This window comes from Brevibacterium limosum, assembly GCF_011617705.1.
Lineage (GTDB): Bacteria > Actinomycetota > Actinomycetes > Actinomycetales > Brevibacteriaceae > Brevibacterium > Brevibacterium limosum.
Window position 1 is genome coordinate 1382790 of the sequence record NZ_CP050154.1, and the last position, 56739, is coordinate 1439528.

Annotated in this window: 54 protein-coding genes and 3 tRNA genes (1 of these 57 cut by a window edge); 41 read left to right on the forward strand and 16 right to left on the reverse strand. The window is 66.0% G+C overall.

The window, feature by feature from the left end; all coding sequences use genetic code 11:
- Positions 1-2204, reverse strand: the 5' portion of a protein-coding gene (hrpB, locus tag GUY37_RS06190) for an ATP-dependent helicase HrpB (RefSeq protein ID WP_166823475.1). The gene continues 508 nt to the left of window position 1, outside the view; the window shows 2204 of its 2712 coding nt (coding positions 1-2204); the start codon lies at positions 2202-2204; its stop codon lies beyond the left edge, outside the window.
- A gap of 127 nt (positions 2205-2331) precedes the next feature.
- Between hrpB and GUY37_RS06195 the strand changes: the two genes are divergently transcribed.
- From GUY37_RS06195 to GUY37_RS06215, 5 genes are all read left to right on the forward strand, one after another.
- The gene (locus GUY37_RS06195; RefSeq protein ID WP_166823478.1) at positions 2332-3138 is read left to right on the forward strand and encodes a fumarylacetoacetate hydrolase family protein; all 807 of its coding nucleotides are present in this window, start codon (positions 2332-2334) and stop codon (positions 3136-3138) included.
- 123 nt (positions 3139-3261) lie between these two features.
- A complete protein-coding gene (gene gltX / locus GUY37_RS06200; RefSeq protein WP_166823480.1) occupies positions 3262-4728 on the forward strand; it encodes a glutamate--tRNA ligase in 1467 nt (488 codons plus the stop codon).
- A gap of 2 nt (positions 4729-4730) precedes the next feature.
- Positions 4731-6044 (forward strand): alpha/beta fold hydrolase, encoded by a 1314-nt coding sequence (locus GUY37_RS06205; protein WP_166823483.1) that lies wholly within the window; start codon positions 4731-4733, stop codon positions 6042-6044.
- A 181-nt stretch (positions 6045-6225) separates the two neighbouring features.
- Positions 6226-6297: transfer RNA gene (locus GUY37_RS06210), tRNA-Gln, on the forward strand.
- A gap of 39 nt (positions 6298-6336) precedes the next feature.
- A tRNA-Glu gene (locus GUY37_RS06215) sits at positions 6337-6409 on the forward strand.
- A 181-nt stretch (positions 6410-6590) separates the two neighbouring features.
- On the opposite strand, the gene GUY37_RS19325 is transcribed toward GUY37_RS06215, so the two are convergent.
- Both GUY37_RS19325 and GUY37_RS06225 read right to left on the reverse strand, forming a co-directional pair.
- Positions 6591-7361, reverse strand: coding sequence for a DUF4282 domain-containing protein (locus tag GUY37_RS19325; protein WP_166823486.1), 771 nt, complete (start codon positions 7359-7361; stop codon positions 6591-6593).
- Positions 7362-7549: 188 nt separating this feature from the next.
- On the reverse strand, positions 7550-8569 hold the full coding sequence (locus GUY37_RS06225) for an aldose 1-epimerase family protein (protein ID WP_166823489.1): 1020 nt from the start codon (positions 8567-8569) through the stop codon (positions 7550-7552).
- A gap of 118 nt (positions 8570-8687) precedes the next feature.
- Between GUY37_RS06225 and galT the strand changes: the two genes are divergently transcribed.
- The 3 genes from galT to GUY37_RS06240 all read left to right on the forward strand — a co-directional run bounded on the left by galT (position 8688) and on the right by GUY37_RS06240 (position 12381).
- The gene (gene galT, locus GUY37_RS06230) at positions 8688-9893 is read left to right on the forward strand and encodes a galactose-1-phosphate uridylyltransferase (protein ID WP_166823492.1); all 1206 of its coding nucleotides are present in this window, start codon (positions 8688-8690) and stop codon (positions 9891-9893) included.
- Positions 9890-11176: a galactokinase gene (locus tag GUY37_RS06235; protein WP_166823495.1), complete on the forward strand. Its 1287-nt coding sequence runs from the start codon at positions 9890-9892 to the stop codon at positions 11174-11176. Before galT ends, GUY37_RS06235 begins: the two co-directional genes overlap by 4 nt.
- A gap of 365 nt (positions 11177-11541) precedes the next feature.
- Positions 11542-12381 (forward strand): alpha/beta fold hydrolase, encoded by an 840-nt coding sequence (locus GUY37_RS06240; protein WP_166823498.1) that lies wholly within the window; start codon positions 11542-11544, stop codon positions 12379-12381.
- A 25-nt stretch (positions 12382-12406) separates the two neighbouring features.
- On the opposite strand, the gene GUY37_RS06245 is transcribed toward GUY37_RS06240, so the two are convergent.
- The 4 genes from GUY37_RS06245 to GUY37_RS06260 form a co-directional block, all read right to left on the reverse strand.
- Positions 12407-12700 (reverse strand): hypothetical protein, encoded by a 294-nt coding sequence (locus GUY37_RS06245; RefSeq protein ID WP_166823501.1) that lies wholly within the window; start codon positions 12698-12700, stop codon positions 12407-12409.
- Positions 12701-12717: 17 nt separating this feature from the next.
- A complete protein-coding gene (locus tag GUY37_RS06250; RefSeq protein WP_166823504.1) occupies positions 12718-14415 on the reverse strand; it encodes a sodium:solute symporter family protein in 1698 nt (565 codons plus the stop codon).
- Between the two features lie 150 nt (positions 14416-14565).
- Complete coding sequence (locus tag GUY37_RS06255; RefSeq protein ID WP_166823507.1) at positions 14566-15324, reverse strand: DeoR/GlpR family DNA-binding transcription regulator; 759 nt, start codon at positions 15322-15324, stop codon at positions 14566-14568.
- Positions 15325-15384: 60 nt separating this feature from the next.
- On the reverse strand, positions 15385-16101 hold the full coding sequence (locus GUY37_RS06260) for an IclR family transcriptional regulator (protein WP_025777351.1): 717 nt from the start codon (positions 16099-16101) through the stop codon (positions 15385-15387).
- A 175-nt stretch (positions 16102-16276) separates the two neighbouring features.
- On the opposite strand from GUY37_RS06260, the gene leuC reads away from it, so the two are divergent.
- The 7 genes from leuC to GUY37_RS06295 all read left to right on the forward strand — a co-directional run bounded on the left by leuC (position 16277) and on the right by GUY37_RS06295 (position 23464).
- Positions 16277-17761 (forward strand): 3-isopropylmalate dehydratase large subunit, encoded by a 1485-nt coding sequence (gene leuC / locus GUY37_RS06265; RefSeq protein WP_166823509.1) that lies wholly within the window; start codon positions 16277-16279, stop codon positions 17759-17761.
- A 16-nt stretch (positions 17762-17777) separates the two neighbouring features.
- Positions 17778-18377: a 3-isopropylmalate dehydratase small subunit gene (leuD, locus tag GUY37_RS06270; protein ID WP_166823511.1), complete on the forward strand. Its 600-nt coding sequence runs from the start codon at positions 17778-17780 to the stop codon at positions 18375-18377.
- 204 nt (positions 18378-18581) lie between these two features.
- Entirely contained in the window at positions 18582-19898 is a 1317-nt protein-coding gene (murA, locus tag GUY37_RS06275; protein ID WP_166823537.1) for a UDP-N-acetylglucosamine 1-carboxyvinyltransferase, read from the forward strand.
- The gene (locus GUY37_RS06280) at positions 19895-20668 is read left to right on the forward strand and encodes a lysophospholipid acyltransferase family protein (RefSeq protein WP_166823540.1); all 774 of its coding nucleotides are present in this window, start codon (positions 19895-19897) and stop codon (positions 20666-20668) included. Before murA ends, GUY37_RS06280 begins: the two co-directional genes overlap by 4 nt.
- Complete coding sequence (locus GUY37_RS06285; RefSeq protein ID WP_152348189.1) at positions 20665-21678, forward strand: NAD(P)H-dependent glycerol-3-phosphate dehydrogenase; 1014 nt, start codon at positions 20665-20667, stop codon at positions 21676-21678. The genes GUY37_RS06280 and GUY37_RS06285 overlap by 4 nt, the downstream gene beginning before the upstream one ends.
- A gap of 45 nt (positions 21679-21723) precedes the next feature.
- A complete protein-coding gene (locus GUY37_RS06290) occupies positions 21724-22257 on the forward strand; it encodes a YbhB/YbcL family Raf kinase inhibitor-like protein (RefSeq protein WP_152348190.1) in 534 nt (177 codons plus the stop codon).
- A gap of 91 nt (positions 22258-22348) precedes the next feature.
- The gene (locus GUY37_RS06295) at positions 22349-23464 is read left to right on the forward strand and encodes a D-alanine--D-alanine ligase family protein (RefSeq protein ID WP_166823543.1); all 1116 of its coding nucleotides are present in this window, start codon (positions 22349-22351) and stop codon (positions 23462-23464) included.
- A 21-nt stretch (positions 23465-23485) separates the two neighbouring features.
- Here the strand turns inward: GUY37_RS06295 and GUY37_RS06300 are convergent, their stop codons facing one another.
- A complete protein-coding gene (locus GUY37_RS06300) occupies positions 23486-24007 on the reverse strand; it encodes a DUF3515 domain-containing protein (RefSeq protein ID WP_166823545.1) in 522 nt (173 codons plus the stop codon).
- 32 nt (positions 24008-24039) lie between these two features.
- Here GUY37_RS06300 and thiL point away from each other — a divergent pair, with 32 nt between their 5' ends.
- Genes thiL through rsmD form a run of 4 tightly spaced genes read left to right on the forward strand, consistent with a single transcriptional unit; the run spans position 24040 to position 29416 of the window.
- The gene (gene thiL, locus GUY37_RS06305) at positions 24040-25077 is read left to right on the forward strand and encodes a thiamine-phosphate kinase (RefSeq protein WP_166823547.1); all 1038 of its coding nucleotides are present in this window, start codon (positions 24040-24042) and stop codon (positions 25075-25077) included.
- A gap of 1 nt (position 25078) precedes the next feature.
- The gene (locus GUY37_RS06310) at positions 25079-26644 is read left to right on the forward strand and encodes a DAK2 domain-containing protein (RefSeq protein WP_166823550.1); all 1566 of its coding nucleotides are present in this window, start codon (positions 25079-25081) and stop codon (positions 26642-26644) included.
- On the forward strand, positions 26641-28788 hold the full coding sequence (locus GUY37_RS06315) for an ATP-dependent DNA helicase RecG (protein ID WP_166823552.1): 2148 nt from the start codon (positions 26641-26643) through the stop codon (positions 28786-28788). Before GUY37_RS06310 ends, GUY37_RS06315 begins: the two co-directional genes overlap by 4 nt.
- Positions 28789-28798: 10 nt before the next feature.
- Positions 28799-29416: a 16S rRNA (guanine(966)-N(2))-methyltransferase RsmD gene (gene rsmD, locus GUY37_RS06320; RefSeq protein WP_166823554.1), complete on the forward strand. Its 618-nt coding sequence runs from the start codon at positions 28799-28801 to the stop codon at positions 29414-29416.
- Here the strand turns inward: rsmD and ehuA are convergent.
- From ehuA to ehuB, 4 genes are all read right to left on the reverse strand, one after another.
- Entirely contained in the window at positions 29413-30165 is a 753-nt protein-coding gene (gene ehuA, locus GUY37_RS06325; RefSeq protein ID WP_166829447.1) for an ectoine/hydroxyectoine ABC transporter ATP-binding protein EhuA, read from the reverse strand. The two genes, rsmD and ehuA, sit on opposite strands and share 4 nt — an antisense overlap.
- Before the next feature lie 85 nt (positions 30166-30250).
- The gene (gene ehuD, locus GUY37_RS06330; protein WP_166823557.1) at positions 30251-30910 is read right to left on the reverse strand and encodes an ectoine/hydroxyectoine ABC transporter permease subunit EhuD; all 660 of its coding nucleotides are present in this window, start codon (positions 30908-30910) and stop codon (positions 30251-30253) included.
- The gene (gene ehuC / locus GUY37_RS06335) at positions 30907-31695 is read right to left on the reverse strand and encodes an ectoine/hydroxyectoine ABC transporter permease subunit EhuC (protein ID WP_166823559.1); all 789 of its coding nucleotides are present in this window, start codon (positions 31693-31695) and stop codon (positions 30907-30909) included. The genes ehuD and ehuC overlap by 4 nt, the downstream gene beginning before the upstream one ends.
- 21 nt (positions 31696-31716) lie before the next feature.
- Positions 31717-32595, reverse strand: coding sequence for an ectoine/hydroxyectoine ABC transporter substrate-binding protein EhuB (gene ehuB, locus GUY37_RS06340; RefSeq protein ID WP_166823560.1), 879 nt, complete (start codon positions 32593-32595; stop codon positions 31717-31719).
- A 116-nt stretch (positions 32596-32711) separates the two neighbouring features.
- Between ehuB and GUY37_RS06345 the strand changes: the two genes are divergently transcribed.
- The 8 genes from GUY37_RS06345 (at position 32712) to GUY37_RS06380 (ending at position 38458) form a co-directional block, all read left to right on the forward strand.
- Positions 32712-33485 carry a GntR family transcriptional regulator gene (locus GUY37_RS06345; RefSeq protein WP_166823563.1) on the forward strand — a complete coding sequence of 258 codons (774 nt, stop codon included), beginning with the start codon at positions 32712-32714 and terminating at the stop codon, positions 33483-33485.
- A complete protein-coding gene (gene coaD, locus GUY37_RS06350) occupies positions 33482-33991 on the forward strand; it encodes a pantetheine-phosphate adenylyltransferase (protein ID WP_166823565.1) in 510 nt (169 codons plus the stop codon). The genes GUY37_RS06345 and coaD overlap by 4 nt, the downstream gene beginning before the upstream one ends.
- Positions 33992-33994: 3 nt before the next feature.
- Positions 33995-35182 (forward strand): MFS transporter, encoded by a 1188-nt coding sequence (locus GUY37_RS06355; protein ID WP_166823568.1) that lies wholly within the window; start codon positions 33995-33997, stop codon positions 35180-35182.
- Between the two features lie 118 nt (positions 35183-35300).
- Positions 35301-35819 carry a YceD family protein gene (locus GUY37_RS06360; RefSeq protein WP_166823570.1) on the forward strand — a complete coding sequence of 173 codons (519 nt, stop codon included), beginning with the start codon at positions 35301-35303 and terminating at the stop codon, positions 35817-35819.
- 2 nt (positions 35820-35821) lie between these two features.
- Positions 35822-36025, forward strand: a complete 204-nt coding sequence (gene rpmF, locus GUY37_RS06365) for a 50S ribosomal protein L32 (protein WP_166823572.1) — start codon at positions 35822-35824, stop codon at positions 36023-36025.
- A 4-nt stretch (positions 36026-36029) separates the two neighbouring features.
- On the forward strand, positions 36030-36734 hold the full coding sequence (rnc, locus tag GUY37_RS06370) for a ribonuclease III (protein WP_152348203.1): 705 nt from the start codon (positions 36030-36032) through the stop codon (positions 36732-36734).
- A 52-nt stretch (positions 36735-36786) separates the two neighbouring features.
- Complete coding sequence (mutM, locus tag GUY37_RS06375) at positions 36787-37686, forward strand: bifunctional DNA-formamidopyrimidine glycosylase/DNA-(apurinic or apyrimidinic site) lyase (RefSeq protein WP_166823575.1); 900 nt, start codon at positions 36787-36789, stop codon at positions 37684-37686.
- Positions 37687-38062: 376 nt separating this feature from the next.
- Positions 38063-38458 carry a DoxX family protein gene (locus GUY37_RS06380; protein WP_166823577.1) on the forward strand — a complete coding sequence of 132 codons (396 nt, stop codon included), beginning with the start codon at positions 38063-38065 and terminating at the stop codon, positions 38456-38458.
- A 21-nt stretch (positions 38459-38479) separates the two neighbouring features.
- Here the strand turns inward: GUY37_RS06380 and GUY37_RS06385 are convergent, their stop codons facing one another.
- The 4 genes from GUY37_RS06385 to GUY37_RS06400 all read right to left on the reverse strand — a co-directional run bounded on the left by GUY37_RS06385 (position 38480) and on the right by GUY37_RS06400 (position 42122).
- Positions 38480-39346, reverse strand: a complete 867-nt coding sequence (locus GUY37_RS06385) for a CorA family divalent cation transporter (protein WP_166823580.1) — start codon at positions 39344-39346, stop codon at positions 38480-38482.
- A 66-nt stretch (positions 39347-39412) separates the two neighbouring features.
- On the reverse strand, positions 39413-39886 hold the full coding sequence (locus GUY37_RS06390; protein WP_166823582.1) for a hypothetical protein: 474 nt from the start codon (positions 39884-39886) through the stop codon (positions 39413-39415).
- Positions 39887-39976: 90 nt separating this feature from the next.
- A complete protein-coding gene (locus tag GUY37_RS06395; protein ID WP_228278397.1) occupies positions 39977-41782 on the reverse strand; it encodes a BCCT family transporter in 1806 nt (601 codons plus the stop codon).
- Positions 41783-42049: 267 nt separating this feature from the next.
- Positions 42050-42122, reverse strand: a tRNA-Asn gene (locus GUY37_RS06400).
- Between the two features lie 87 nt (positions 42123-42209).
- Here GUY37_RS06400 and smc point away from each other — a divergent pair.
- The 14 genes from smc (at position 42210) to GUY37_RS06470 (ending at position 56681) form a co-directional block, all read left to right on the forward strand.
- Positions 42210-45779 (forward strand): chromosome segregation protein SMC, encoded by a 3570-nt coding sequence (gene smc / locus GUY37_RS06405; protein ID WP_166823585.1) that lies wholly within the window; start codon positions 42210-42212, stop codon positions 45777-45779.
- 238 nt (positions 45780-46017) lie between these two features.
- Positions 46018-46419: a hypothetical protein gene (locus tag GUY37_RS06410; protein WP_152348209.1), complete on the forward strand. Its 402-nt coding sequence runs from the start codon at positions 46018-46020 to the stop codon at positions 46417-46419.
- A gap of 162 nt (positions 46420-46581) precedes the next feature.
- Positions 46582-47724, forward strand: coding sequence for a signal recognition particle-docking protein FtsY (gene ftsY, locus GUY37_RS06415; protein WP_166823587.1), 1143 nt, complete (start codon positions 46582-46584; stop codon positions 47722-47724).
- Between the two features lie 161 nt (positions 47725-47885).
- Positions 47886-49106 carry an ammonium transporter gene (locus tag GUY37_RS06420; protein ID WP_166823590.1) on the forward strand — a complete coding sequence of 407 codons (1221 nt, stop codon included), beginning with the start codon at positions 47886-47888 and terminating at the stop codon, positions 49104-49106.
- Positions 49107-49494: 388 nt separating this feature from the next.
- A complete protein-coding gene (ffh, locus tag GUY37_RS06425; protein WP_166823592.1) occupies positions 49495-51105 on the forward strand; it encodes a signal recognition particle protein in 1611 nt (536 codons plus the stop codon).
- 182 nt (positions 51106-51287) lie between these two features.
- A complete protein-coding gene (gene rpsP, locus GUY37_RS06430; RefSeq protein ID WP_166823595.1) occupies positions 51288-51710 on the forward strand; it encodes a 30S ribosomal protein S16 in 423 nt (140 codons plus the stop codon).
- 1 nt (position 51711) lies between these two features.
- On the forward strand, positions 51712-51942 hold the full coding sequence (locus GUY37_RS06435; protein ID WP_025777320.1) for an RNA-binding protein: 231 nt from the start codon (positions 51712-51714) through the stop codon (positions 51940-51942).
- Positions 51943-52120: 178 nt separating this feature from the next.
- Positions 52121-52621 (forward strand): ribosome maturation factor RimM, encoded by a 501-nt coding sequence (gene rimM, locus GUY37_RS06440; protein WP_166823597.1) that lies wholly within the window; start codon positions 52121-52123, stop codon positions 52619-52621.
- 101 nt (positions 52622-52722) lie between these two features.
- A complete protein-coding gene (gene trmD / locus GUY37_RS06445; protein WP_166829453.1) occupies positions 52723-53541 on the forward strand; it encodes a tRNA (guanosine(37)-N1)-methyltransferase TrmD in 819 nt (272 codons plus the stop codon).
- Between the two features lie 174 nt (positions 53542-53715).
- Positions 53716-54057: a 50S ribosomal protein L19 gene (rplS, locus tag GUY37_RS06450; protein ID WP_039210968.1), complete on the forward strand. Its 342-nt coding sequence runs from the start codon at positions 53716-53718 to the stop codon at positions 54055-54057.
- Between the two features lie 31 nt (positions 54058-54088).
- Positions 54089-54712, forward strand: coding sequence for a signal peptidase I (gene lepB, locus GUY37_RS06455; RefSeq protein WP_166823600.1), 624 nt, complete (start codon positions 54089-54091; stop codon positions 54710-54712).
- A 159-nt stretch (positions 54713-54871) separates the two neighbouring features.
- On the forward strand, positions 54872-55579 hold the full coding sequence (gene lepB / locus GUY37_RS06460; protein WP_166823602.1) for a signal peptidase I: 708 nt from the start codon (positions 54872-54874) through the stop codon (positions 55577-55579).
- Entirely contained in the window at positions 55579-56367 is a 789-nt protein-coding gene (locus GUY37_RS06465) for a ribonuclease HII (protein WP_166823605.1), read from the forward strand. The genes lepB (GUY37_RS06460) and GUY37_RS06465 overlap by 1 nt, the downstream gene beginning before the upstream one ends.
- Entirely contained in the window at positions 56364-56681 is a 318-nt protein-coding gene (locus GUY37_RS06470) for a DUF2469 domain-containing protein (protein WP_025777313.1), read from the forward strand. The genes GUY37_RS06465 and GUY37_RS06470 overlap by 4 nt, the downstream gene beginning before the upstream one ends.
- The last annotated feature ends 58 nt before the right edge of the window (positions 56682-56739 follow it).

Consider the following 56739-nt stretch of genomic DNA (forward strand, 5'->3'; position numbering starts at 1 on the left):
CCGAAGACGCGTCGCAGCAGACCGAGCCTGGCGCGCAGCGCTTCGAAAGCCTCGGACGGACGCAGAACCTCGCGCGCTCCCCGTTCGCGCACCGATTCGGCGATGGCGCGGCGGACGAGCTCGGGGCCGGCCTGGATCGGGGTGGACGAAAGCTCGATCCCGCCGAGGCTGCTGCGCCGAACCGCACGAACCCTGCCGCGCTCGAAGCTCGCCGTGTCCTCGGTGTGCAGCAGTCCTGCGCCGGCGAGTTCCGCGGTCTCGGTGTCGATGGGCACCGCAGATCGGATGATCGCTCGCGATCCGGCCAGCCCCACCTCGGCGATGGCCAACCACGGACTGCCCTGCAGTGAGGAATCACGCGGCAGGCTCGCCGCGGTGCCCGAGGCCAGCAGATACTCGGAGTCCGATGCGCTGCGGAGCCGTGCGATCTGCAGGGGGTGGGCCAAAGCAGTGACGAGGCCCAGATCGTCGGGGCCGAGGGTGTGGCGTGGTTCGGCCTCGGAGCCCGTCGCAGCACTCGCCGGGACCGTGGAGGCAGATGCCTCGTCGGCTGCGGTGAATTCGCGGGCGATCGACGCGAAGCGTCTGCGGTCCTGAGAGAACCGGGCGTCCTGGCTGCGCCGCAGCTGCCGCAGCAGTGCCGAGAGATCAGCGCCGGGAGCCCGCTGATCGGATTCGATGACGGCGATCGCCTCGGCCGCACGAGCGGGGGAGAGCAGGGCGGCCCCATCGAGCAGGCCGCGCGCCGACCACACCGACGCAGGAATAGAAGCGATCGCACGCCCGGTCTCGGTCACCTGCAGAGCGTTCTCACCTTCCTCAACGGCACCCAACGCCACGAGATTCTCGACCGCCTGTCGCTTCGGACCAGCAGGCAGCGGTTCGGGCAGCAGACTCTCATCGCCGCCCCACACCGCCAGGGCCAGAACCGCAGCAGTGAGGTCCGAGGTCGCCACCTCGGCGGGGGTGTGTTCGGGCAGGCTCGCCCAATCCGCCTCGGACATGCAGCGATACGCGACACCGGGGCCCTGCCGGGCGGCACGACCGGACCGCTGACTGCCCGACGCCTTCGACGCACGCGTCGTGACCAGGCCGGACATGCGCCTTCGCGTATCCAGACGCGTCCCGCGCGAGAGCCCGGAATCGATGACGATCCGCACACCGTCGATGGTCAGCGCCGATTCGGCGACCGACGTCGAGACGATGACGCGGCGATTCCGTTCGTTGTCCGTCCGTGGTCGCAGGATCGCATCCTGTTCCCTCGCCGGAGTCCGACCCGTCAGCGTGTGCACCTCGACCGCGGTGTTGGGATCCGAACCGCCCTCCGCGCTCGACTCCACGCGGCGGCGCACCCGTGAGGCGACCTCATCGACCTCGCGAGCTCCAGGGGCGAAGACGAGCACGTCCCCGGTTGCGTTCTCCTCCACGGCGCGCACCGTCGTCGCCGCCAGGTGATCAAGGAAATTCCAGGTCACACCCCGCGCATCGAGCGGACGTTCCTTCGCCGGAGCCCACCGGATATGCAACGGGTGAGTATCGGCGGCCACCGACAGCAGCGTCGCCGGCGCCTGCGGCCCGTCCCCGAGACGCCGCGCCCACAGCTGCGCATCCAGAGTCGCGGACATGACGACCACAGAGAGGTCCTCACGCAGATCCGCCAGCTCTCGGCACATCGCGAACGCGAGATCCGTATCCAGCTGCCGCTCATGCACCTCATCGAGGATCACCCCGGACACGCCCGTGAGCTCCGGATCGCGCAGCAGCCGGGACAGGAGCACACCCGTGGTGACGAACTCGATGCGAGTCGCCGCCGAGGTCCGCGACTCTCCTCGGACGGTGAAACCCACCACTTCGCCGAGGCGGCTTCCCGTCAACGCCGCGAGCCGCCTGGCCGCGGCGCGGGCCGCCATCCGGCGCGGTTGGGTGACGATGATGCGACCCGGTTCCCGGCCGACCGCGTCGGCCGCACCGGCCCGGCCGGCCGTATCGACCGCGTCGGCGGCACCGGTGGAGAATTTAGCCAGGTGCTCGGCGATCAACGGCGGCACCACTGTGGTCTTACCGGTTCCGGGAGGAGCCTCCACGACCAATCTCGGAGCGGGGGCCGCCTCGGCGAGGTTCAGCTCATCGATGAGCGCGACGGCGGGCAATCCGGCGCCGATGCGGGCGAGATCGAAGGTGTGCGGGGCAGACGGAGCGGGCATGGCACCAGTCTCTCAGCCGGGCGAGCGCACCCGCACATGGGACGCTGTGGCGTCCCCGCAAGCACCCGATCCCGGCACGATGCACACCGACGCGCGGAAGACGCCCGGCACTGACTAGACTGGGCGCATGCGTATCGCCAGATTTGTCCATCAGGACGAGCCCAAATACGGAGTCGTCGAAGGTGAAGTGCCGCCGATCACCGACGGCAGCTGGGACACGTCGGGACTCGAACTCGCCGTTCTCGACTCGGATCCCTTCTTCTCTCCGGCCCAATCGACAGGGGAGAGGCTGAAACTCGACGATGTGCGTCTGGTCAGCCCCATCCTGCCGCGTTCGAAGGTCATCGGCGTCGGCCGCAACTTCGCCGACCACGCCGCCGAACTCGGCAATGAGGTGCCGGTGTCCCCGCTGACCTTCTTCAAACCCAACACCGCGGTCATCGGCCCCGGCGATCCCATCCGTCTGCCCGCCATCAGCGAATACGTCTCCTATGAGGCCGAACTCGCTGTCATCATCGGCCGTGTGGCCAAGGGAGTGAAGGCCGAGAACGCCTTCGACCACGTCCTCGGCTACACCGCCGGCAACGATGTGACCCTGCGCGACATCCAGAAGGCCGACAAACAGTGGTCGCGGGCGAAGGGCTTCGACACCTCCTGCCCGCTGGGACCGTGGATCGAAACCGACCTCGACGTCGACGACCTGAACATCCGCTCCTGGGTCGACGGGGACAAGAAGCAGGACGGCACGACCGCCGACTTCATCTTCGACATCCCGACCCTCATCGAGCATCTGTCGGAGACGATCACGCTGCTGCCCGGCGATGTCATCCTCACCGGCACCCCGGCGGGAGTCGGACAGATCGTGTCCGGCAACCGCGTCGACGTCGCCATCGAAGGGCTCGGCGTCCTGTCGAACCCGGTCATGGACGCCTGAGCCGACTTTCGCACACTCGGCTCGACCGGACCGGCAGCACCACCGCACAATCAGCGCCACAGCGCGCATCACAGACTCACACACCAAAGACTCACACTCGAGAAGATCACGCAAAGGACAACCGTGAGCGTCAAAGTTCGTTTCTGCCCATCACCCACCGGCACCCCGCACGTCGGCATGGTCCGCACGGCCCTGTTCAACTGGGCCTATGCCAGGCACACCGGCGGCACGTTCGTCTTCCGCATCGAAGACACCGACGCGGCACGGGATTCCGAGGAGAGCTTCGGCCAGGTCGTCGAGGCGCTGAAATGGCTGGGCCTGGACTGGGACGAGGGCATCGAGGTCGGCGGCGACAACGGACCCTACCGCCAGTCGCAGCGCAGTGAGATCTACGCCGAGGTCATCGAGAAGCTCAAGGCCGGCGGCCACATCTACGAGTCCTTCTCGACCAACGAGGAGGTCGAGGCCCGCCACAAGGCCGCCGGCCGCGACCCCAAGCTCGGATACGACGGCTACGACCGCGACCTGAGCGACGAACAGAAGGCGGCCTTCCGCGCCGAAGGCCGCGAACCCGTTTGGCGCGTGCGCATGCCCGATGAGGACATCACGTTCACCGACCTCGTCCGCGGCGACATCACCTTCAAGGCCGGCACCGTCCCCGACTTCGTCGTCGTCCGTGCCAATGGTCAGCCGCTGTACACTCTGGTCAACCCCGTCGACGACGCGCTCATGGGCATCACCCATGTGCTCCGCGGCGAGGACATCCTGTCCTCGACCCCGCGCCAGATCGCGCTCTACGAACACCTCAAGGCCATCGGCATCGCCGAGGCGACCCCCGAGTTCGGCCACCTGCCCTACGTCATGGGCGAGGGCAACAAGAAGCTGTCGAAGCGCGACCCCGAATCGAACCTGTTCCTCCACCGCGAGAACGGCTTCATCCCCGAAGGGCTCATCAACTACCTGGCCCTGCTCGGCTGGTCCATCGGACCCGACCGCGACGTGTTCAGCGTCAGGGAGTTCACCGAAGCCTTCGACATCCACGATGTCCTGCCGAACCCTGCCCGGTTCGACGTGAAGAAGGCCGCCGCCATCAACGCCGACCACATCCGTCTCCTCGAACCGAGTGACTTCCGTGACCGTCTGGTGCCCTATCTTCAGGCCGCCGAGGTGCTCCCTGAGTCCCCGACGGATGCTCAGCTGGCGATCCTCGACCAGGCGGCACCGCTCGTGCAGACCCGGATGAAGCTGCTCGGCGAAGCCCCCGACCTGCTCGCGTTCCTCTTCACTTCCGACGCCGACCTCGCCATGGCCGAGGACGGGCTGAAGACGCTCAAGGACTCCGCCCCCGAGGTGCTCGCCGCCTCCATCGAGGTCCTCGAAGGACTCGACGAATGGACGACGCCGAAGCTCGAAGAGGTCCTGTCGGCGAAGCTCGTGACGGAGATGGAGATCAAACCGCGTCTGGCCTACGGCCCGCTGCGTGTGGCCGTGTCCGGCCGGAAAGTCTCCCCGCCGCTGTTCGAGTCGATGGAGATCCTCGGCAAGGACTCCTCGCTCACGCGCCTCAAGGCACTCGCGGCACAGCTGTGACCATGATCGAGCAGAGCAACTGGACCCGCGGGGGACTGCACTTCCGGGATGTGACGATCGAGGTGCCCTTCGACCATTTCGCACGATCGGGGGAGACCACCTCGGCGGGGGAATCATCGGCGAAGGCGAACCTGCCGGACACGCTCAGCGTGTTCGCCCGGATCATCGGCACCGAGGCGGACAGTCAGAAGCCCTACCTCGTCTACCTGCAGGGCGGGCCCGGCGTGGAAGCTCCGCGCCTGGGCATCGCCGGCGGCCCCGACGGATGGGTGAAGCGGGCCCTCGAGGAATTCCAGGTCGTCATGCTCGACCAGCGCGGGACCGGGAAGTCGACCCCGATCGGCTCCGTCGACGGGGCCATCACCGGCCTCGAGCAGGTGGGGCAGGATCCGGCCGCGATCGCCGAGGCGCTGTCGTTCTTCCGGGCCGATTCGATCGTCGAGGATGCGGAGATCCTGCGCGGCCACCTCGGCGTGGACACCTGGTCCCTGTTGGGACAGTCCTTCGGCGGGTTCACGACTCTGCGGTATATCTCCGCACATTCGAGCGCGCTTCACGAGGTGTACTTCACCGGCGGTCTGCCGGCGATCGGCCTGGACCCGGTGACAGTCTACGGGCGGACGTGGGACGGGATGATCCGCAAGTCCGAGCAGTACTACAAGGCGTTTCCCGGCGACCGCGAGAAGATGCGCAGGCTGGTCGACCTCGCATCCGTCGGCGACGGGCTCGCCCTGCCCGGGGGAGCACGGGCGACGCCGGAGCGGATCCGTCTGCTCGGGCACTTCCTCGGGGCCTCCGACGGTCCCGAGAAGCTGCACTATCTGCTCGACCTCGACCCCGCCTCGGCGGCGTTCCGGCATGACCTCGCTGCATCACTGCCGTTCTCGGGGCGCAATCCGCTCTATGCGGTCATCCACGAATCCTGCTGGGCCGACGGCGCGGTGACGAACTGGGCGGCGAGGCGGGCGATGCCGGATGCCGTCCGGGAGGATCCGACCCTGTTGGCCGGCGAACATGCCGGTCCTGAGTCCCTGCACGAGGATCCGGAGCTCGCGCCCTTCGCCGAGGTGGCCGAGCTCGTTGCCGCACGTCGATGGCCTGGTCTCTACGATGTAGACGCTCTGCGGGGCGCTTCGGTGCCAGGTGCTGCGGCGGTGTATTTCGAGGACGCATATGTGCCGGTGGAGTATTCGCTGGCCACCGCCGAGCACCTGTCCGGCGTGACGCCGTGGGTGACCAACGAGTACGAACACAACGGTCTGCGGGCCGACGGATACCGGGTGCTCGATCGGCTCATCGGCCTCGCCCGCGGGTGAGGCCGGGCCCGCCGGCAGGGAAAGGCTGAGCCTGTCGGCGGGCCGGTCGCGATGAGCCTGTTGTGTTAAGAAGGTCACACCGAAAAGGGGCCTCTGCGATTTGTCCGGAAGCGGGATGCTTGTGTAGAGTTATATCTCGTTGCTCAGGGAAATTCTCCACGGGGATGACCTTGAAAAACATTGGGCTATGGTGTAATTGGCAGCACGAGTGATTCTGGTTCATTTAGTCTAGGTTCAAGTCCTGGTAGCCCAGCGGACATCATCCGGAGGTCTCTCCAGGTGAGTTGTTCTAGCCCCCGTCGTCTAGTGGCCTAGGACGCCGCCCTCTCAAGGCGGTAACGGCAGTTCGAATCTGCTCGGGGGTACGGTTGAGCCCCGCATCGAATTTCGGTGCGGGGCTCACTCTAATTCACCGGTCTCGTAGGGCCGTTCGGTGAGGGCTCGCCGGCTCAAAGGATGCCCGATCCCCAAAAGGTGGTCACTATCGGATACTTTCCGCCGCGTCAGAAACCATCCGATAGTGACCACAACTTCTGGTGGCCAGACTCAGCGGGCGACGGAGTCTGCGATGCGCTTCGTGTTCTCGGCCGTCTTGATGTTGGAGACGATGAGCTCGAGCACGAGACGGACGCCGATGACCCACAGTGCCGGGACGATCCAGCCGAAGATGATCGCGAGGATCAGCGGCAGCACGTTGAAGCTCGGTCCGTCGTTGAAGTAGGCTGCGGCCGAACCGGCGGCGACTCCCGCGCTGATGCCGGCGATGATGGTGGCGAGGTAGGACAGGGCCGCGACCACGATCGCGATGATGTAGATGAAGCCCGCCCACTTCACTGCGATGAAGCTGTCGAAGCGAATGTCGAACAGCGACTTGAAGAACCCGGTCTGAGGGGGCGTCGGCTGCGGAGCCTGACCATACGCGGGTTGGCCGTAGGCCGGCTGCCCATATGCCTGCTGCCCATATGCCTGTTGCTGTGCTGCACCCTGTGAGTAGGCGCCCTGCTGATACGGATCCTGCTGATAGGCTCCGGGCTGAGAATATCCGGCCTGCTGGTACGGTTGCCCCTGTGCCTGGTAGGCATTGGGATCATAGGTGCCCTGCTGGTACCCGGACTGAGCATCCTGCACTGCCTGCGTGTCCTGACCTGGTTGGTACCGAGCGTCCTGGCCCGGCTGGGCTTCCTGCGGGGACTGCGCTGACTGGTCCGAAGCGGATCGGGCGCTCTGCGGCTGGTCCCCGGCGCCGGAGTTCTGACCGTCGAGGTTCTGCTCAGCCGAGCTTCTGTTCGGGTCGTTCGGGTTCTGCGGTGTCGACATGATCGTCCTTCTCGAGAATGGAACGCACCCCGAGCAGGGCACGCTCGCCTGATATCTGCCTGCAGTCGCAACCTATCAGGATGGGCCGACCCGCGGCAGGGCGACTGTCATCGTGGGAAGAACAGCGAAGCGATGACTCGGCCTACGTGCTCAGTCCACGGCACCGGGTTGAGCCCGCATCACCGCACTCAGTCTGCAGTACCCGACTGAACCGCGAAGTCCTGACTGTCGGAGTCCGCTGAAGTCGAGCCGGAACGTCCGCAGTCCATCCCGGTCAGGCCGATACTCCACTCGATGGAAAGCTCGTCACCAGGGGCGACGATGTCGAAGTCCTCGCCAGCCTCGCCCGCGGCGAACGCATTGGGCGGACACGTCATCGGTTCGATCGCGATCGCCTGCCGGGCCAGATCTTCCCCGAGCCCGTCACCCGTGCACACCTGCCAGGTGCGGAATCCTGGTCCCATCCCGACGACGACTTCGCGCAGATCTGCACCCTTCAGCCGTGCCCGCGACCACCCGTCGATCCCGCGCCGAGGCTCGCCGAAAGCATCGTCGAGGACCGTTCCGCCGATCATGCGCAGCGCCCGGAAATCCTTGCACACCATGCACGCGGAATCATCCGAGACGTGATCGGCCGGAACCGCGGTGCCGTCGTCGAAGGGACGCACCGTGGTGGGGATGAGCCGATCATCGGTCTCGAACCAGTGCGCAGCGGGAAGGACGAGCTGAGCCTCATCGACGAGGGCACTGCCCCCAGCCGAGAGCCACGGGTGGAAACCGAAACCGAACGGGGCGGGACCGGACCCCGTGTTGAGGGCACGGGCACGCATGCGCAGCTCCGCCTCGGCGAGTTCGAAATCCACCCGCAGGCCGAACTCGAACGGATACCCCTCCGAGGGCGGAAGCGCATACTCGAGACTGACTGCGGACTCGGTCCGCTCGAGCACGGACCATTCGACGTCGGCGACCAGGCCGTGCAGCGCGGTATCGCGCTCGGGCTCGGTGATCGGCAGCTGATGACTGACGCCGGCGAAGTCGAAACGGCCCCCATCGATCCGGTTCGGCCAGGGTGCGAGCACGGCTCCGTCGAAGGCATTCACCGGCACCACCACCGGGCGATCGCCGACGCTGAAGCGAAGCAGGCTCGCGCCGATGGGGGAGACGACCGCAGCAGACTCGCCGCAGGCGAGTTCGATGGTGGCGGTCATGGGTCTCCTGAGGCTCGACGGCGGGAAGAGCGGTTGCAGATATTCTACGCTGTCCGCGCCCGTCCGAGCCGCCAGGTGTTAGCATTATGATCGAAAATGATAACTTTTGGGAGGTCTGATGCCAGAGTCGCATCGCCGGGCGAACCTGTCCGATGGTCGTGAGATCCTGTTCTTCCAGGACCCCGACTCACCTGCACCGACGATCGCCACCGACTCCCGACCTCACGAACCGCGGCCCGACAGCGGCACCTTGCGCTTCGACGTCCTCACCGGCGAATGGGTCGCCGTGGCCACGCACCGGCAGACCCGCACCCACCTGCCCGCCGCCGCCGAATGCCCGCTGTGCCCGTCGGCGCCGGACCGTCCCACCGAGATCCCCGCCGCGGACTTCGACGTCGCCGTCTTCGAGAATCGCTTCCCATCGCTCGGCCCCGACCTCGGCGATGTTCCGTCGTCACACACAGTGGACGACACCTTCGCCGAGGCGGCCGCCGACTCCGCCGACGCCGTGACCTCTGCGCTGTCGGGACCGGGATACGGCCGCTGCGAAGTCGTCGTATTCTCCTCCGAACACACCGGATCTTTCGCCGAACTCGGCACCGAACGCGCCCGCACCGTCATCGACGCCTGGGCCAACCGGACCGCTGAGCTGTCGGCGCTGCCGGGCATCGAACAGGTATTCATGTTCGAGAACCGCGGGGAGGAGATCGGGGTGACGATGAACCACCCGCACGGACAGATCTATGCTTACCCCTATGTCACCCCGCACACCGCGATCACCTCGGCCCGAGTCGATGAGCACTTCAGCCGCACCGGGCGACCGCTGCTCGGCGACGTGCTCGCGTTCGAACGCGAGTCAGGGGAGCGGATGATCCTCGAAACCGATCACTTCTCCGCCTTCGTGCCCTTCGCCGCCCGCTGGCCGATCGAAGTCCACATCGTCCCTCACCGCCAAGTGGGAAGCGTCGACGAACTCGACGATACCGAACGCGACGACCTGGCCCGCGTCTACCCGGAGGTGCTGCAGCGCATCGACGGCCTCTACCCGAGCCCCACGCCGTATATCGCGGCCTGGCACCAGGCGCCGGTCAACAGCGCCGACCATCGCGCCGAATGGCTCCACCTCGAGATCACAAGCCCGCGCCGGGCGGAGAACAAGCTGAAGTTCCTCGCCGGGTCGGAGGCCGCCATGGGCGCCTTCGTCGGTGACGTCTCTGCCGAGGAGACCGCAGCCAGGCTGCGCGCGGTGACCCTGGAACCCCTCGCCGAGGCGGCCGTGACCGCGACCGCTCCAGCCCGCGACAAGGAAGGGGACCGTCGATGAGCGCCGTGACGCCTCAGGCGGTTGAGGCCCCAACTCCCCAACATCTCGCCGAGGAGTTCGTGGCCCTGTTCGGATACCGGCCGCTCGGGTCCTTCCGCGCGCCGGGACGCGTGAACTTCATCGGCGAACACACGGACTACAACTCAGGTCTCGTCCTGCCCATCGCCATCGACCGAGCCGTGTACGTCGCCATCGGTCAGCGATCCGAGGCCAGCGCCGAGGGACGAACCGAGGGCGGGGCTGGAGAGATCGGGACTGCGGACCCGCCTCGGCGTGGTGAGAGCATTCGCATCGTCTCCGATCATCGCGATGACACTGGTCAGCGTATGTCGGGCCAGTTCACGGCCGCGGAGCTTATGCCCGGAACCCTGCCCGGGTGGCTCAGCCACCCCGCGGGCGTCGTCGACGAGATCGCGAAGACCACGGGCACGGTCGTCGGCGGTGTCGACCTCTACATCGAGTCCACTGTGCCCGTCGGTGCCGGACTGTCGTCATCACATGCACTCGAAGTCGCGGTGCTCATCGCCCTCGACGAGGTGTTCGGTCTCGGCCTCGACGACCGGGAGAAGGTGCTGCTGACGCAGCGGGCCGAGAACGATTTCGTCGGAGCGCCGACGGGAATCGTCGACCAGGCCGCATCGATCATGACCGAGACCGGGCACGCACTCTTCCTCGACTGCCGCGACCTCGGTGCTCGGCAGATTCCCTTCGACCTCGACACGGAGGGGCTCAGACTCCTCGTCATCGACTCGAAGGTCTCGCATTCGCACAGTGAGAGCGGGTACGGGGCCAGGCGGAAGAGCTGCGAGGAATCCGCCGCGATCTTCGGTGTCGACAGTCTGCGGGAACTCGCCGATGACGTCGACCTGAGCGGACTCACCGACGAACAGCGCAAGCGAGTGCGACACGTCCTCGCCGAAAACGCGCGAGTCCGCGCCACCGTCGAACTGCTCGAAGACAATGAACGCTCGCACGGCAGCGACCATGACGCACGCATCCGGGCGATCGGTGATCTGCTGGTGGCCTCCCACGAATCGCTGGCTCATGACTATGAGGTCTCCTGCGCCGAACTCGATGTTGCGGTGACGGCCGCGATGGGCGCTGGGGCACTCGGGGCGCGGATGATCGGCGGCGGCTTCGGAGGCTCGGCGATCGCCCTCATCGACGCAGGTCGAGTCGATGACGTGGGCGATGCCGTCAGTGCGGCATTCGCCGAGCACGGCTACCGGAAACCGGACATCTTCGCCGTCAGCGCGGGCCGGGGCGCCGCCCGGTTCGACTGAACCACGGGTGCGCCTGAGTCACAGGTTCGACTGCTCCGCAGGCTCGACCAGGGCGTTGACTCCTTGGGCTGTGTTCGCGTCGGTGGGCCACACTGCCGCGTTTCGATGGGGCACGGTCACAGCGGCGTCGTGGCAACGGTGCGATCCGGCGAATCGGTACACCTTGTTTTGAACTGCCCGCCGAAGAACGTGATGATTCCAGAGAAAGCGGGACCAAAACAGCCTTCGCCGCCAGGCACCACACGGTGCCGCTGTTGACTCCGCGAATCCGGGCGGTTCATGCTTGAGCCTCAGGCAGTGATGGCGGACGGAACGGCTCAGGCGGCGATGGCTGGGGCGATGAGCTCGGACGGGCGGGGGGCGGTATGCACATCTGCGACGTCAATGGGGTGAGCCTCGGCGTCGACGAGTTCGGCGCAGCGGATTCGCCGCTGATTCTCTGCCTCGGCGCACCGACCATGCTGTCCTGGCCCGATGCTCTGTGTCGGCAGCTGGCAGAGCAGGGGCGCCACGTTGTGCGCTGCGACCTCCGCGATGCCGGAGCCTCGAGCAGCGGCGACCTGACAGCCCCGAACTACACTCTGCGAGATCTCGCCGCCGATGCCGCCGGACTCGCTCGGGCCTTCGACGACCGGCCTGCGCATCTGGCGGGAAGCGGCATCAGCGGGATGATTGCGCAGGTCGCAGCTCTCGACTTTCCGGCTGCGTTCTCGGCGCTCACTCTCATAGCGACGCGGCCGGTCGCTCCCGGACCCGTCGATGACGACCTGCCGGATCATGATCAGGCCACGATGGGCCCGCTCTTCTCGAGGCCGCAGCCGGACTGGGCGGACGTCGAATCGGTGGCTGACTTCATGGCTGAGGGTGCGAAGATCCTCGGTGATGACCCCGCCGAGGCGCGCGCAGTCGCTGCGCGGATCTGGGCCCGGACCCTGAGTTCCGATTCGGGGGCGCACCAGGCCGATCAGTTGGGAATGGTCTTCTCCCGACTCGACTGCCGGCCTCGCTGGAGGGAACGGCTCTCGCAGCTGCAGCTGCCGACGCTGGTCGTGCACGGCCGCCTCGACCCGTTCTTCCCCCTGGGCAACGGAGAGGTGATCGCCCGGGAGATTCCAGGTGCCCGGCTGCTCATCCTCGACGAGGCGTCCAGGTCCGTGCCTGCCGCGGACATCCCCGAGGTCGCGGCGGCCATGGCCGCGCTCTGACTCGGCACCGCGGAATCTCAGGGAATCAGCGGGTGCCGGGAGCCGCCTCGGTGTCGGTGCCTGCATCGTCGCCGCGAGTTTCGACGATGCGGATCGGACGCAGCTTCGCCCAGATGAGGAAGACGGCAGCGGCGATGATGAGACCGATCCCGGTCCACAGGTTCGCGTCGACCCCGCCGGTGCGCTCGGCCTCGTCGGGGGTGAAGCCGACGATTCCGGCGATCGTGAGGATGACGCCGAAGATCGCCAGCAGCACACCGATGAAGTTGCGTACGTCGAACGCGCCTGCGGTCTTGGTCAGTTCGTTGGGTTTGCTCATGGGTCTCACTGGCTCCTTTAGCCGAAGGTCACGTTGAGGATGATGACGAGCACCAGGGCGACACCCGCGACGGGCACCGGACGCTTCCAGAATGGCGCCTTCGGTTCGCTGAGGTCCTCGAAGTCGGACTTCGGGGTCTCAGAGTAGACGAGTCCGCGCAGTTCGGCAGCGGGTTTCGGCGTGGTGAACAGAGTGACGATCACCGACAGGACGATGTCGACGATGAATGCGGTGCTGGCGGCGAGGAACGCGGCACCCTGACCGGGCAGGTCGAGGACTCCGGTCTCGGCGAGGATGAACACGGCCACGGCCGAGAGCGTGCCGCCGACGAGGCCGACCCAACCGGCGGTCGCCGACATCCGCTTCCAGAACATACCGAGGATGAACGTGGCGAACAGCGGAGCGTTGAAGAAGCCGAACAGCGTCTGCAGGTAGTCCATGAGGTTGGAGAAGTTGCCCGCGATGAGAGCTGTGAAGATCGCGACGACACAGGCGCCGATCGTGGCCCAGCGGCCGATCTTCAGGTAGTAGTCGTCCTCGCGGTCCTTGACCACGTACTGCTGCCACAGGTCATAGCTGAAGACCGTGTTGAACGCGGAGATGTTCGCGGCCATACCGGCCATGAACGCGGCGAGGAGACCGGCGATCGCAACACCGAGCAGACCGTTGGGCAGGACCTCGCGCATGAGCAGCAGGAGCGCATCGTTATATGTCACACCCGTCTGTTCCAGCGCGGTCGCCTCGTCGATGGAGGCCGAGATCTCCTTGAACTGCGTCATCTGCGGAACGAGCACCGCGGCGATCATGCCGGGGACGACGACGATGAAGGGGATGAGCATCTTCGGGAAGGCGCCGATGATCGGGGTCAGACGTGCGGCATTGATCGACTTCGAAGCCATGGCGCGCTGGACCTCGACGAAGTTCGTCGTCCAGTAGCCGAAGGAGAGGACGAAGCCGAGGCCGAAGACGATGCCGACGACGGAGAGGACGGGGTTGGAGAAGCCGGAGAGCTGCTCGCCGGGCCAGCTGCTCAGCTGTTCGGCGCCGAGCATTCCGTCATTGCTCACCTTTTCGACCAGTCCGTCCCAGCCGCCGACGCGGTTGAGGCCGATGAGGGTGAGCGGCAGGAGAGCCGCGACGATGACGAAGAACTGCAGCACCTCGTTGTAGATCGCTGCGCTCAGCCCGCCGAGGGTGATGTAGGACAGGACGATGGCGGCGGCGACGATGAGCGTGATCCACAGCGGCCAGCCGAGCAGACGGTTGACGATCGTGCCCAGCAGGAACAGGTTGACGCCGGCGATGAGCAGCTGCGCGATGGCGAAGGACAGCGCGTTGACCAGGTGCGCACCCGTGCCGAAGCGTTTGCGCATGAACTCCGGAACCGACCGGACCTTCGAGCCGTAGTAGAAGGGCATCATGACGACGCCGAGGAACAGCATCGCCGGGACCGCGCCGATCCAGAAATAGTGCATCGTGGGCATGCCGTACTGGGCGCCCGTGGCGGACATGCCCATGATCTCCACGGCGCCGAGGTTGGCCGAGACGAACGCGAGAGCCGTGACCCACGCCGGCAGGCTCCGTCCGGAGAGGAGGAACTCGATGCTCGAGGAGATTCCGCGCTTGGCGAACCACCCGATTCCGAGGACGAAGATGAAGTAGATCGCTATCAGCAGATAGTCGATCCACTGTGCGTCCAAGCGGATTGCTTCCAAGGTTCCTCCATATGCGTCAGTGCATGGCTGCAAAGTGCGTCAGTGCATGGCTGCGTGTGGTGTGTGACACCCCGAGTGGACACTTTAGAGGATTGTGAGCCTGATCGCTAGTGATCGAACCTGAACAGTTTTGATCGTTTGACGGAAAGGTCAGACGACCTCGACCTCGACACCCGCCTCACGCAGGGCAGCGAGTTCGGACTCCTCACTCTTCGAATCCGTGATGAGCTGCTGGATCTGCTCGGTCGGGACGGTGAGCACCGACGAGCGGAGCCCGACCTTCGTGTGATCGACGAGAGCAGTGACGTGCCCCGCCCCGGCGGCCATGGCCCGGTCGGTATCGGCGACGGGGAATGCCGGAGTCGACAGGCCGAAGTCCGCGGCCAGGCCGTTGCCGGAGAGGAAGACGGTATCGGCGCGCAGGCCGAGCAGCTGCGACACCGTGCCGCCGCCGACGAACGCCCGGATCGAATGCCGCAGCAGACCGCCGACGACGATGACCTCATTGTCGGGGGAGGAGACCATGGCCTCGGCGACCAGCAGCGAATTCGTCACCACGCGCAGGCCCGAACGCGTCACGAGCTCGTTGGCCAACAGTTCGGTCGTCGTGCCCGGGCCGAGCGCCACGACATCGCCGTTGCGTACCTGCGTCGCCGCAGCGCGGGCGATCGCCGACTTCTCGGCCAGAGCCTGCTCGAGCTTCTCCGCATAGCTCGACTCCCGCGCGCTCGAAGCGAGCACGGCACCGCCGTGGGTGCGGATGAGCCTGCCCTCCTCGGCGAGCTGATCGAGGTCACGGCGGATCGTCACCGCCGAGGTGTCGAGCTTCTCCGACAGGGCGGTGATGGAGACGGCGCCGTCTCTCTCGATCGTGTCGACGATGATATTGCGTCTCTGGGCGGCGATCATGGGGCCATCGTACAAGCCCGGGAGAATGACCTCCCGGGCCCGCGAAGAGTTCAGCCGTACTCAGCCGCGCACGAGCGCTTCGGTCAGCGCACGCGCGGCATCGATGACCGACTTCGCATGCAGCCGACCGGGCTGGCGAGTGAGCCGGTCGACCGGCCCGGAGATCGAGACGGCGGCGACGACGCGATTGCTCGGCCCGCGCACGGGGGCCGACACCGAGGCGACGCCCCGTTCGCGTTCGGCGATCGACTGCGCCCAGCCTCGGCGACGGACGCCGGAGAGCATGGTCGCGGAGAATCGTGCACCCCGCAGTCCCGTGTGCAGGCGATCCGGCTCCTCCCAGGCCAGCAGCACCTGGGCGGCGGAGCCTGCGCGCATCGACAGCGTTGCGCCGATCGGCACGGAGTCGCGCAGACCCACCGGGCGCTCGGCCGCGGCCACGCACAGGCGCAGATCGCCCTGGCGGCGGAAGAGCTGAGCGGACTCACCCGTCTGATCCCGCAGCTGACCCAGCACGGGCCCGGCCGCGGCCAGCAGACGGTCTTCGCCGGCGGCCGAGGACAGCTCGGCCAGGCGCGGCCCGAGGACGAAGCGCCCCTGCAGGTCACGACCGACGATGCGGTGGAATTCGAGGGCAACAGCCAGGCGGTGGGCAGTGGGACGTGCCAGTCCGGTCAACGTCACCAATTCGGCGAGAGAGGCGGGTCCGGCCTCAAGTGCGGAGAGAACCATTGCGGCCTTGTCGATGACTCCGACGCCGCTACCATTGCTTGTCATAGGCACCATTGTGCGCGTCTCAGTGGGCGAGATGCAAGTTCGCATTGCGATACGGGCGAGTAGATTTCGAGTACGCACTCACTCCAGTGCGCTAACAGCAGTTCATCGACGTGCCGTACCTCGGCCCGTCAGGTCTACATCGGGTGCAGAGATCCCTGCACCGGCGGGAGGAACCATGCCACGCACATTGGCCGAGAAGGTCTGGGCCGATCACGTCGTCTCACTTGGTGTTGACGGTGCGCCGGACCTCATCTACATCGACCTCCACCTCGTTCACGAGGTGACCAGCCCGCAGGCCTTCGACGGACTCCGACTCGCCGGGCGCCCCGTGCGCCGCCCCGACCTGACCATCGCCACCGAGGACCACAACACCCCGACCTGGGACATCGACAAACCGATCGCCGAACCCACCTCGGCCACGCAGATCAACACCCTGCGCAAGAACGCCGAGGAGTTCGGCATCCGCCTGCACAGCCTCGGTGACGCCGACCAGGGCATCGTCCACGTCGTGGGACCGCAGCTGGGCCTGACCCAGCCGGGCACCACCGTCGTCTGCGGCGACTCGCACACCTCCACCCACGGAGCCTTCGGGGCGCTGGCCTTCGGCATCGGCACCTCCGAGGTCGAACACGTGCTCGCGACACAGACGCTGAGCCTCAAGCCCTTCAAGACGATGTCGATCACCGTCGACGGGGAGCTGCCCGAGGGCTCGAGCGCGAAGGACATCATCCTCGCGATCATCGCGAAGATCGGCACCGGCGGCGGACAGGGCTACGTCCTCGAATACCGCGGCGAAGCGATCCGCCAGCTGTCGATGGAAGCGCGGATGACGATCTGCAATATGTCGATCGAGGCCGGCGCCCGCGCCGGAATGGTCGCCCCCGATGAGACGACCTTCGACTACGTCAAAGGCCGCCCGCACGCCCCTGAGGGCGAAGACTGGGACGCCGCCGTCGAGTACTGGAAGACCCTCTACACCGACGAAGGCGCGGAATTCGACCGCGAGGTGGTCCTCAAGGCCGAAGACATCGAACCCTTCGTCACCTGGGGCACGAATCCCGGCCAGGGCCTGCCGCTGTCCGCATCGGTGCCCAGCCCCGATGACTTCACCGACGAGAACGACAAGACCGCGGCGGCGAATGCGCTGGCCTATATGGGTCTGACCCCGGGCACCCCGCTGCGCGAGATCGAAGTCGACACCGTCTTCCTCGGCTCCTGCACGAACTCCCGGATCGAAGACCTCCGAGCCGCCGCCGAGATCATCCGCGGTCGGAAGAAGGCCGAGAACGTCCGCTTCATGGTCGTCCCCGGCTCCGCGAAGGTCCGCCTCCAGGCCGAAGAGGAAGGCCTCGACGTCATCTTCAAGGACTTCGGCGGCGAATGGCGCTTCGCCGGCTGCTCGATGTGCTTAGGGATGAACCCGGACCAGCTGGCCGAAGGCGAACGCTGCGCCTCGACCTCGAACCGCAACTTCGAAGGACGTCAGGGCAAGGGCGGACGCACCCACCTCGTGTCCCCGCTCGTGGCCGCGGCCACCGCGGTGCGCGGCACGCTGTCCTCGCCCAGCGACGTCGCCGACCTGCCGCGGGACGCCGAACCCGTGGAATGGGCCGATGACCGCCTGTCCCTGAACCTGACACCCGTCTCGGCGAACGACTGAAGTAGGAGGACGAGCCATGGAAGCTTTCACCACTCACACCGGCATCGGCGTTCCTCTGCGCCGATCCAATATCGACACCGACCAGATCATCCCCGCGAAGTTCCTCAAGCGCGTCACCCGCACCGGCTTCGAGGACGCCCTGTTCTACCGCTGGCGGTCAGGCGACGACTTCGTCCTCAACGACCCCGACTTCGCGGGCGGCTCCGTCCTCGTCGCCGGCCCCGACTTCGGCACCGGGTCCTCCCGTGAGCACGCCGTCTGGGCGCTCAAGGACTATGGCTTCCGCGTCGTCCTGTCCTCCCGGTTCGGCGATATCTTCCGCGGCAACTCCGGCAAGGAGGGCCTGCTGGCCGCCGAACTGGAACAGGCCGACATCGAACTGATCTGGAAGATCCTCGAGAACCATCCCGGCACTCCGATCACCGTCGACCTGGTTGAGAAGACCGTGACGTGCGACACCGTCACCGTGTCCTTCCAGATCGACGACTACACGCGCTGGCGCCTGCTCGAAGGCCACGACGACATCAGCCTCACCCTGGCCAAGGAAGATGACATCGTCGCCTACGAATCCTCCCGGTTCGCCTTCAAGCCGACCACCCTGCCCGCGAAGGTCTGACCCCCACCGAGGCGGCCCACCGGAACCATCGGACCGTCGCCGAGGCGGCCCTCGGTCACCATCGGACGTGACCTCGGAGCCGCCTCGACGAATCGGTGGGATCCCATCGACTGGGTTAGTCTAGGACGGTGCCCGCAACAACGGTCGGGCACCGTCTCCGGGTGGAATCCCGCCCGGATCCGGTCATCGGAATCAGGGAGGAACATGCTCGAAGTACGTGGGGGAAACCCGCTGGACGGCACCGTCAGGGTCCGCGGCGCCAAGAACCTGGTGCCCAAGGCGATGGTGGCCTCCCTGCTCGGTGAGACCCCGTCCGTGCTGCGCGGCGTGCCCAACATCCGCGATGTCGAGATCGTCACCGGACTCCTCGAACTCCACGGAGTGCGCGTCACCTCCGGCCCCGACGGCGACCAGCCCGACGGCGAGCTCCACCTCGACCCGGCAGAGGTGGCACAGGGATCAATCGTCGACATCGATGCCCACGCCGGGTCCTCCCGCATCCCGATCCTCTTCTGCGGACCGCTGCTGCACAGCCTCGGTCAGGCCTTCATCCCCGACCTCGGCGGCTGCCATATCGGCGACCGCCCCATCAACTTCCACCTCGACGTGCTCCGCAGATTCGGTGCCGAGGTCGACAAGACCCCCGGCGGCATCATGCTCAAGGCCACCAGTCGGCTGCAGGGCACGAAGGTCAAACTGCCCTACCCCTCGGTCGGCGCCACCGAACAGGTGCTGCTGACCGCAGTGCGCGCCGAAGGCGTGACCGAGCTGCGGGGCGCTGCGATCGAACCCGAGATCATGGACCTCATCGCGCTGCTGCAGAAGATGGGCGCGATCATCACCGTCGACACCGACCGGGTGGTGCGCATCGAAGGCGTCGATTCGCTGCGCGGCTTCATCCATCGGGCCCTGCCCGACCGCAATGAGACTGCCTCGTGGGCCTCGGCCGCGCTGGCGACCGGCGGAGACATCTTCGTCGCGGGTGCCAGCCAGCCCGAACTCATCACCTTCCTCAACATCTTCCGCAAGATCGGTGGGGAATTCGACGTCCGGGAGACGGGCATCCGGTTCCGCCACCCCGGGGGCAAACTCCGGTCCTTCGCCCTCGAAACTGACGTCCACCCCGGCTTCATGACCGACTGGCAGCAGCCGCTCGTCGTCGCCATGACCCAGGCCGAAGGGCTGTCGATCATCCACGAGACCGTGTACGAGAACCGCTTCGGCTTCACCGACGCGCTGCGCTCGATGGGGGCCAAGATCCAGCTCTACCGAGAGTGCCTCGGCGGCACCCCCTGCCGTTTCGGACGGCGGAACTACCAGCATTCGGCCGTGATCTCCGGGCCCACCGACCTCAGGGGCACCCGCATCGACGTGCCTGATCTGCGCGGCGGATTCAGCCACCTCATCGCGGCCCTGGTCGCCCAGGGCACGAGCGAAGTCCACGGAATCGAACTCATCAACCGCGGATACGAGAACTTCCTCGACAAGCTCGTCGGCCTCGGCGCCGAGGTGTCCGCATGAGGGCTGAACCCTCGCCCCGGGCGGCCCCCGAGTCGAAGCCCCTCGTCGCGTTCGACCCCGCCTCGGTGCGGTCGCAGAACCGGGCGGGCACCGTCGCGGCCACCGCGGCCTTCGGGCTCATGCGCACGGCCACGAGGATGACCGTCCGCGGGCTCGAACACCTGCCGCCGCAGGGCACCGGAATGATCGTCGCCGCCTACCATGCGAACCATCTCGATCCGATCCTCGTCGGGCTGGCGCTCAAGCGCAACGGTCGGATGCCGCACTTCCTCGCGAAGTCCACACTCTTCACTGGTGCCCTGGGCGTCATCCTCAAGCGCATCGGGCAGATCCCGGTGCTGCGTGCCTCGGCGCAGGCCGGGGACTCCCTGGCATATGCGAAACAGGCCCTGGCCAACGGGCAGACCGTCGTCATCTACCCCGAGGGCACGCTGACGAAGGACCCCGAGCTCTGGCCCCAGCACTTCAAGACCGGCACCGCCCGACTCGCTCTGGAGACCGGCGCGACGATCATCCCCGCCGCCCACTGGGGATTGGACACGATCTACCCGCGCGGCCAGAAGAAGGTGCGCTTCAGACCCTTCAGCCATGACACGGTCGTGGCCTTCGGCCCTGCCGTCGACTATTCGGATCTGTGGGATCACCGAGCTGAGAAGAAGACGATGGGAGACCTCTCCCAGCGTGTGAAGAACACCGTTGCGGCGATGGTGGCCGAACTGTCGGGCCGCGAACTGCCGCAGCGTTTCACGAGCAAGGAGACAGGCGAATGAGCGTCGACAAGATCACCGTCCTCGGGGCCGGATCCTGGGGAACCACCTACGCCGCGGTCATCGCCGACGCCGGCTTCCCCGTCACCCTCTGGGCCCGCCGCCCCGAAGTCGCCGCGGAGATCAACAGCTCCCACACCAACGACCGCTACCTGGGCGAGCGAGTCCTGCCCGATGGTCTGAGCGCGACCGACGATGACCTCGCCGCCGTCACCGACGCCGACGTCATCGTCCTCGCCGTCCCCGCCCAGACGCTGCGGGAGAACCTCACCCGATGGAAGCCGCACCTGCGCGCCGGGGTGAAGCTCGTGAGCCTGATGAAGGGCATCGAGGTCGACACCGGCAAACGCATGTCCGAGGTCATCGCCGAAGTCGCCGAGGTCGCCGAATCTCAGATCGCCGTCGTCTCCGGCCCGAACCTCGCCCGTGAGATCGCCGACCGTCAGCCCACCGCCACCGTCGTCGCGTCCTCGGACATCACCACCGCCGAGGCGGTCGCGGAGATCAGCGCGAACGCGTACTTCCGACCGTATACGAACACCGACGTCGTCGGCGTCGAGATCGGCGGGGCGATCAAGAACATCATCGCCCTGTCCGTGGGCATCGCCGACGGTCAGAAGCTCGGCGACAACTCGAAGGCCTCGATCATCACCCGCGGGCTCGCCGAGACCTCCCGCCTGGCCGCGGCCATGGGCGCGGAAGCGCACACCCTCTCCGGGCTCGCCGGACTCGGCGACCTCGTGGCCACCTGCGCCTCACCCCTGTCGCGCAATCGCACCTTCGGACGCCACCTCGGTGAGGGGATGAGCCTCGAGGACGTCATCGCCCATACCTCGCAGACGGCCGAAGGCGTGAAATCGGCTCCGGCCGTGCTCGCCCTGGGCCGCAGATACGAGGTCGACCTGCCGATCACCGAAGCCGTGTGTGCGGTGCTGGGCGGAAGACTGCAGGTTGACGAACTCGCCGGATTGCTGTTGTCTCGGAAACGTAAGCACGAAGGACCACCGGCCTGAGCCGACCCGGCTCTCAGGCCGCCCGCTGGAAAATGAGGAGCACAAATGAGCGCCAACTCACCGTTCTACAATCTTCCCGAACTTCCGACTTTCACGCTGACCAGCACCGATGCCGAAGACGGCGGGGTGCTCGCCGGCCCCCAGCTCTCCGGTGCCATGGGCGTTCCCGGCGGTCAGGACATCTCTCCGCAGCTGTCCTGGTCCGGTTTCCCCGAAGAGACCAAGGCCTTCGCAGTGACCTGCTTCGACCCCGACGCCCCCACGGGTTCGGGTTTCTGGCACTGGGTCGTCACCGACCTCGACGCCTCCGTCACGAGCCTGCCCACGGGCGCCGGTGACCCGGCCTCCGACCTGCTGCCCGCCGGCGCCGTGACTCTGCGCAACGATGCCGGCGAACCCCGCTTCGTCGGTGCCGCCCCACCGCAGGGCCATGGGCCGCACCGCTACTTCTTCATCGTCACCGCCCTGGCCGAACCGCTGGGCATCGACGAATCCGCATCCCCGGCCTTCGCCGGCTTCAACATGTTCTTCAAGGGCATCGGCCGGGCGTGGCTGGAATGCACGTTCGAGGCGAAGTGAGCTAGAGTCTTTCAGTCCGCGCACACCTGACTTTCTGTGCGCACCCCGTGTCCGGTCCCAGTGCGCGGGAGTACCAGTTCAAAGGAAACTCATGGCAGACAACGATCACCGGCCCCTTGTCGCAGTCCTCTTCGGAGGCCGTTCGAGCGAGCACTCCGTCAGCTGCGTCACGGCGGCCGGTGTGATCGGTGCCATCGATGCTGAGGCCTTCGACGTCCTGCCGATCGGCATCACGAAGACCGGTGTGTGGCGGATCGTCGACGACTGGTCGAGCATGCGCTTCGACCCTGAGAACATGCCCGAGGTCACCGACAACGGCACCGAGGTGATCCCACCGCTGTCCGCCGATGGGGCGCCTCTGCTGCACCGGGACGCCGACGGCAGCTGTTCCGAACTGGGGTCGGTCGACGTGTTCTTCCCGCTCCTGCACGGACGCTTCGGTGAGGACGGAACCCTGCAGGGCCTGTTCGAACTCAGCGACACCGCATTCGTCGGCTCAGGGGTGTTCTCCTCGGCCGCGAGCATGGACAAGCACTTTACGAAGTCGCTCATGGCCCAGGCCGGGATCCCGACCTGCCCGTGGGAGCTCGTCACCGAGACGATGTGGGCCACAGGTCGCGCCGAGGTCGAGAACCGTGTGGCCGACCTCGGTCTGCCCGTGTTCGTCAAGCCCGCCCGTGCCGGATCCTCCATGGGCGTCAGCCGGATCGCCGAGGCGGCCGACCTCGACAAGGCTCTGGCCGGTGCGTTCGAACACGATTCCAAGGTCATCGTCGAACCCGAGGTCAGCGGCCGCGAAGTCGAATGCGCCGTGCTCGGGTCTGTGTACGACACGGACCTGCGTGTGTCCGCACCAGGGGAGATCCGCGTGAGCGGGGACCACTCGTTCTACGACTTCAACGCCAAATACCTCGACCTCTCCGCCGCAGAGGTCACCTGCCCGGCCGACCTCGACGAGCAGGTGACGGCCCGCGTCCGGGAACTGGCCGCCTCGGTGTTCCGTCTCTTCGACTGCACCGGACTGGCCCGCGTCGACACCTTCGTCACCGACACCGGCGACGTCGTCATCAACGAACTCAACACCCTGCCCGGGTTCACCCCCACCTCGGCGTACCCGTTCATGTGGGCGCAGTCGGGACTCGAATACTCCGAACTCATCGGCGAACTCATCTCGATCGCGCTCGTCGATCACGCCCGCGCGAAGTAGGGCGTCCGCGGTGGGCGAGCTCTAGCCGTCGATGTCCTCGGCGCCGACGCATTCGGTCTCGGGCGGGAACTTCGACAGGGTCGGTGAGATCGCGGCGAGGACGTCGTTGCCGGACTCGGCCTTGCGGTTGACGAGCACCTCGACGGCGGGTGTGCGCCCGTAGCTGGTGAACTTCCACGTCGTCTCGTCGCCCTCGGCCGGCTTCGAGATCCAATCGACCCCGGACACGCTGACGCAGCTGTCGGTCGTCGGACCGGGAGGAGTGACTCCGCAGCGCAGCACCGCGACATTGGGATCTCCCCACGCCTTCGTGCCCTGCGAGGAGGTCGTGCGCGCCTTCTGACCCGAGATCTCCTCGGGCAGGGTGAGCATGATGTCGGCACACTTCGGATTCGCCGCATCCTTGGCCGGTTCGACGATGACGGTGCGCGCACACCCGGTCACGGCGAGACCGGTGAGCACCGTGGCCAACGCGACGAGGGTGAGAGGACGACGGTGCGGCGACCGCGTGAGGCGGCGCGTCGAAGCAGGGCGAGATCGCATAGGACCACCGTATCTCCCGATAACCTGGAGCCATGACCCGACTGTCCGAACTTGGCGAATCACACATCATCTCCCGCGTGCTCACCCGCAATCCCACCAGCGCACATGTGATCGTCGGACCCGGAGACGATGCGGCCGTGACCGCACCGGACGGGCGGCTCGTCTCGACCGCGGACATGCTCGTGGAGAACGAGGACTTCACTCGCGACTGGTTGGACTGGGAACTGCTCGGACGCAAGGCCGCGGCCCAGAACCTCGCCGACGTCTGCGCCATGGGGGCCTACCCGCACGGGCTGCTCGTGTCCCTGGCCGTCCCGGATGACACGGACATCGCCTGCCTCGAGGCCCTCTACTCGGGGCTCTTCGCTGAGGCGGAACGCGCAGGACTGGCCCTGGACCGCACCGTGCCGATCATCGGCGGGGACCTGTCGTCGTCGAACCTCATCGTCATCGCCATCACCGCACTCGGGACGGTGGGGCAGACCTCCGCGATTCTGCGCTCCGGGGCTCGGCCCGGCGATGCGCTCTTTCTGGCCGGAACGGTCGGTCGGGCGGCCGCCGGCCTCGATCTGCTCTTCTCCGGTCTCCGCCGCGACACCGCCGCCCCGGAACTCGCCGCGCTCATCGACACCCAGCTGGGCCCACAGCCGGACTACGGCGCACTGCTCACGCTCGGGGCCGCCTCGGCGATGATCGACGTCTCCGACGGACTCAGCCTCGACCTCGCCCGGGTGGCGGCCGCCTCGGGGGTGGGAATCGACCTCGACCGGGCCCTGCTCCAGGAGTTCGTCGACCCGCTGCTGCCTGCGGCCGAGTTCGTGCTCGCCGCGCGAGCGCCGGCCGGGTCAGGCGACGCGGACCGGGCAGGCGGCTCCGCGATGACGGCAGAGGATCTGGCCCTGGCCTGGGTCCTCGACGGGGGAGAAGACCACGGCTTCGCCGCGTCGAGCCCTTCGAGTCAGAGCCCTGGAGTAGGCTGGCGGAGAATCGGACGGATCCGCACCGGACACGATGTCAGCCTCGACGGCACACCCGTGCCGGCGAGCGGTTTCAGCCATTTCGGGAAGTGACATGAGCAACGCCATCAGTCTCAACGGTCGTCTGGCCGCACGCTGGGCCCGACGCGCGGTCGACCGGCTGCGCAAGGAACGCACCGAGATCGACGAACTCAACGTCTTCCCCGTCCCCGACGGCGACACCGGCACGAACATGTACCACACTCTGCGTGCCGCCTACCTCGCCGTCGAAGAGCTCACCGGGCCCGTCACCCTCCCGCACGTCGTCGCCGCACTCGCAGCCGGGGCCGGACGCGGTGCCCGCGGCAACTCGGGACTCATCCTCGCCGTCGCCCTCCAAGGAGTCGCCGACGCCCTGGCCGGAGTCACCGTCGCCACCGCCGACGCCATGGCGACCGCCCTCGAGGCCGCCTCCGATCGGGCACGCTCCGCCGTCGCCCGGCCCGTCGACGGCACCATGCTCACCGTCCTCGACGCCATGGCCGTCGAAGCCCGCGAACGCGCCGACGACGGGGCCGACCTGCTCGAGGTCATCGAAGCCGTGCGGGAACGCTCCCGGTCCGCGCTGCGGGAGACCACGGGACAGCTCACCGTGCTGCGCGAGGCCGAGGTCGTCGACGCCGGATCGACGGGGATCGTCGAACTCTTCGACCTCCTCTACGCCACCGTCACCGGCCGCACCCCACAGGATTCGATGCTCGCCGAGGTGGCCCGCGCTCCGAAGGTCATCCACGAAGCCACCGCCGACGAGCTCGAGATCGTCGCCATCCTGGCCACCGTCCCCGCGGACGCGCTCGCGGACGAACTCGACCGCCTCGGCGGGACCTCCATCGTCATCAACGCGGCCAAGGTCCACGTCCACGTCGCCGACGAAACGACCGCCGCGACCGTCATCGACCGCCTCGGCGAGTACGGGATCGCCCGGCTCGATATGGAAGACCTGCGCATGCACGAGGAGGAGGGCGAGACGAAGCTCATCGCCCTGGTCAAGGGCACGGGACTGCTCATGCACACCGCCCTCAACGGGGCCACGGCGCTGACCCCGGAGGTGGGGGATCTGTTCGTGACGATGTCCGAACTCGTCGCCGCCGAGGACCGGGAGGTCATCGTCATCCCCAGCTCCACCTCGGCGCTGAAGTCCCTGGCCGGGCTGCATGCGCATGTCGTGCGCTCCCGCAACGTCGGCACCCTGCTCTCGGCTTTGGCCGTCTACGACCCCTTCGCTCCGGCGGCGGAGATCTTCGCGGATATGACCGAAGCGGCCGCGGGCACTCGGGTGGGCACGATCTACTCGGCCGACCAGCTCGCCTCCGACCCGCCGACAGGGATGCTGCCGATCATCGGCGAGGACGGAGCGGGGCATCCGGCGCAGTTCTACCGGGTCTTCATCGAAGGCAGAGCGAAGACGCAGAGCACGGAGCTGCGGACTCTGGTCGAGAAGCTCGCCGATCGGCTGCTCGGGGCCGGGGGAGAGCTGCTCACCGTCGTCCACGGACCCGACTGCGCACCGGAGGTCCTCGACCACCTGCGGGACTGGATCCAGAAGTCACACGGGACCGTCCACTTCCAGGACCTCGAAGCCAGAGACCCCGGGGTGCTCGTGATCATGGGGGTCGAATGACGACTCGGCTCGAAGACAACTTCCGCAAGGCTGACCGCACTCACCTGGCCAAACGCGGGGTGCATTCGGTCACCGACTTACTCCGCTTCTTCCCTCGCCGCTACCTCGTGCCAGGGGAGCGCACGGAACTCGGGGATCTGCCTCTGGGAGAGACCGCGATCATCCAGGCCGAAGTCATCCGGGTGGAGACGCGGCGGATGAAGCAGCGGAAAGGCACCATCACCGAGGTCATCGTCCACGACGGGAAGCAGTCGATGAAGATCGCGTTCTTCAACCAGTACTGGTTGGAGAAGTCGCTGAAGCCGGGGCTGACAGTCGTCTTCGGCGGCAAGGTCGAATCGTTCCGCGGGCAGCTGACCTTGGCGTCGCCGGTGTGGCTCAACCGCACCGAGGATGACCACGAATGGACTCCCGAGGACCTCAATTCCCCATTCCCCATCTACCCCGCCGTCAAGGGCATCGCACAGTCTCGGCTGTGGAGTTCGATCAAGACCCTGCTCACCGTCGCCGGGGACGAGGAGTTCGAGGATCCGCTGCCCAAAGGGCTGCGGGAGGCACATGAACTGCCGGATCTGCGCACAGCGCTGGAGGACATGCACCGGCCGCGGACGATCGAGGACGTCGAGCGGGCCCGGCAGAGGTGGAAATGGGAAGAGGCACTCGCCCTGCAGACCGAGTTCGCCGCCCGCAAAGCGACTCTGGCCGCGGAGAAGGCGACTCCGCTGCTGACACAGGGGACGAAGAGCCGCCGATTCGACGCAGACCTGCCCTTCACCCTCACCGAATCCCAGGTCAGGGTCGGTGAGGAGATCGCGGACGACATGGCCGCAGACCGGCCGATGCACCGGCTCCTGCACGGTGACGTCGGTTCCGGTAAGACCCTTGTGGCACTGCGAGCCATGCTCACCGCGGTCGACTCCGGTGCCCAAGCCGCCATGCTCGCCCCCACCGAGGTGCTCGCCACTCAGCATTTCCATTCGATCCAGACATTCCTCGACGAGCAGATGGCGCTGTCTCCGCTGCTGGCCGACGACGAACAGGTGACAGTGGCGCTGATGACCGGGTCGATGCCGGCGAAGGACCGTCGCGAACTCGCCCTCGACCTCGTCGCCGGCAACATCGACATCGTCGTCGGCACGCATGCGCTGCTGTCGGAGTCGACGATGTTCTCCGACCTCGGCCTCATCGTCGTCGACGAACAGCACCGCTTCGGTGTCGAACAGCGGGAAGCCCTGCGGGCCAAGGGCGGAGACACCACCCCGCACACTCTCGTGATGTCGGCGACGCCGATCCCGCGCACCGTGGCGATGACGGTCTTCGCCGACCTCGACATCTCGACGTTGGATGAGATGCCGGCCGGGCCGAAGGACATCGCCACCCATGTGGTGCCGATCGTCGACCAGCCTAAGTGGTACGTCCGGGTGCGGGAACGCATGCGGCAGACCGTCGAGGCTGGGAAGGGAGTCTTCGTCGTCTTCCCCCGCATCGATCCGACGGACATCGAAGATCCGGAGTCCGGGGACGTCGTCGGACAGAAGCAGGGCATCGAGGACATCACGCGGAAGCTGTCTGAGACCCCGGAACTGGCTGGTCTGAAGTTCGGTCTGCTGCATGGGCGAATGCCGACGGCGGAGAAGGATCGGGTGCTCGCGGACTTCGTCAAAGGCGAGATCGAGATCCTCGTCTCGACGACCGTCATCGAGGTCGGCGTCGATGTGCCGCGGGCGACGATGATGGTCATCGCCGAGGCCGAGAACTTCGGAGTCGCACAGCTGCACCAGCTGCGCGGACGCGTCGGACGCGACGGCAGTGCGGCCATGTGCTTCCTGCTCACCGAGATGAGTGCTGAGGACGTGAGCTATGCACGGCTGCAGGCGGTGGCCGAGACGCTCGACGGTTTCACTCTGGCCGAATACGATCTAGACGCCCGAGGCGAAGGCGATGTGCTCAGCGGCTCGCAGTGGGGCGGATCCTCGCTGCGGCATCTGTCAATCCTCCGCGACTCCGAGATCGTGGCCGAGGCGAAGACCGTCGCCGAACAGATCGTCGCCATCGACCCCTCACTTGAGGCGGTGCCCGCGCTGCGCGCCTTCATCCGTCGTGTCCTGCCCGAGGACGACGCACACTTCATCGAAGCAGGCTGAGGAGGCAGGTATGAGAATTATCGCCGGAGCGCACAAGGGAGCCAGGTTGTCCTCCCCATCGGGGGCGAACACCCGACCCACCTCCGACCGGGTCAAGGAGTCCCTGTTCTCGATGCTCGAGGGCTACGGGGTGCTGCAGGCTGCGAACGTCCTCGACCTCTTCGCCGGTTCCGGTGGTCTCGGCTTCGAAGCGATGTCGCGGGGAGCCGCCCAGGTGGACTTCGTCGATTCCTCCCTGGCGGCGACCCGTGCCCTGGAGTCCAATGCGGACAAGCTCGGCCTCGACCATTCGGCCGAGGTCCACACCGGGGATGTGCTCCACTTCCTTGCCGGGCTCCCCGGTCCTGACGATCCGGAGTCGCGGGTCTTCGACCTCGTGTTCATGGACCCGCCCTATCCCTTGGGCGAGGACGCGGTCACGCAGATCCTCGGTCGACTGAGCGCACATCTGGACATGGAGTCCATCGTGGTCATCGAACGCGCCTCGCGCTCGCCCGAGCCGACGATGCCGGAGGGACTCGAAGTGTTCCGCGCGAAGACCTTCGGCGAGACCGCGATCCACTTCGTCCAGCTCACAGCCGTCCAGCTCACAGCGGAGCCGGACGTTGTGGGCGCAGCGGAGGTCTAGAGCACGCTGGAGAGGAACGAGCGGGTGCGCTCGTGCTGCGGGTTGTTGAAGATCTGGTCCGGCGGGCCCTCCTCGAGGACCTGACCGCCGTCGAACATCATCACCCGATGGGAGACGTCGCGGGCGAACTGCATCTCATGAGTCACCAGCAGCATCGTGATGTCCGTGGTCTCGGCGATATCGCGCAGGACGGCGAGCACGTCGCCGACGAGCTCGGGGTCGAGCGCCGAGGTGACCTCGTCGAGGAGGAGGATCTCCGGGCTCATCGCCAAGGCGCGGGCGATCGCCACACGCTGCTGCTGACCGCCGGAGAGCCGCGTCGGATGCTCGTCGGCTTTCTCCGCCAGTCCGACTCGCTCGAGCAGCTCCTCGGCCTCCCTGCTCGCCTCCGCCTTGGACTTGCCGAGCACGTGCACAGGGGCCTCGATGATGTTCTCGAGCACGGTCATGTTCGGGAACAGGTTGAACTGCTGGAAGACCATGCCGATGCGCGTGGTCATCTCCCGCGTGCGCTTCTTCGGGAGCTCGACCCGCTTGCCGTCGCGCTCCTCGAACGTCAGCGGTTTGCCGTCGACGAAGATGTAGCCGTCGGTGAGCTCCTCGAGCGTCATCACCAGGCGCAGGATCGTCGTCTTGCCCGAACCGCTGGGCCCGATGAGGGTCACGCGTTCGCCAGGAGCCACAGTGAAGTTGAGGTCCTTGAGCACGGTGGTCTTTCCGAACCGCTTCTCCACGTCCTTGAACTCGATCGCCGGGGTCGCCGAGGGAGACGGCGATGGTCCCGGAGCCGAGGCGGCAGCTGCGGTGGGATCGGTCGGGTTCGTCGGGGTGTTCTCAGTAGCGGGCAAGGCGTCGATCCAATCTCTGAATGAGCAGTGAGGTCGGGTAGCTGGCGACGAGGAAGATGATTCCGGCCAGCGTGAAGGCTTCCGTATAGGCGAATTTCGCCGCTCCGAACTGCTGCGCCGAGGTGACGAGCTCGACCACGGAGATCGCGAACAGGAACGGTGTGTCCTTGAACATCGCGACCGCGTAGTTGCCCAGCGAAGGGACCGTCGCCCGCAGGGCCTGTGGCAGCACGATTGCGGTGAAGGTCCTCACCGGCGGCAGCGAGAGCGCGGTGGCCGCCTCGAACTGTCCCGGCGGCACCGAATCGATGCCGGCACGGTAGCTTTCGGACATATACGTCGAATAGTGGATGCCGATGACGATGAAGCCGATGACGAGCGCCGGCACATCGACCAGGCCGGGTATGCCCGCGAAGATGTAGTAGACGAAGATCAGCTGCACGACCAGCGGCGTGTTGCGGACGAAGGCGACGAGCAGTCGGACGATCCAATTGATCCAGCGCGGCAGTCCGCGGATGGCCACGGCGATGATGAGGCCGAGGACTGTGGCGATGAGCGTGCCCACGACGGTGGCGATGAGCGTGTTGACGAAGCCGCGGAGCAGGATCGGCAGGGCCTCGAAGGCGAATTCCCAATTCCAGATCATCGGCCTCCCCCTCTCGAGCCGGCGCCGGCACCCCTGATCTGAGACTTGAGGCGGTCCTTGCGTATGGCATCCTCACGGGCGAGGCGCCTGGCCTCGCGACGGTCGGATCGCGAGTTCGGTCGCCTGCGTCCCAGAGCGGCCGTGGCTCTGCGTTCGAGGAAGTTCATGAGCTCCTGGATCAGCCAGGCGATGACGAAGTAGATGATGAGGCCGACGGTGAAGGCGAAGTACGTGTCGTTCGTGGACTGACGCAGCTGCGTGATCTTGTCGGTGAGGTCCTGGAGAGTGATGAATGAGACGACCGCGGTGCCCTTGAGCAGCTGAATGAGCAGGGTGGCCAGCGACGGGATCATCAGTGCCCAGGCCTGCGGGAAGATCACGCGGATCATCCGTCGGGTCGGGGAGAGGCTCAGTGCGATCGCGGCCTCCCATTGCCCTTTGTCGACGGTGGTGATCGATGAACGGACCACCTCGGCGGAATAGGCGCCGTAGTTGAGCGCCAGGGCCCCGATGCCGCAGATCATAGGGTCGAGCTCGACCCCGAGGAGCGGGAAGACGTAGAACAGCCAGAACAGCTGCACGAGCAGGGAGGTGCCGCGGAAGAATTCGACGATGATGCGCGCCGGGACGCGCAGCCACGCATGCGTGGACGTCATCGCGAGTCCGAGAACGAGCGCGATGATGACGGCGCCGAGGCTTCCGACGACCGTGAGGATGATCGTCGTCTGAACTCCCTCCCACAACTGTGGGAGGAAGCTCAGCAACGTCGTGAGATTTTCGGTCATGGTGTTTCAGTTCGCGTCGGCTCAGGAATCAGCGGTGGGAAGTTCGCCCTTGCACAGCTGATCGGTCGTGATCGAACCGTCCGGACGCTCCTCCTTCGTGAAGCCGTAGTCCCCGACGATGTCGAGGTAGGACTTCTCGTCGGAGACGATCTTCTCCAGGGCCTTGTTCCATTCGTCGCGGATCTCGTCGTCACCGGTGCGGAAGACCGTGGCACCGGCTCCGACCTGCGGGACTCCGTCGATCTCCTGGACGAAGGATTCGCTGACTTCGACGTCGGCGTCCTTGTTGTTCTTCGCCATCCAATTGAGCGAGATGCCCGTGAGGGCGAAGACATCGGCACGACCGGTGGTCACAGCGTCCATGCCGTCCTGCGGAGTGCCGACCTGCTGAGCCTTGATACCCAGGCTGTCCGCGTAGTCGGATTCGATCGCACCGGTCATGGTGGCGAGCTTGAGGCCCTTCTCCTTGACGTCGTCGAGGGTCTTCATCCCCTCCTGCTTGCCCTTCTTCGTCATCAGAGCCGTGGTGTACATGAACTCGGGATCGCCGAAGGAGGCCTGTTCGCAGCGGTCGGGCAGAATCGACATGCCGGCCGAGATCGCGTCGAAGCGCTCGGCGTTGAGACCCGGGATGAGCGAGCCGAACTCGGTGTTGACGCCTTCGACGTCATCGACGCCGAGCTCCTTGAACACCGCCTTGGCCAGAGCCACGGACGCTCCTTGGAGCTCACCGCCCTCTTCGAAGCTGTACGGAGCTTCACCGGCGAAGCCGACCGTGATCTTTCCCTCGTCGACGGCCTTCTGCAGAGTCGACTTGTCCGAGTCGCTTCCGCCGCAGGCACCGAGGGTGAGCGTCAGCGCGAGGATCGATGTCGCGGCGGCCAGTCCTTTGAGTTTCATTTGCTGTTCCTTCCTTGAACGTCGACACATCAACGTGACGTGCGTCTCTGAAACAGTATTCAATACTCATGTTGTCCGAATGTCACACTGTCTGACAACGTTATATGATCGTGACCGTGACGAATTCTCCTGCCTCCGAGCTGCCGGTGTTGCGCAAAGTGGTCCGCTCGTCGACGATCGACCTCATCGTCGATCAGATCCGCAACGCCATCTACAGCGGTTCGCTCGAGCCCGGCCAGTCGATCAACGAAGTGCGCACGGCCGAGCTGCTCGCGGTGTCGCGCCCGTCTCTGCGGGAGGCCCTGCAGCGTCTCATCAGCGAAGGCGTGATGACGCATGCTCCCGGACGGGGCGTGCATGTGAGGCGGATGCGCACCGCCGATATCGATGACGTCTATGCCGTGCGCGAGGCGATCGAATCGCAGGCGGTCAAGCTCGTCATCCGTCACGGTCGGGCCACCTCCCGGATCGGGCAGTCGCTGCGGGAGCTGGAGTATGCCATCGAGGACAACGTCGCGCGCACGATCGGCGACGCCGACCTCAACTTCCACCATGCGATCGTCGCGTGTTCCCGATCGATGCGGCTGATCGACCTCATGAAGGTCTCGATGGTCCACACCCGCCTGCTGTCGCTGTCCGACAAGCGCGGCTACGAGGTCCGGTGCGACCTCATCGACAGTCACCGCAAACTCGCCGAGGCGGTCGCCGCCGGTGACGAACCCCGTGCTCTGGCCATCGTCGCCGGGATCATGGCCGAGTCGGCCTCCCGCCTGCACGGATTCGGTGACGGCTTCGACGGACGGACGCTCAAGGGCCGCGACGATGAGTCACAGGCCGATGACCAGTGGCTGCAGCTGCGCGAGCAGCCGAACGATACGATGAGAGCATGAAGGTCGTCTGCCCCGGTTCCTATGACCCGATCACCATGGGTCATCTCGATATCATCGCCCGCAGCTCTCGGCTGTTCGAGCAGGTGGTTGTGGCGGTCGTCCACAATCCCTCGAAGTCCGGTCGCTTCGACCCGGAAGTCCGCGCGGACCTCATCCGCCGGTCCCTGACCGAGGACGAACGTACTCAGGGTGCGCAGAACATCACGATCGACCTCGTCTCCGGCGGCCTCCTCGTCGACTACTGCGCGAGCATCGGCGCCCCCGCCGTCGTCAAGGGTCTGCGTTCGGGCACCGACTTCGCCTACGAACTGCCGATGGCGCTGATGAACAGGCACCTGTCCGAGCTCGAGACGATCTTCGTCCCCGGCGACCCGAAGTTCGAACACGTCTCCTCCTCGCTCATCAAGGAAGTCCACTCGGGCGGCGGGGACATCGAAGGCCTCGTCCCCACCTCGGTGCTGGCGGCTCTGCGAGGCGACGTCCCCGGCGACGACGGCGCCCGCTGAGGGATGAGCGCGGCAGCACCGGCCAACCGGGCCTGGTTCCCAGGCCTCGTCATCCACACCGTGCTCGCGCACGCCACCTACAACGGCGTCCGCGTCCTCATCTCCTACCGCACCCTCGAGCTCGGCGGAACGGGATTCGTCCTCGGTCTGATGACGGCCGTGTACTCCCTCGTCCCGCTGCTCACCGCCCTGTTCATCGGCCGCCTCGTCGATCGCGGCTACGCCACCGCGGTGCTGTGGACGGGGACGGTGCTGTCGGTCCTGCCCGTCGCGCTCGCGGCCACCGCCCCCAACCTCGGCGTGCTGCTGGTCGCCACGATGAGCCTGGGCGTCGGGCAGCTGCTGACCACGGTCGCCTCCCAGGCGCTCATCCCGCAGAGCTTCCCGGCCGCACAGATGACCTCGAAGTTCGGCCACCTCACCCTCGGCGTCTCGATCGGACAGACCATCGGACTGCCCCTGGCGGGAATGGTCGCCGACGCCACCTCCGGAGACACGGCGATCACGAATGCCCTGTGGTTCATGACGGCGGTCTCCGCGCTCACCCTCATCGCCGCCGTCATCGTCATGCTCCGCGGCAGGACCCCGCACGTCTCCCGCGCCGAGGCGGCCGAAGGTGCACAGACACCCTGGGCCCTGCTGTCGCTGCGGGGGATGAAGCCGGCGATCTTCGCGTCCATGGCCACACTGGCCGCCGTCGATCTGATGACCGCCTACCTGCCGCTCATCGGCCAGCAGAACGGACTGTCCGTGACCACGGTGACCTGGCTGCTCGCGCTGCGCACCCTGGCGTCGGTGGTCTCACGGCTCTTCATCGGAAGCCTCACGGCCAGGTGGCGGAACCTGTCCCTGCTGTGGACCGCCTCGGCGACGGCCGGAATCAGCGTCGTTCTCATTCCCGTACTCAGCCAGCCCTGGATGCTCGGTGTGCTGCTCACGGTCGCAGGATTCTGCTTCGGGCTCACCCAGCCGCTGACCATGTCCTGGGTCTCCACTCTCGCCGATGCGAAGAACCGGGCCGCGGTGCTCTCGATCCGCTTGGCGGGCAACCGACTCAGCCAGGTCGCGATTCCCTCGGCCGCCTCGGCGCTGACGGTCGTCGCCGGATCGGGGATCGTGTTCACGATGTCCGGGGCGCTCCTCGTCATCGCCGGCGCCGTGACATGGCGCAGCGAACACGAACGATGGTGACGAGGAACACCTTCGCGGGCAGCGACGGCCGATTGGTAATGGCCGCCCACAATGATTAGAATGGTGAGTCGCGTGTGAACGCAGGAGCGACATCCTCAAACGCACCAGGAGGACAGGCATGAAGAACAGATCTGAATTCGTCTATGATCTCAGATCCATGGGATTGCTCGGTCATCCGGGTGAGTGGGAACGGGTGAACACCACCTTGTCGGCTCCAGCGGATCTCAAGATCGAAGTGATCGGGGTTGCGGAAGGTTCACCACTGACGCTCGAGCTGATGTTCGAAAGCGTGTCGGAGGGGATCTACGTGTCGGGGACAGTCTCGGCGACGGCCCGCGGCGAAGACGCGAGGACGCTCGAACCCATCGAGCTGCCTATAGATGTGGACATCCAGGAGATGTACGTCTATGAGCAGGCCGAAGGGGACGAGGACTCCTACGTCATCGACCGGGATCAGCTCGACCTCGAGCCCGCGATCAGAGACGCCGTCGTGATGGCTCTGCCGTTCAATCCTTCACAGGATGAGAGCGAGGAGTTCAGCTACACCCTGGGGGAGGACCTCGAGGTGGACGAGGACGAATCCGAATCGCCGTTCGCATCATTGAAGAATCTGTTGGAAGAGAAGAAAGAGAGCTAGACGTGGCTGTTCCGAAGCGTAAATTGTCGCGCAGCAACACCCGCCACCGTCGTTCGCAGTGGAAGGCCAAGGCTCCGAACCTGGTCAAGACTGTGGAGAACGGTCGCGTTGTGTACTCGCGCCCCCACCAGGCCAAGGTCGTCGAAGACACAGCCGGCACCCCGCTGTACCTCGAGTACAAGGGCCGCAAGGTCGCTGACGTCTGAGACTGTGGACACTGACACCACAGCAGCACTGAAGAAGAGTCTCGGGATCGATATTGATCCCGAGACTTTTCGTCTCGCGCTCACACACCGCTCCTTCGCCTTCGAAGCCGGTGGGATCCCCACCAACGAGCGCCTCGAGTTCCTCGGGGACTCCGTTCTGGGCCTCGTCGCCACCGAGTCGCTGTTCTATGACAACCCGGACCTGCCCGAGGGTCAGCTGGCCAAGATGCGTTCGGCCGTCGTCAACACGCGTGCCCTGGCATCGATCGCCCGCCGGCACGGCATCGGCGAGCACATTCTGCTGGGCAAGGGCGAGGAGCTGACCGGCGGCCGGAACAAGGACTCCATCCTCGCCGACACGGTCGAGGCGCTCATCGGCGCCACCTTCGTCTCCCGTGGACGCGAAGAGGCCTTCGCCTTCGTCCACCGGCTCATCGACGGCATGCTCGACGACGCGGTCAACCTCGGCGCGGGCATGGACTTCAAGACCACCCTGCAGGAGGCCGCGGCCGACCTCGACCTCGGCGCCGTGAGCTACGACATCACCTCGTCCGGGCCCGACCATGCGATGGTCTTCACCGCCACAGCGATGCTCGGCGCGAACAGCTGGGGCGCCGGCGACGGGTCCTCGAAGAAGGCCGCCGAAGCCGCAGCCGCCGAGGTGGCCGTCAAAGCCATCCGCACCATCTACCCGGACTACCGGCGCTGAGGGGGCCATTATGACCCCACAGGCACACGCTTGAGCGAATCGAGGGTCACCCTTGCCTGAGCTTCCCGAGGTCGAAAGCGTTCGTCGCGGCGTCGACGAATGGACGGCCGGAACCACGATCACCGGCGCCGAGGTGGCCGACCCGCGAATTCTGGGCACGACGTCCCAGCGACGCATCGACCCGTCCGCGGTTTCCGGGTTCGTTTCGGCCGTGACCGGGGCGCACATCCTTAGGACCGAGCGTCGCGGGAAGTTCATGTGGCTGAGCCTGAGGGAGCAGGCCGGACTCTCTGCCGGCCCCGAACTCGGCATTCTCCTGCATCTCGGCATGAGCGGTCAGCTGCGCATCCACTCACCCGGTGAGGAGGTCCACCGGCACACTCGTGCGGTCCTGAACCTCGACAGCGGCCGCGAACTGCGCTTCGTCGACCAGCGGATCTTCGGCCATATCGGCGTCCAGCCTCTCGTGCACGGGTACGGTCGCCTCGTCCCCGCCTCGGCGGTGCACATCGCCGCCGATCCTCTCGAGTCCGCGTTCGACCCCGAGATGGTCGTCGGTGAGCTGGCGCGCAAGCGCACGGCGATCAAGTCCGCGCTGCTCGATCAGACGCTCATCAGCGGGATCGGGAACATCTATGCCGACGAGGCCCTGTACAGGGCGGGAGTCCACCCGCTGGCGGTGCCCGTGCGGACACGGAAGAGCCGCCTCGTCGCCGTGCTCGAATCCGCGACGAAGGTGATGAGCGATGCCCTGGCAGTCGGCGGTACGAGCTTCGACGCTCTCTACGTCAACGTCAACGGCGAATCCGGCTACTTCGACCGAGCGCTGCTCGTCTACGGGCGCGGCGGCCAGGAATGCGTGCGCTGCGGGACCGAGATCGCGAAGACCACCGTCGGTGGTCGCGGCACCCACTACTGCCCGAACTGCCAGAGGTTCCCGAGGTACCGGTAGCCGGTGTCAGCCGTCCGGCGTTCCCGGGCAAGTCGGTGCGGTTGCCTGACCACCTGTGCCTGACCACCTCACCCTGACCACCTCACCCTGACCACCTCACCCTGACCTTCTGACCACGCGTGACGCGGTTCCCTCACTATGAGACCGGCACGACTCCAGAGCATGCCTCACCGATACGTGCTCGCGCCACACGTCGCCGCGCTTCCTACAGTCGGCGCCCCACCAGTCACCTGCAGCGACTTCTCATCCCGTTGCACAGGTGCGAGATGACGCTGACGGTGATGGATGCTGCGCAGAGGCCGTTCCTTCGCAGCGATTGCCGAGTAGAATCGGGGCAAGACACTGCTGGTTCGGCCGGCGGAGGGGAGGAACAGACATGTTCACGGTTCCGACTTTCATCGGTGCGGTGGTGCTGCTGCTCGTCAGGGCACTGCTGACCGTGGCCTTCGTCCGCGAATTCTTGGTCAAGGCCAAAGACATTCCGGCGTTTGCGAGGAACGACGGTCTCAACGTTCCGACCGCGTGGTTCGTCGCCGTCGCCGAGCTCGCCGCCGCACTCTCATTTGCGACCGGCGTCCTCGCACAATTGGCCGGAATCGGCGTGATCGTCCTGATGATCATCACGACCAGTCTGCACGTCTTCAAATGGAATTCGACTTACTGGGCCTCAGCCGGCGGACCCGAATACGACCTGCTTCTGCTGGTGCTGGCCGCCGTCATCACAGCATTCGGGGCCGGCCCGATAGCGATCCCGGCCCTGTTCGGCATGTGACGGCGACGCGATCCAGTCGGCTCAGGACGAACGCGTCAGCCGGCGGATGAAGAAGAGCGTCGCCACAGTGAGCAGACCGGGTACCGCAAGCCCGAAGACGATGAATGCCGGCAGGGCGTCCAGTCGGTCGAGCATCCATTGGAAATTCATGCCGAAGAAGCCCGTCGCCAAGGTCAGCGGCAGGAAGATCGTCGCCACCAGGGTCAGCCGTTCGGACACGACGCTGTCCTGTTCGTTGAGGACGTCGCCGAGCATCGCGTAGAGGCGGGTGGTCATCGAATGGTTGGCTCCGAAGGCGGTCTCCGCTCGGGCGAGCAGCCTCTGATGATCCTCGCCGAGGCTCTGCGCGAGCTCCTCGTCCGCCGATAGGAGGTTCTTCTGCGCCACCTGGGTCTCTCCGATGCGGAAGAGCTCGGCGCGCAGCCGTCCCATGGACCGTCGCTGCGGGGACGATGCGTAGCCGATCGCCTGTGTTTCGAGTTCCTGGCACCGTTCATCGATCTCATCGAGAGCCTCCTCGCAACGGCGAGCCACGATGAGCACGAGCCCGACCAGCACCGACCAAGTGTCGTCCGAATCGACGGGGAGTCCCGCTTTGACGGCGGCCAGCGCCTTGTCGTCGCCGACGACGAGCAGGCCGCGGTCGCGAGCATGGAGCCGCAGAGTGTGCTGCTCTCGGTCCTCGTCGAGAATCACCAGCACCAGACTGATCTGATCATCGACGACCGCAGCCATCGGTCGCCTCGGCGCAGGGTGTGCGGTGTGCAACTTCAGGCCGAGGGCTGTCGACGCATCGTCCGCAAGCTCCCTGTCCTCGGGCGTGGCGAGGACGCAGAGGGTGTCGGAAGTGTGTTCACGCAACGCCTCGATGCCGTCGACAACGATCATCCGTCTCGCCTTCCGTCTCTCACCACCAGCAGTGCCGCATGCGAACACAGTACCAAGACGCGGGTGTCAGGGTGTCCTCGCAAGATACGCCTGGTGGCCGTCGATGAGTGCCCTCTGCGCCTGCGAATGGTCAGCGGAGCTGAGGAGGTTCGCAAGACTCGTCGGTGAGAGCCACAGCGCCTCGATCTCTACGACAGCTCCGGTCGTGAGCCGTGCGGCCGCCGGTAGCCGAGGACGCGAACCCGGAGCGGGGATGAGGACCCGATCGAGATCCCGCCACGCAATGCGGTGGGGCCGTCCCATGAATCCGCACCAGATGAACTCCTCGGGAGTGATCTCAAGCCGGGCACGTGAACCCATGTGGAAGTTCACCCAGGCGCCGAGGAGCAGGACGACCGGTCCGAAGAGGAAGACGAGGAACCAGGTTTCGATGACGAACGTCAGGACGATGACCGTGACGAGGGCAAGGAGCGCCATCACGGTGAGCATCCAGCCGACGACGATCGAGGCCTTCCCATCGCCCTTGATGACCCCATTCATCTGTCGACGTCCTTTCCTTCAACACACCCGACGGCGGCCCAGCAACCTAGCGCGAGGTTGCTGGGCCGCCGTCAGGTAGCACGAGAGGTCTCAGGTCTTGTCGGCGGACGAATCCTTGTCCTCGGACTTCGGATCAGCCTCGGCCGACTCATCCTCGACCTGAAGCTCAGAGGTCTCGAGGCCGAAGATCTCACCGTTGTACTCGTCGACCGCAGTGGCCACCGAGGTCTCGAGCACGTGCGCCGCCAGCTGCTCCTGGATGATGAGGGGATCCTTCGACAGGTCCTTCCACACCGCCACGCACAGCAGCAGCATGACGAGGACGAACGGCAGGGCGGAGACGATCGTGATGTTCTTCAGCCCGTCGAGGGCCTCGGCGGGATCGGAGCCACCCGCCAAGAGCATGACTGCGGCCACGGCACCGGTCGCGGTGCCCCAGAAGATGACGAGACCCTTGCCCGGTTCCTGCATGCCGTTGGCAGACAGGGTGCCCATGACGATCGATGCGGAGTCCGCACCGGTGACGAAGAAGATCGCGATGAGCACGACCGTGACGATCATGAGGATGATCGCGATGAGGTTCGGCAGCGGCAGAGCGCCGAGGAGGTCGAACAGGACCGTGTCCATGTTGATGTCCGGCTCGCCGTCGACCATGCTCGCCAACGCCTTGACCGTGCCCTCGCCGCGTTCGGCGCGTTCCTGGATGCCGATGGCACCGCCGCCGAAGATCGCGAACCAGATGGTCGAGACGACGGAGGGAACGATGAGCACACCGGTGACGAACTGGCGCACCGTGCGACCGCGCGAGATGCGGGCGATGAACAAGCCGACGAAGGGCGACCAAGACACCCACCACGCCCAGTAGAAGACAGTCCACGACGACAGCCACTCATTCACACCCTGCCCGTCGGCAGCGGTCCGCGAAGCCAGCTGCGGCAGGTCCTGGATGAACGAACCCACCGAGGAGGGGATGACGTTGAGGATGAACAGAGTCGGACCGCCGATGAAGACGATGAGGGCGACGATGACGGCGAGCACCATGTTGATGTTCGACAGCCACTGGATGCCCTTCTCGACACCCGAGACCGCGGAGGCGACGAACGCAGCGGTGAGGATGGCGATGATGATGACGAGCACCGGTGAGGAGACATCGGACATGATGCCCGCCGACTCGATGCCGCCGCCGATCTGAATGGCGCCCAGCCCCAGCGAGCAGGCCGAACCGAACAGGGTCGCGAGGATCGCGAGGATGTTGATGATCTTGCCGCCGAAGCCGTTGACGGCGCGTTCGCCGAACAGCGGGGTGAACATCGAGGAGAACAGCTGGGAGCGTCCCAGGCGGAACGAACCATAGGCCACACCGAGGCCGACGATGGCGTACATCGCCCACGGGTAGAGCGTCCAGTGGAACAGAGTCGTTCCCATGGACGTGCCCATCGCCTCAGCCGTGGACCCGTCGACGGTGTTCGGGGGAGGGGACATGTAGAAGAACAGGGGCTCGCCGACGGCGGAGAACACGAGTCCGATGCCCATTCCCGTGGCGAACATCATCGCAATCCACGAGGAGGTCTTGAACTCCGGCTTCTCATCGTCCTTGCCCAGCGGGATCCGCCCGAAACGGCTGACGGCGACGACGATGACGAAGATCGTGAAGATGGTGGCGGCGATGACGAAGAGCCAGCCGAAGTTGTCCATCACGCCGGTCAGCAGCGTGCCTGCCACATTGCCGAGGCTGTCGGGGGAGACGAAGCCCCACACGACGAAGGCGACGGCGAGTATGCCGGCCGCGAAGAAGACCACCTTGTCCAGACCCTCACGTTTGAAGGGCCGGAGCGCGGTCGTCGGATTCTTCAGGTGCTCGATGAGCTCCTGGATCTTGGTATGTTCACTGCTCATACTCAATCGGACCGACAGGAAGCGGGCCCCTCGATGGCGCAGAGGAGGGCGGGCATTCCCGTCGGCATTCCTTCCTTGAATGGACTGCATCGGACTGGCTCCGAAACGATTCGAGCAGAGCGCACTTCATCGCCTCTCAGCTGATCTCTGCAGACGATGAGGAAATAGTGGAGCATTCTCGTCTGCTCGGTCCGCTTCGTCGCCTTCACCGCCGTATCCCGCAGTGAGAAGTCGGGGCCCCGTCGCGCACGACGGGGCCCCTTCCAGCTCCCCCGGCTGGGCTCGAACCAGCGACCCTTCGATTAACAGTCGAATGCTCTGCCAACTGAGCTACGGAGGAAAACGGCGCAGTCGTCTGCGCACGAGGAGAAACTCTACCAAAAGATTCGGGATCTCGCCGCCGCCTGCGGATATGCTGGTGCCCAATATGCATCTCAAAAGCCTGACACTGCGGGGATTCAAGTCCTTCGCCTCGGCGACGACCCTCCGATTCGAGCCCGGGATCACCTGCGTCGTCGGCCCCAACGGCTCGGGCAAGTCCAACGTCGTCGACGCCCTGTCCTGGGTGATGGGCGAGCAGGGTGCGAAGAATCTGCGCGGCGGGAAGATGGACGACGTCATCTTCGCCGGAACCTCGAAACGGCAGGCCCTGGGACGCGCCGAGGTGACTCTGACCATCGACAACACCGACGGAGCCATCCCCGTCGACTACACCGAGGTGACCATATCGCGGACCCTGTTCCGCACCGGCGGATCCGAATACGCCGTCAACGGGGCCCCGGCCAGACTGCTCGACATCCAAGAGCTGCTCAACGACTCCGGCCTGGGCAAGGAGATGCACGTCATCGTCGGGCAGGGCCGCCTCGACGCGATCCTCCACGCCGACCCGCTGGAGAGACGCAGCTTCATCGAAGAAGCCGCCGGAGTGCTCAAACACCGACGTCGCAAGGACAAAGCGGTCCGCAAACTCACCGGACTGCAGACGAACCTCGACCGCCTCACCGATCTGCGCACGGAACTCAACCGACAGCTGGGACCGCTGGGCCGGCAGGCCGAGGCCGCCGCGAAAGCCGCAACGGTCCAAGCGACCCTGCGCGATGCCACCGCCAGGCTGCTCGCCGACGATGCCGTAAGGATGCAGTCCTCCCTGGCCTCGACCAGCGACGGCGAAGACCACAGCGACCGCATCGCCGAGCTCGACCGCACTCGCACCCGCACCGAGGCGCGACTGTCGGAGATCGAAGCCCGACTGTCCGAACTCGACAGTGAACTCGAAGTCCAACGCACCGCCGAATCGCGGACACAGACCCAGATCGTGCGCGCCCAGGGACTGAGCCAACGTGCCGAAGACAAGAGATCCCACCTGCTCTCCGAGGTCACGAGCCTGGGGCAGCGGGAGTCGAAGTCCCCCGAAGAGCTGCGCGCCCAAGCTGAACGGTTCCGTTCCGAACTCACCGACGCCGAGGCGGCCGTGACCGAGAAGACGAGTGCACTCGAGGCCAGCCAACAGCGGAAGGAAGAGCTCACCCAAGCGCTGCGCACCGCCGAAGACGAGGTCAAGGCCGCGCAGATCGCCATCACCGAAGCGGTGAAGAACCGCTCGGCGCTGCAGTCGAAGCAGACCCAGGCGGCCGAACGGATCACCGACCTCAGATCCCGGATCGAAGCCAATCGCACGGAGATCGAAACCGTCACCGCCCGCATCACGGAGCGCACCAGGGAACTCGACTCCGCCGAGACCGGAGTCGAGGACGTCGAGGCCGGAGAGACCGAACTCGACTCCGCCTATGAGACCGCGAGGCAGGCGCAGGAGAAGTGTGAGACCGAACGCACCCGGCTGCAGGAGCAGCGAGCGCAGGTCGCCTCCGAACTGTCCTCGGCGAAGGCCCGCGCAGAAGCTCTGGCCCTGGGCACCGCCCTGGAAGCCGACCTCGAAGACATCGTCAACGCCGACCTGCCGGGAGTGCGCACTGCCGTGACCGAACGGCTGAGCGTCGACCACGGATTCGAGATGGCCGCGGCAGCGGCCCTGTCGACCACGGTCTCCGGCGTCATCGTCGATGACAGCGAAGTGGCGCTGGCAGTGCTCGACCACCTCGGCGAGGACACGAACGTGTCCCTGACCATCCCCGCCGGTGCCGAAACGACGGCCGGGAAGGGCGGTGGAAGTGCCCTTCCCACGCTGCCGGACCTGCCGGCGCCGGGACAGCTGCCCCGAGTGGGGGAGTCGACGGGAGAGCTGCGGTGGCTCTCCGACGTCGTCGACAGCGACGTTCCCGAACTGCGCACCCTGCTGGCCCGGGCCCTGCACGGAGTCGTCTGCGTCCCCGACGCACGGACCGGAATCGCCCTGACCGAGACCCGGCCCGAGCTCACCGCCGTCACCGTCCACGGCGAAGTGCTCACCGCGACCCGCATCAGCCGGGCCCGCACCGCCTCGGGCACCCGCCTGGCCTCACAGACAGCGCTCGAGGACACACATTCCCTGATCGCCGACCTCGAGGGGCGAGCCGAGAAGCTCGACGCCGCACTCGACGAGCTCGACCCGCGACTGACCGCCGCCCGAGAGGAAGCGGCCGCAGCGCTCGATGCCCTCCACTCCTCGGACGCGAAGATCATGGCCGCCGCCGAAGAGGTCTCACGCATCACCGGTGAGATCGGCGTGGCCCGCACGCGCCTGCAGCGCTCGCAGGAGAACGCCGCCGAACTCGAAACCCGCCTGGCTGCGGCCGAACGCGACTCGCAGTCGGCCGCGGCGGCACTGGCCGGAGCCGCCGAAGTCGACGAAGTCGTCGACACCGCCGCCCGCGACGAACTCAGCGCACAGGTCGCCCAATCGTCGGAAGACCTCGTCGAAGCCCGCATCAGCCACCGGTCCGCAGCCGACCGGGCCCGGTTCCTGAGCGACCGCGTCGACTCCCTCCTGAGAGCGGCGAACGCCGAAGAGGCGGCGCGGGAGCAGACGCAGCGCACGATCGCGAAGAAGAAGCGCGCGGCCGCCTCGGTGCAGCTCATCGCCGAGACCGCGGCCGAAGCCGCGGAGTTGGCCACCTCCACGGTGGCCGAACTCGGTGAGGCGATCCAGGTCCTCGTCGACGAACGCGGCGGTCTGCGGGAAGAGAAGGGCCGCCTCGGCGAGGAATTGGGGTCGACGCGGACCCGGCTGCAGAAGCTCAGGGACGCCGCCGCCGAAGCGGAGCTCGCGAAGGAGCGGTTCCGGCTCAAGCTCGAGGAGATCGCGCACCGGTCCGAGGAGGAGACGGGCTTAAGCATCGACCGCCTCGTCGACGAATTCGGGCCGCATCTGCCGGTGCCGTCGTTCGACGACGAAACGGAGGACCGGCCGTATGTGCGTGCCGAGGTCGAGAAGCGGCAGAAGCAGGCGGCGTCGCAGCTCAAGCGCATCGGCACGGTCAATCCGCTCGCGCTCGAGGAATACGAGGCGCTGAAGGAGCGGCATCAGTTCCTCGAGAAGCAGATCGCGGACATCGAGTCCTCACGCAAGGACCTCATGCAGCTCGTCGATGAGGTCGACCGGCACGTCGAACGCGTCTTCGCCGAAGCCTATGCGGACACGGCTCGGGAATTCGAGGACATCTTCTCGCGACTCTTCCCCGGCGGTGAGGGTGCACTGAGCCTGACCGATCCCGACGATATGCTCACCACCGGCGTCGATGTGCACGCCCGGCCGGCCGGTAAGAAGGTCAAACGGCTGTCCCTGCTCTCCGGCGGGGAACGGTCGCTGGTGGCCGTGGCCATGCTGGTCGCGATCTTCAAGGCTCGGCCGAGCCCCTTCTACGTCATGGACGAGGTCGAAGCGGCCCTCGACGATCTCAACCTCTCGCGGCTGCTCACCGTGTTCGAAGAGCTGCAGGACTCCTCGCAGCTCATCGTCATCACCCACCAGAAACGGACCATGGAGATCGCCGATGCCCTCTACGGAGTGACGATGCACGGCGACGGAGTGTCGAAAGTCATATCGCAGCGGATTCCGTGATCGGCAGCCGACGTCTCAGGGAACGCGCCCGAGATGACAGGCCCGCCGTCGGGGCACAAGGCTGTTCGACGGTGACGCCCAGGACAGTCCCAGGGAATTTTGCAACTGCCGTATGGCGGCCGAGCACACTTGTCGTGGCCAGGGACTATAGACTTGGGCCGAGACACAGGTATTCGAAGAACGTGAGGAGCGAGACGTCCATGGCCGAGGCTGCTGAACTGCGAGGTGGCTCGAGGGCATGAATTCGGTACTGGTCGTCATCGTCGGACTTGCGATCTCGTTCGCTCTGGCACTCGTCGTCGTCCTCCTCGTGGCTCTGCCCGGCCTGCGCGCCGAAGGACGCCTGCGATACTCCTCCGACGTGCAGCGATTCCGCCTGCCCTCCGAATGGACCGGATACGACGACGAGGTCCACGAATTCTTCGGCCACGATGACGGCACCTCGCACCTGGCGACCAGGGAGCAGGCGGCGGTGACCGCGATCCGCGATCACTCCTATGTGCTGCGCCCCCAGCCCAGACGCCACGCGGCCCCCTCACTCATCACGGTGCGCCCGCGCACCCGCCATTGGAAGATCCCGGAGTCGGGAACCGGGTGGAAGACCACTGCCGGGCTGCTCTTCGGCAGCCGCGGCTCCTGACCTCTGACCCACGCGGCCTCGAGCGTTCGAGGCTGAGAACAACGGAGACCGCGCCGACTGATTCCGGCGCGCTCACCGACAGACAGACACCAGCCCGGATGATTCCGGGAACTCGAGTGCCGGCGGCCTGACCGGCGGGGCTCAAAGGAGGACGGAAGAACCATGGATCAGCCGATCATCTTGCTCATCGTCGGGGCGATCGTGTTCGCCCTCATCGTCACCCTGGGCATCTCCCTGCGTGTCAACGCCCGCAGGAAGGGACTGGACGAGAAACGCGGCATCGACGCCGAGGTCACCGGTGAGCTGAGCATCGATGACGTCGCCGAGGCGGTCGAGAAGGAAAAGGTCGAAGCGCGCGGTTCCGAGGTTCCCACCGAACCGGCCAGCCGCCTCGTGCGCCTGCGCGAGCGCCTGGCCAAGTCGAACACCGGGCTCGGCCGCGGACTGCTCAACCTCCTGTCACGCGACAACCTCGACGAATCCGCCTGGGAGGAGATCGAAGACACGCTCATCCTCGCCGATGTCGGGGTCGAACCGACGACCGAACTCGTCGACCGTCTGCGCGAACGCGTCAAAGTGCTCGGCACCCGAGACCCCGAAGAGGTCCGCGGACTGCTGCGCGAAGAGCTCATCAAACTCGTCGACCCGACGATGGACCGGTCCCTGGCCGACACCGGCAAGGGCGACGACCCCTCCGTCATCCTCGTCGTCGGTGTCAACGGTGCGGGAAAGACGACGACGGTGGGCAAGATCGCCCGTGTGCTCGTCGCCGAGGACAAGACCGTGCTGCTCGGCGCCGCGGACACCTTCCGTGCCGCCGCAGCCGAACAGCTGTCCACGTGGGGCGAACGCGTCGGCGTCGAAACCGTCCGCAAGGAAGAAGGTGCCGACCCCGCCTCGGTGGCGTACTCGGCCGTCGAGAAGGGGCAGGCCGACGGCACAGACGTCGTCCTCATCGACACCGCCGGCCGTCTGCAGAACAAACGCGGACTCATGGATGAGCTCGGCAAGGTCAAGCGGGTGGCCACCCGCCCGCTGGGGGAGGGCCACGAGATCGACGAAGTGCTCCTCGTCCTCGACGCGACCACCGGACAGAACGGCATGCAGCAGGCGAAGGTCTTCGCCGAGGCGGTCGACATCACCGGAATCGTGCTCACCAAGCTCGACGGCACCGCGAAGGGCGGAATCGTCGTCGCCGTCCAGCGTGAGCTCGGAGTGCCGGTCAAGCTCATCGGCCTCGGCGAGGGTGCAGACGATCTTGCACCATTCACCGCCGAAGGATTCGTCGACGCTCTGCTCGACTGAGTTCGCGCACTGATTCCGCCGGGCCTCACCCTTGTACCTGCTGGGTGAGGCCCGCGTTGTCATAATCACGAAACATGACTGAAGCATCACTGTGACATGCGTCATGGAGACTGTCTCTGCGCGGTTCGTTCCGGAACCGGCTTCGACAGATGAGAGACGACATGGAACTCGATGCAGTGAACGTATGGATGATGGTCGCGGCAGGGCTGGTGCTGCTCATGACCCCGGGGGTGGCGTTCTTCTACGGCGGGATGACGCGAATCACCTCGGCGATCAACATGATGATGATGGTCTTCTCCGCAATGGCCGTCGGCGGACTCGTCTGGGTGCTGTACGGATACGGTCTGAGCTCGGGTGATTCGATCGCCGGAATCGTCGGCAGCCCGCTGTCCCAGCTCGGACTCACGGGTGCCGTGGCCGATGATCCCGCCTCGCTCATCTCGATCGGCTACGGATCGACCTTCGCGATGATCGCGATCGCCCTCATCGCCGGAGCCGTCGCCGACCGAGCGAAGTTCTCCACCTGGCTCGTCTTCTCCGCCGCCTGGGTGACTCTTGTGTACTGCCCGCTGGCGTTCATGGTCTGGGGAGACGGGCTGCTCAGCGAATCCGGTGTGATCGGCCGCCTGTTCGGACCCGCCATCGACTTCGCCGGCGGCACCGTCGTCCACATCAACGCCGGCATCTCCGCCCTCGTCCTCGTCATCGTCATGGGGCGCCGTGCCCGATTCTCGGCCCCGCACAAGCCGCACAACATTCCGATCACCGTGCTCGGAGCGGCCCTGCTGTGGTTCGGATGGTTCGGCTTCAACGGAGGCGCCGCCTCGACGATCGAACAGGGCGGTCTGATCTGGATCAACACCCTGGCCGCCCCGGCCGCCGGCATGATCACCTGGATCATGATCGAACGGCTGAGGGCCTCGCGACCGAGCAGCATCGGCAGCGTCTCGGGTGCGATCGCCGGCCTCGTCGCCATCACCCCGGCGTGTGCGAACGTCGACCCCTACGCTGCCGTGCTCATCGGCGGCGCCGCAGGTGCGGGAGCGATCTTCGCCGTCGAAGCGAAGAATCGTCTGCGGTATGACGATGCGCTCGATGTGGTGGCCGTCCACCTCGTCGCGGGAATCATCGGCACTGTGATGATCGGCTTCTTCGCCTTCCCGCACGAGGACGGACCGGCCGGTCTCTTCTACGGCGGTGGTTTCGAACTCCTCATCGCGCAGGTGCTCGCCTGCCTCGTGGCCATCGTCTTCGCCGGGCTCGTCACGCTGGCCATCGCGCTGGTGCTGCGCCGGACGATGGGGCTGCGGATCGACCCGCGCGAGGAGCTCGAAGGGATCGACGCCTTCGAACACGCGGAGCAGGCCTACTCCTTCCGCTGACCCGCGGCCGGCTGGTCACTGCAGCCTGTGCCTCGTCGGTCACAGCTCGCGGCGATTCTTCCCCTTGCCGCCACTTCCTACAGGTACACGGGCACCCCTCACCGTTCCTCGCACCTCACCGCGGTGCAGCGAGGGGGTTTGCGACTGCCGCTGCCTATTGCGAGTACGGGGTGGGTGAGACGCCGGCAGGGTGGGATGTCTCCCGGGTCCAGGGAGTGACGGCGGGAGACGGCGGCGGTGGTGGGGTGGGACCGCTGCCGGGTGGTGGGGTAGGTGGGCAGCCTCGGCGAGGGTTCACGGGGCATTGTCAGGGCGCGTGGTTTCAGCCGGACGCGGGTGACTTGCTAGTCTAGAGAGTCGACCAAACCATCGTGAAGAAGGCTTGTACGTGTTTAACTCTCTGTCCGACAGGCTCACCGCGACTTTCAAGAATCTGCGCGGGAAGGGCCGGCTGTCCGAAGCCGACGTCGATGCCACCATTCGTGAGATCAGACGTGCCCTGCTCGACGCCGACGTCGCTCTGCCTGTCGTGCGCGCCTTCACCGGCCGAATCCGCGAACGCGCCCTGTCCGAGGAGGTCTCGGGCGCACTCAACCCCGGCCAGCAGGTCGTCAAGATCGTCAACGACGAACTCGTCGGCATCCTCGGCGGTCAGACCCGACGTCTCGAGTTCGCCAAGCGTCCGCCGACGGTCATCATGCTCGCCGGCCTCCAGGGCGCCGGTAAGACCACCCTGGCCGGAAAGCTCGCCCACTGGCTGAAGTCCGAGGGCCACCGGCCGATGCTCGTCGCCGCCGACCTGCAGCGACCCAATGCGGTCAACCAGCTCCAGATCGTCGGCGAGCGTGCCGGTGCTGTGGTCTACGCTCCGGAGCCGGGCAACGGTGTGGGCGATCCGATCCAGGTCGCCACCGATTCGATCGAGGTCGCGAAGTCCAAACTCCACGACGTCGTCATCGTCGATACCGCCGGCCGCCTCGGCATCGACGAAGAGCTGATGAAGCAGGCCGCGGACATCCGCACCGCGGTCAACCCCGACGAAGTCCTCTTCGTCATCGATGCGATGATCGGTCAGGACGCGGTGAAGACCGCCGAGGCGTTCCTCGACGGCGTCGACTTCACCGGTGTCGTCCTCTCGAAGCTCGATGGCGACTCCCGCGGCGGTGCTGCGCTGTCCGTCGCCGAGGTGACCGGAAAGCCGATCATGTTCGCCTCGACGGGCGAATCGATGAAGGACTTCGAACAGTTCCATCCGGATCGGATGGCCGACCGGATCCTCGACATGGGCGACATCATGACGCTCATCGAACAGGCCGAGAAGAACTTCGACGAAAAAGAGACCGAGAAGCTCAAGAAGAAGGTCGAATCCGGAGAGGACTTCGACCTCAACGACTTCCTCACCCAGATGTCGGGCCTGAAGAAGATGGGCTCGATGAAGAAGATGCTGGGCATGATGCCCGGGATGAGCCAGTACAAGGATCAGCTGGCGAACTTCGACGAGCGGGAGGTCGATCGGGTCGAAGCGATTGTGAGATCGATGACACCCCAGGAGCGGACGAACCCGAAGATCCTCAACGGCTCTCGTCGTGCCCGCATCGCCAAGGGCGCCGGTACCACCGTCACCGCGGTCAACCAGCTCATGGAGCGCTTCACCCAGGCGCAGAAGATGATGCGGTCGATGACCCGCGGTGGAGGGATGCCCGGAATGCCCGGTGGCGGCGGCATGCCGCAGATGCCCGGAATGGGCGGAATGCCCGGCGCCTCGGGCGGAAAGAAGAAGAAAGCCGCGGGGAAGAAGAAGGGACGCAAGGGCGGCCAGTCGGGCAACCCGGCCAAGCGTGCGCAGGAGGCGCAGGCACTGGCCGATAAGAAGGCGGGCAAGACCCAGGATCCGGTCGGTTCGGCCTTCGGCGGAGTCGATCTGGACAAGGACGAGGAATTCGATCCGGCGAACCTGCCCAAGGGCTTCGGCGGAATCTTCCCAGGCGGAAAGAAGTAGAGTATACCCAAGTGGCAAGAAGCAGAGCCTTCTGGCACAATTGACTCTTGTACTTTTGCTCTCGGTCCGGGCCCTCTCATCCGCGCCGAAGTGATAGTCCGAGCCGCAGCTCCCGGCAGATCAACCCCACGATTCTTCTGGGACAGCTGTGCACACAGAACACAAAAGGAGACACCACTAAAGTGGCAGTCAAAATTCGTCTGACCCGCATGGGCAAGATCCGTGCACCCTTCTACCGCGTCGTCGTCATGGATTCGCGCACGCGTCGTGACGGCAAGGCAAAAGAGCAGATCGGCATCTACCACCCGACGCGCGAGCCCTCGGTCGTGGAGATCGACTCCGAGCGCGCTCAGTACTGGCTCTCGGTGGGCGCCCAGCCCACCGATCAGGTGCGTGCACTGCTCAAGCTCACCGGTGACTGGCAGAAGTTCAAGGGTGAAGGTGAAGCGGTCAACACCGTGAAGCCGCAGCCGGAGAAGGAGGCCTATGTGGCTCCCAACGCCGAATCGGTGATCAAGGAAGCCATCACCCAGAAGGGCGGCAGCAAGTCCGAGGCTCCGGCCGAGGAAGCAGCCGAGCCCGCTGAAGAGAGCGCTGAAGTCTGAGATGTTGCCTGATTCGCTCGAACATCTGGTCCGCGGAATCGTCGATCATCCCGACGACGTCTCCGTTCGTTCGCGTTCTTCGCAGCGCGGCACGACCCTCGAGGTCCGGGTTCACCCCGACGACCTCGGCCGGGTCATCGGCCGTGCAGGCAGGACCGCCAAGGCCCTGCGCACCGTGATGAACTCGCTGGCCGGCCGTGAGTCGGTGCGAGTGGACCTCATCGAAGCGTAATCCGAACATCCGAGAGGGGATGCAGCGCACTGCCGCTGCATCCCCTCTCGTGCATTCACTCACCGGTTGCCGACTAGAATGGTGCCAGAACACGGCGGTCGGGCGACGGACTGCAAGTGCAGCCACCGATGCGCGTGGTCGGCCGGACAGACATCGACAGCAATCTTCGAGGAGCAGTATGGACACGGTGATCGCCCGGCTGGGCAAGCCGCACGGAATCAAGGGCGAGTTCACCGTCGAGGTGCGCACCGACCGACCCGAGGACCGGCTGAATCCCGGAGCGAGCTTCGCCACCGATCCCGATATCGGACCGCTGACGCTGAAGTCGGCGAGATGGCATCGCGATCGCCTGCTCCTGGCCTTCGACGAGGTCGCCGACCGCAACCGCGCCGAGGAGATCCGCAACACCCTCATCCTCGCCGAGGCGGTCGACGACGAGGACGATTCCGACGCCTGGTACCTCGACGACCTCATCGGACTCTCGGTCTATGAGAACGACGCCCTCGTCGGCGAGATCGTCGACGTCACGAACGGCACCGCCCAGGATCTGCTGCACATGAAGCACACCGACGGACACGTTGTGCTCATCCCGTTCGTCACCGAGATCGTGCCCGACGTCGACATCGACGCCGGTCGCATCCACGTCACCCCGCCCGCCGGCCTCTTCGACGCCGAATGAGCGAAACACCCCCGATGACCGGCAACGACAGCCCTGCCGAGGCGGTCCCACCCGGACCCGTGACGCCGGAGCCCACCCCCACCGAGGCGGCCGGACCGCAGATGTCGATCGACGTCGTGTCGATCTTTCCCGAATATCTCTCCGGGCTGCAGCTCTCGCTCATCGGCAAAGCCGTCGACCGTGGGCAGCTGAGCCTGCGCGTCCACGACCTGCGGGACTTCACCTCCGACCGGCACAACACGGTCGATGATTCGCCCTACGGCGGGGGAGCGGGCATGGTCATGAAGGCCGAACCCTGGGCCCTGGCTCTCGAGCACATCCTCGCGGTGCGCGGCAGCGCTGCGGAGGGTGACAGTCCGGAAGGTGGCCGGAGCCACAGTCCTGCGGTCGGATCCAAACCGACGCTCATCGTGCCCAGCCCCGCCGGGCAGGTGTTCGACCAGCGCATCGCCGAGGACCTCGCCGACCGGGACCACCTCGTCTTCGCCTGCGGACGCTACGAAGGCATCGACCAGCGCGTCATCGACTGGGCGGGGGAGCACTTCGAACTGCTGCCTATGAGCATCGGCGACTACGTGCTCAACGGCGGTGAAGTCGCCTCGATGGTGATGATCGAAGCGGTCAGCCGCCTCATCCCCGGTGTCATCGGCAATCCCGAGTCACTGGCCGAGGAGAGTCACGAAGACGGGCTGCTCGAATACCCCATCTATACGAAGCCGGCGAACTGGCGCGGACGTGAGGTGCCCGAGATCCTGCTCAGCGGCAACCATGCCGCGATCGCACGCTGGCGACGTGACCGACGTCTCGAACGCACCGCTGAAGTCAGACCCGACCTGCTCGAGAGACTCGATGACCTGAACAAGGACGACCTGGCGGCGCTTGAGCGGTTTGAGTCTGAGCGCTCAACCGTGACAGAATAGAGCGTCGCGTTTGTTGGCGCTCACCTGCTTCAGGGGGATGAGTGCCCACGGTGGCTCGTCGCGTAAGATTCGGCGGGTCGACGGGGAGAGATCCCGACAGACGATCCAGCTGCCGGTTCGCCGGTCCGATATGCGTGTCCTCGACCTGAAGCAGAGGCCACAGGAGAAACCACAATGCAGAAGCTCGATGTTGTAGATGCAGCCTCGCTGAAGTCTGATGTTCCCGAATTCCGTGCGGGCGACACCCTCAACGTTCACGTCAAGGTGATCGAAGGTTCGCGCTCGCGTATTCAGGTCTTCAAGGGAATCGTCATCCGTCGCCAGGGCGACGGCGTCCGCGAGACCTTCACCGTCCGTAAGATCAGCTTCGGCGTCGGTGTGGAGCGTACCTTCCCGGTGCACTCGCCCAACGTCGACAAGATCGAGGTCCTCACCCGCGGCGCCGTCCGCCGTGCAAAGCTGTACTACCTGCGCGAACTGCGCGGCAAGGCCGCTCGCATCCGCGAAAAGGCCTGATTTGCCCGGCACTGTGGGAGATGATCACGCGGTGCCGAACAGACATGAAGACGCGACCTTCGGGTCGCGTCTTCTGTCTTCGGCACGCTTCTGGAAGGCGATCGTGGCGATCGTCGTCGTCATCATCGTCCTCGGCGGGTCGATCCGCGGATTCGTCATCCAGCGCTTCACGATTCCGAGCGCGTCGATGGAGCCGACGCTGCAGGTCGACGACTCGATCACAGTGTGGCGTCCGGACGCCCTGCGCGGAGACATCCGACGCGGAGACATCGTCGTCTTCGACGGTCGCGGGTCGTTCGTCGATGATGCGCTGCCCACTCCTCTGCAGAAGATCGGATCCTGGGTCGGACTCGGCCCCCGCGACGTCTACTACGTCAAACGCGTCATCGCCGTCGGCGGTGACACCCTCGAATGCTGCGACGCGAAGGGGCGTCTGCTCCTCAACGGCAAGCCCCTGAACGAAGACTTTGCCCCGACCCCGGCCTCCGCGGTGGAGTTCTCCATCGAAGTCCCCGAGGACACCATGTGGGTGATGGGCGACAACCGCAATGACTCCGCCGACTCACGGTCGCTGCTGGGACGGCCCGGTGGGGGCTTCATCCCCACCGATCGGGTCATCGGCCCCGTGATCGGTCACGGCTCATCGATCGACTGAGTGCCGCCTCGGCGAGGGGATCTGGGTCGTCTGAGCCTTCGCACGGTCGACTGAGCGTTCGCACGGAACTGTACTGCGGCTGAGCGTGCGGTGCCGGTCGTGCTGATACGCTCGGTTCAGTCCACAGCCGCAGCCCTGGTCCGATGTGAAAGCGAACGAATGACAAGCGAATCCGAAGCTTCCCCGCCGCCTGCCTCGAAACGGTTCGCGCGCGGGCTGTTGGAGACCGTGGCGATCATCGTCATCGCCCTGCTCATCTCGACGGCGCTGAAGACGTGGGTCGTCCGCGCTTTCTATATTCCGTCCGAATCCATGATGACCACCCTCCAGGTCGACGACCGCGTGCTCGTCAACCAGCTGGCTCACCGCTTCGGACCCGCGGACCGCGGCGACATCATCGTCTTCGACGACCCGGATCATTGGCTCTCGGCCGCCGAGACCACCGAATACACACCCAACCCGTTTCTCGAATTCATCGGCTTGGCGCCCTCGGACGCGGGAAACCAGCTGATCAAACGCGTCATCGGCGTCGGCGGCGACACCATCCGCTGCTGTGACTCAGAAGGACGCCTGCTGGTCAACGGCGAACCGATCGACGAGACCTACCTCGACGAAGGCACCGCCCCCTCGGACCTCGAATTCGAGATCACCGTGCCCGAGGGCCACTACTGGGTGATGGGCGACAACCGCGGCAACTCCGCTGACTCCCGGTACCACATGGACACCGACCCCTATGTGGCCGAGGACGACGTGGTCGGCACCGTGTTCCTCATCAACTGGCCGTTCAAGCACTTCAGCTGGGTCTCCACCCCCGACGAGGTCTTCGCGGACGTGCCGGACACCGCAGAGGGAATCACCGGGAACTGATGGCCGTAAGTGGACTCACCGATCTCAGCGTCGAACGCGGACTGCTGAGCGAGGGATTCGATTTCGTCATCGGCGTCGACGAGGTGGGCCGCGGCGCTCTGGCCGGCCCGGTCAGCGTCGGCGTCGCCCTGTTCGATCTGCGCGTCCTCACCGCCGCCGAGGTGCCTGCCGGCATCCATGATTCGAAGCAGCTGAGCGCGCAGTCCCGACGGGATGCCACCGACCGTGTGCGATCGTGGGCGGCCGCCGCGGCGGTGGGGTCGACGACCCCTGCCGAACTCGACGAGGTGGGGATGACGATGGCGCTCAACCTCGCCGGACGTCGCGCCATGCTCTCGGTCCTCCGGGAATGGGCCGGCACCGGTTCGGCCGGGCACGATCCGAACGGGTTCGACGAGAACGGCGTGGCCGCCTCGGCGAGGGTTCTGCCTGACCGGACGATGGTCCTCCTCGACGGGCGGCACGATTGGCTGTCTGCTCCACTCACCCTCGATTGCCTGGGGATATTCGGTGACTGTGCCGACCTCGAACTGCCGCCGGTGCGCACCATCATCAAGGGCGACGGCTCCGTTCCGGCGATCGCGGCGGCGAGCATCGTGGCGAAAGTGGCACGCGATGAGGCGATGATCGTACTCGCCGAAGCCCATCCGCACTATGGTTGGGAATCGAACGTGGGATACGGGACGGTGAAGCACCGGCAGGGCATCGCCGAACTCGGACCCTGCATCCACCACCGGAGAAGCTTCCGCCTGAGCGCGGACACAGGAGCGAAGGAGGGTCTGTCATGAGTGCCGATGATCTTGACGACTACGAAGCACAACTCGAGCTTGCGCTGTACAAGGAATACCGGGACGTCGTCGGTCTCTTCGCCTACGTCGTCGAGACCGAGCGCCGGTTCTACCTCGCCAACCATGTCGACCTCAAGGCTCACAACGACGCCGGCGACGTGTACTTCGAACTCACCCTGCGCGATGCCTGGGTGTGGGACAGCTACCGGTCGGCACGGTTCATCAAGACCGTGCATGTGCTGACGTTCAAGGACGTCAACATCGAGGAGATCGCGAAATCCGATCTCGAGCCGCCGACCGCGATCCGCGGCTGAGGCTGCTCACTCAGCCTTTCGGCGAATCCTGGGCTCACCCACTCCTGCGCCGATCGCT

What these genes read in the sequence shown, in the direction of transcription:
- GUY37_RS06195 (WP_166823478.1), top strand. Translation starts at nt 2,332, where the DNA reads ATGCGTATCGCCAGATTTGTCCATCAGGACGAGCCCAAATACGGAGTC.
- GUY37_RS06205 (WP_166823483.1), top strand. Translation starts at nt 4,731, where the DNA reads ATGATCGAGCAGAGCAACTGGACCCGCGGGGGACTGCACTTCCGGGAT.
- GUY37_RS19325 (WP_166823486.1), bottom strand. Translation starts at nt 7,361, where the DNA reads ATGTCGACACCGCAGAACCCGAACGACCCGAACAGAAGCTCGGCTGAG.
- GUY37_RS06225 (WP_166823489.1), bottom strand. Translation starts at nt 8,569, where the DNA reads ATGACCGCCACCATCGAACTCGCCTGCGGCGAGTCTGCTGCGGTCGTC.
- galT (WP_166823492.1), top strand. Translation starts at nt 8,688, where the DNA reads ATGCCAGAGTCGCATCGCCGGGCGAACCTGTCCGATGGTCGTGAGATC.
- GUY37_RS06235 (WP_166823495.1), top strand. Translation starts at nt 9,890, where the DNA reads ATGAGCGCCGTGACGCCTCAGGCGGTTGAGGCCCCAACTCCCCAACAT.
- GUY37_RS06240 (WP_166823498.1), top strand. Translation starts at nt 11,542, where the DNA reads ATGCACATCTGCGACGTCAATGGGGTGAGCCTCGGCGTCGACGAGTTC.
- GUY37_RS06245 (WP_166823501.1), bottom strand. Translation starts at nt 12,700, where the DNA reads ATGAGCAAACCCAACGAACTGACCAAGACCGCAGGCGCGTTCGACGTA.
- GUY37_RS06255 (WP_166823507.1), bottom strand. Translation starts at nt 15,324, where the DNA reads ATGATCGCCGCCCAGAGACGCAATATCATCGTCGACACGATCGAGAGA.
- GUY37_RS06260 (WP_025777351.1), bottom strand. Translation starts at nt 16,101, where the DNA reads ATGACAAGCAATGGTAGCGGCGTCGGAGTCATCGACAAGGCCGCAATG.
- leuC (WP_166823509.1), top strand. Translation starts at nt 16,277, where the DNA reads ATGCCACGCACATTGGCCGAGAAGGTCTGGGCCGATCACGTCGTCTCA.
- leuD (WP_166823511.1), top strand. Translation starts at nt 17,778, where the DNA reads ATGGAAGCTTTCACCACTCACACCGGCATCGGCGTTCCTCTGCGCCGA.
- murA (WP_166823537.1), top strand. Translation starts at nt 18,582, where the DNA reads ATGCTCGAAGTACGTGGGGGAAACCCGCTGGACGGCACCGTCAGGGTC.
- GUY37_RS06280 (WP_166823540.1), top strand. Translation starts at nt 19,895, where the DNA reads ATGAGGGCTGAACCCTCGCCCCGGGCGGCCCCCGAGTCGAAGCCCCTC.
- GUY37_RS06285 (WP_152348189.1), top strand. Translation starts at nt 20,665, where the DNA reads ATGAGCGTCGACAAGATCACCGTCCTCGGGGCCGGATCCTGGGGAACC.
- GUY37_RS06290 (WP_152348190.1), top strand. Translation starts at nt 21,724, where the DNA reads ATGAGCGCCAACTCACCGTTCTACAATCTTCCCGAACTTCCGACTTTC.
- GUY37_RS06295 (WP_166823543.1), top strand. Translation starts at nt 22,349, where the DNA reads ATGGCAGACAACGATCACCGGCCCCTTGTCGCAGTCCTCTTCGGAGGC.
- GUY37_RS06300 (WP_166823545.1), bottom strand. Translation starts at nt 24,007, where the DNA reads ATGCGATCTCGCCCTGCTTCGACGCGCCGCCTCACGCGGTCGCCGCAC.
- thiL (WP_166823547.1), top strand. Translation starts at nt 24,040, where the DNA reads ATGACCCGACTGTCCGAACTTGGCGAATCACACATCATCTCCCGCGTG.
- GUY37_RS06310 (WP_166823550.1), top strand. Translation starts at nt 25,079, where the DNA reads ATGAGCAACGCCATCAGTCTCAACGGTCGTCTGGCCGCACGCTGGGCC.
- GUY37_RS06315 (WP_166823552.1), top strand. Translation starts at nt 26,641, where the DNA reads ATGACGACTCGGCTCGAAGACAACTTCCGCAAGGCTGACCGCACTCAC.
- rsmD (WP_166823554.1), top strand. Translation starts at nt 28,799, where the DNA reads ATGAGAATTATCGCCGGAGCGCACAAGGGAGCCAGGTTGTCCTCCCCA.
- ehuD (WP_166823557.1), bottom strand. Translation starts at nt 30,910, where the DNA reads ATGATCTGGAATTGGGAATTCGCCTTCGAGGCCCTGCCGATCCTGCTC.
- ehuC (WP_166823559.1), bottom strand. Translation starts at nt 31,695, where the DNA reads ATGACCGAAAATCTCACGACGTTGCTGAGCTTCCTCCCACAGTTGTGG.
- ehuB (WP_166823560.1), bottom strand. Translation starts at nt 32,595, where the DNA reads ATGAAACTCAAAGGACTGGCCGCCGCGACATCGATCCTCGCGCTGACG.
- coaD (WP_166823565.1), top strand. Translation starts at nt 33,482, where the DNA reads ATGAAGGTCGTCTGCCCCGGTTCCTATGACCCGATCACCATGGGTCAT.
- GUY37_RS06355 (WP_166823568.1), top strand. Translation starts at nt 33,995, where the DNA reads ATGAGCGCGGCAGCACCGGCCAACCGGGCCTGGTTCCCAGGCCTCGTC.
- GUY37_RS06360 (WP_166823570.1), top strand. Translation starts at nt 35,301, where the DNA reads ATGAAGAACAGATCTGAATTCGTCTATGATCTCAGATCCATGGGATTG.
- GUY37_RS06380 (WP_166823577.1), top strand. Translation starts at nt 38,063, where the DNA reads ATGTTCACGGTTCCGACTTTCATCGGTGCGGTGGTGCTGCTGCTCGTC.
- GUY37_RS06385 (WP_166823580.1), bottom strand. Translation starts at nt 39,346, where the DNA reads ATGATCGTTGTCGACGGCATCGAGGCGTTGCGTGAACACACTTCCGAC.
- GUY37_RS06390 (WP_166823582.1), bottom strand. Translation starts at nt 39,886, where the DNA reads ATGAATGGGGTCATCAAGGGCGATGGGAAGGCCTCGATCGTCGTCGGC.
- GUY37_RS06395 (WP_228278397.1), bottom strand. Translation starts at nt 41,782, where the DNA reads ATGAGCAGTGAACATACCAAGATCCAGGAGCTCATCGAGCACCTGAAG.
- smc (WP_166823585.1), top strand. Translation starts at nt 42,210, where the DNA reads ATGCATCTCAAAAGCCTGACACTGCGGGGATTCAAGTCCTTCGCCTCG.
- GUY37_RS06410 (WP_152348209.1), top strand. Translation starts at nt 46,018, where the DNA reads ATGAATTCGGTACTGGTCGTCATCGTCGGACTTGCGATCTCGTTCGCT.
- ftsY (WP_166823587.1), top strand. Translation starts at nt 46,582, where the DNA reads ATGGATCAGCCGATCATCTTGCTCATCGTCGGGGCGATCGTGTTCGCC.
- GUY37_RS06420 (WP_166823590.1), top strand. Translation starts at nt 47,886, where the DNA reads ATGGAACTCGATGCAGTGAACGTATGGATGATGGTCGCGGCAGGGCTG.
- GUY37_RS06435 (WP_025777320.1), top strand. Translation starts at nt 51,712, where the DNA reads ATGTTGCCTGATTCGCTCGAACATCTGGTCCGCGGAATCGTCGATCAT.
- rimM (WP_166823597.1), top strand. Translation starts at nt 52,121, where the DNA reads ATGGACACGGTGATCGCCCGGCTGGGCAAGCCGCACGGAATCAAGGGC.
- trmD (WP_166829453.1), top strand. Translation starts at nt 52,723, where the DNA reads ATGTCGATCGACGTCGTGTCGATCTTTCCCGAATATCTCTCCGGGCTG.
- rplS (WP_039210968.1), top strand. Translation starts at nt 53,716, where the DNA reads ATGCAGAAGCTCGATGTTGTAGATGCAGCCTCGCTGAAGTCTGATGTT.
- lepB (WP_166823602.1), top strand. Translation starts at nt 54,872, where the DNA reads ATGACAAGCGAATCCGAAGCTTCCCCGCCGCCTGCCTCGAAACGGTTC.
- GUY37_RS06465 (WP_166823605.1), top strand. Translation starts at nt 55,579, where the DNA reads ATGGCCGTAAGTGGACTCACCGATCTCAGCGTCGAACGCGGACTGCTG.
- GUY37_RS06470 (WP_025777313.1), top strand. Translation starts at nt 56,364, where the DNA reads ATGAGTGCCGATGATCTTGACGACTACGAAGCACAACTCGAGCTTGCG.